Origin of the sequence: Pseudomonas guariconensis (assembly GCF_015680235.1) — a bacterium.
Taxonomy (GTDB): Bacteria; Pseudomonadota; Gammaproteobacteria; order Pseudomonadales; family Pseudomonadaceae; genus Aquipseudomonas; species Aquipseudomonas guariconensis_A.
Genome location: NZ_JADLJL010000032.1, coordinates 1 through 56,034 on the forward strand (window position 1 = coordinate 1; position 56,034 = coordinate 56,034).

Annotated in this window: 52 protein-coding genes; 22 read left to right on the forward strand and 30 right to left on the reverse strand. The window is 64.4% G+C overall.

Annotation, left to right across the window (positions count from 1 at the left end):
* Positions 1–68: 68 nt before the first annotated feature.
* Positions 69–1,001, reverse strand: a complete 933-nt coding sequence (locus tag IRZ56_RS18590; RefSeq protein WP_196146277.1) for an iron-sulfur-binding ferredoxin reductase — start codon at positions 999–1,001, stop codon at positions 69–71.
* A 302-nt stretch (positions 1,002–1,303) separates the two neighbouring features.
* Here IRZ56_RS18590 and IRZ56_RS18595 point away from each other — a divergent pair, with 302 nt between their 5' ends.
* Positions 1,304–2,827, forward strand: a complete 1,524-nt coding sequence (locus tag IRZ56_RS18595) for a fumarate hydratase (RefSeq protein WP_070094654.1) — start codon at positions 1,304–1,306, stop codon at positions 2,825–2,827.
* Between the two features lie 113 nt (positions 2,828–2,940).
* Here the strand turns inward: IRZ56_RS18595 and IRZ56_RS18600 are convergent, their stop codons facing one another.
* Positions 2,941–3,813: a carbon-nitrogen hydrolase family protein gene (locus IRZ56_RS18600; RefSeq protein ID WP_196146278.1), complete on the reverse strand. Its 873-nt coding sequence runs from the start codon at positions 3,811–3,813 to the stop codon at positions 2,941–2,943.
* Positions 3,810–4,400 carry a GNAT family acetyltransferase gene (locus tag IRZ56_RS18605; RefSeq protein ID WP_196146279.1) on the reverse strand — a complete coding sequence of 197 codons (591 nt, stop codon included), beginning with the start codon at positions 4,398–4,400 and terminating at the stop codon, positions 3,810–3,812. The genes IRZ56_RS18600 and IRZ56_RS18605 overlap by 4 nt, the downstream gene beginning before the upstream one ends.
* A gap of 115 nt (positions 4,401–4,515) precedes the next feature.
* Between IRZ56_RS18605 and IRZ56_RS18610 the strand changes: the two genes are divergently transcribed.
* Positions 4,516–4,914, forward strand: coding sequence for a nuclear transport factor 2 family protein (locus IRZ56_RS18610; RefSeq protein ID WP_196146280.1), 399 nt, complete (start codon positions 4,516–4,518; stop codon positions 4,912–4,914).
* Positions 4,915–5,114: 200 nt separating this feature from the next.
* On the opposite strand, the gene IRZ56_RS18615 is transcribed toward IRZ56_RS18610, so the two are convergent.
* The 6 genes from IRZ56_RS18615 to IRZ56_RS18640 all read right to left on the reverse strand — a co-directional run bounded on the left by IRZ56_RS18615 (position 5,115) and on the right by IRZ56_RS18640 (position 9,870).
* Positions 5,115–5,693: a DJ-1/PfpI family protein gene (locus tag IRZ56_RS18615; protein ID WP_196146322.1), complete on the reverse strand. Its 579-nt coding sequence runs from the start codon at positions 5,691–5,693 to the stop codon at positions 5,115–5,117.
* A gap of 80 nt (positions 5,694–5,773) precedes the next feature.
* On the reverse strand, positions 5,774–6,931 hold the full coding sequence (locus IRZ56_RS18620; protein WP_196146281.1) for a phospholipase D-like domain-containing protein: 1,158 nt from the start codon (positions 6,929–6,931) through the stop codon (positions 5,774–5,776).
* A 1-nt stretch (position 6,932) separates the two neighbouring features.
* The gene (locus tag IRZ56_RS18625) at positions 6,933–7,514 is read right to left on the reverse strand and encodes a YceI family protein (protein ID WP_196146282.1); all 582 of its coding nucleotides are present in this window, start codon (positions 7,512–7,514) and stop codon (positions 6,933–6,935) included.
* A 44-nt stretch (positions 7,515–7,558) separates the two neighbouring features.
* Positions 7,559–7,855, reverse strand: coding sequence for an amidase (locus IRZ56_RS18630; RefSeq protein ID WP_196146283.1), 297 nt, complete (start codon positions 7,853–7,855; stop codon positions 7,559–7,561).
* Entirely contained in the window at positions 7,852–8,940 is a 1,089-nt protein-coding gene (locus tag IRZ56_RS18635) for a serine hydrolase domain-containing protein (protein WP_419183263.1), read from the reverse strand. Before IRZ56_RS18635 ends, IRZ56_RS18630 begins: the two co-directional genes overlap by 4 nt.
* Before the next feature lie 42 nt (positions 8,941–8,982).
* A complete protein-coding gene (locus IRZ56_RS18640; RefSeq protein ID WP_196146284.1) occupies positions 8,983–9,870 on the reverse strand; it encodes an acyl-CoA dehydrogenase in 888 nt (295 codons plus the stop codon).
* A gap of 134 nt (positions 9,871–10,004) precedes the next feature.
* Between IRZ56_RS18640 and olsB the strand changes: the two genes are divergently transcribed.
* On the forward strand, positions 10,005–10,760 hold the full coding sequence (olsB, locus tag IRZ56_RS18645) for an L-ornithine N(alpha)-acyltransferase (RefSeq protein ID WP_196146285.1): 756 nt from the start codon (positions 10,005–10,007) through the stop codon (positions 10,758–10,760).
* The gene (locus IRZ56_RS18650; protein ID WP_196146286.1) at positions 10,760–11,548 is read left to right on the forward strand and encodes a lysophospholipid acyltransferase family protein; all 789 of its coding nucleotides are present in this window, start codon (positions 10,760–10,762) and stop codon (positions 11,546–11,548) included. The genes olsB and IRZ56_RS18650 overlap by 1 nt, the downstream gene beginning before the upstream one ends.
* Positions 11,549–11,684: 136 nt before the next feature.
* On the opposite strand, the gene IRZ56_RS18655 is transcribed toward IRZ56_RS18650, so the two are convergent.
* On the reverse strand, positions 11,685–12,257 hold the full coding sequence (locus IRZ56_RS18655; protein WP_196146287.1) for an ACP phosphodiesterase: 573 nt from the start codon (positions 12,255–12,257) through the stop codon (positions 11,685–11,687).
* Between the two features lie 153 nt (positions 12,258–12,410).
* Between IRZ56_RS18655 and IRZ56_RS18660 the strand changes: the two genes are divergently transcribed.
* The gene (locus IRZ56_RS18660) at positions 12,411–12,713 is read left to right on the forward strand and encodes an ArsR/SmtB family transcription factor (RefSeq protein ID WP_196146288.1); all 303 of its coding nucleotides are present in this window, start codon (positions 12,411–12,413) and stop codon (positions 12,711–12,713) included.
* Between the two features lie 84 nt (positions 12,714–12,797).
* Positions 12,798–13,847: an alkene reductase gene (locus IRZ56_RS18665; RefSeq protein WP_196146289.1), complete on the forward strand. Its 1,050-nt coding sequence runs from the start codon at positions 12,798–12,800 to the stop codon at positions 13,845–13,847.
* A gap of 100 nt (positions 13,848–13,947) precedes the next feature.
* On the opposite strand, the gene IRZ56_RS18670 is transcribed toward IRZ56_RS18665, so the two are convergent.
* The 3 genes from IRZ56_RS18670 to IRZ56_RS18680 all read right to left on the reverse strand — a co-directional run bounded on the left by IRZ56_RS18670 (position 13,948) and on the right by IRZ56_RS18680 (position 16,819).
* Positions 13,948–14,793 carry an ATPase gene (locus tag IRZ56_RS18670; protein WP_196146290.1) on the reverse strand — a complete coding sequence of 282 codons (846 nt, stop codon included), beginning with the start codon at positions 14,791–14,793 and terminating at the stop codon, positions 13,948–13,950.
* Between the two features lie 90 nt (positions 14,794–14,883).
* Positions 14,884–15,879, reverse strand: a complete 996-nt coding sequence (locus IRZ56_RS18675) for an NAD-dependent epimerase/dehydratase family protein (protein WP_196146291.1) — start codon at positions 15,877–15,879, stop codon at positions 14,884–14,886.
* Between the two features lie 49 nt (positions 15,880–15,928).
* Positions 15,929–16,819 carry a LysR family transcriptional regulator ArgP gene (locus IRZ56_RS18680; protein ID WP_196146292.1) on the reverse strand — a complete coding sequence of 297 codons (891 nt, stop codon included), beginning with the start codon at positions 16,817–16,819 and terminating at the stop codon, positions 15,929–15,931.
* Between the two features lie 125 nt (positions 16,820–16,944).
* Between IRZ56_RS18680 and IRZ56_RS18685 the strand changes: the two genes are divergently transcribed.
* From IRZ56_RS18685 to IRZ56_RS18725, 9 genes are all read left to right on the forward strand, one after another.
* Positions 16,945–17,544 carry a LysE/ArgO family amino acid transporter gene (locus IRZ56_RS18685; protein WP_196146293.1) on the forward strand — a complete coding sequence of 200 codons (600 nt, stop codon included), beginning with the start codon at positions 16,945–16,947 and terminating at the stop codon, positions 17,542–17,544.
* 215 nt (positions 17,545–17,759) lie between these two features.
* Positions 17,760–18,356 (forward strand): superoxide dismutase, encoded by a 597-nt coding sequence (locus IRZ56_RS18690; protein WP_084855819.1) that lies wholly within the window; start codon positions 17,760–17,762, stop codon positions 18,354–18,356.
* A 291-nt stretch (positions 18,357–18,647) separates the two neighbouring features.
* Positions 18,648–20,699, forward strand: coding sequence for a putative bifunctional diguanylate cyclase/phosphodiesterase (locus IRZ56_RS18695; RefSeq protein ID WP_196146294.1), 2,052 nt, complete (start codon positions 18,648–18,650; stop codon positions 20,697–20,699).
* Between the two features lie 145 nt (positions 20,700–20,844).
* Positions 20,845–22,176 carry an imelysin family protein gene (locus IRZ56_RS18700; protein ID WP_196146295.1) on the forward strand — a complete coding sequence of 444 codons (1,332 nt, stop codon included), beginning with the start codon at positions 20,845–20,847 and terminating at the stop codon, positions 22,174–22,176.
* A 567-nt stretch (positions 22,177–22,743) separates the two neighbouring features.
* Positions 22,744–24,171 carry a di-heme oxidoredictase family protein gene (locus IRZ56_RS18705; RefSeq protein ID WP_196146296.1) on the forward strand — a complete coding sequence of 476 codons (1,428 nt, stop codon included), beginning with the start codon at positions 22,744–22,746 and terminating at the stop codon, positions 24,169–24,171.
* Between the two features lie 16 nt (positions 24,172–24,187).
* Entirely contained in the window at positions 24,188–25,252 is a 1,065-nt protein-coding gene (locus IRZ56_RS18710) for an imelysin family protein (RefSeq protein WP_196146297.1), read from the forward strand.
* 2 nt (positions 25,253–25,254) lie between these two features.
* On the forward strand, positions 25,255–26,352 hold the full coding sequence (locus tag IRZ56_RS18715) for a DUF1513 domain-containing protein (RefSeq protein WP_196146298.1): 1,098 nt from the start codon (positions 25,255–25,257) through the stop codon (positions 26,350–26,352).
* Between the two features lie 212 nt (positions 26,353–26,564).
* Positions 26,565–27,716 (forward strand): efflux RND transporter periplasmic adaptor subunit, encoded by a 1,152-nt coding sequence (locus IRZ56_RS18720; RefSeq protein ID WP_196146299.1) that lies wholly within the window; start codon positions 26,565–26,567, stop codon positions 27,714–27,716.
* A 13-nt stretch (positions 27,717–27,729) separates the two neighbouring features.
* The gene (locus IRZ56_RS18725) at positions 27,730–30,762 is read left to right on the forward strand and encodes a multidrug efflux RND transporter permease subunit (RefSeq protein WP_196146300.1); all 3,033 of its coding nucleotides are present in this window, start codon (positions 27,730–27,732) and stop codon (positions 30,760–30,762) included.
* A gap of 138 nt (positions 30,763–30,900) precedes the next feature.
* On the opposite strand, the gene IRZ56_RS18730 is transcribed toward IRZ56_RS18725, so the two are convergent.
* From IRZ56_RS18730 to colR, 5 genes are all read right to left on the reverse strand, one after another.
* Positions 30,901–31,128, reverse strand: a complete 228-nt coding sequence (locus tag IRZ56_RS18730) for a hypothetical protein (protein WP_196146301.1) — start codon at positions 31,126–31,128, stop codon at positions 30,901–30,903.
* The gene (locus tag IRZ56_RS18735) at positions 31,125–31,823 is read right to left on the reverse strand and encodes a lipopolysaccharide kinase InaA family protein (RefSeq protein ID WP_196146302.1); all 699 of its coding nucleotides are present in this window, start codon (positions 31,821–31,823) and stop codon (positions 31,125–31,127) included. Before IRZ56_RS18735 ends, IRZ56_RS18730 begins: the two co-directional genes overlap by 4 nt.
* 6 nt (positions 31,824–31,829) lie before the next feature.
* Positions 31,830–32,510 (reverse strand): class I SAM-dependent methyltransferase, encoded by a 681-nt coding sequence (locus IRZ56_RS18740; protein WP_196146303.1) that lies wholly within the window; start codon positions 32,508–32,510, stop codon positions 31,830–31,832.
* Positions 32,511–32,617: 107 nt separating this feature from the next.
* Entirely contained in the window at positions 32,618–33,946 is a 1,329-nt protein-coding gene (locus IRZ56_RS18745) for a sensor histidine kinase (protein ID WP_196146304.1), read from the reverse strand.
* A complete protein-coding gene (gene colR, locus IRZ56_RS18750; protein WP_196146305.1) occupies positions 33,936–34,619 on the reverse strand; it encodes a two-component system response regulator ColR in 684 nt (227 codons plus the stop codon). The genes IRZ56_RS18745 and colR overlap by 11 nt, the downstream gene beginning before the upstream one ends.
* Positions 34,620–34,797: 178 nt before the next feature.
* Between colR and IRZ56_RS18755 the strand changes: the two genes are divergently transcribed.
* The gene (locus IRZ56_RS18755; protein WP_196146306.1) at positions 34,798–35,526 is read left to right on the forward strand and encodes a phosphatase PAP2 family protein; all 729 of its coding nucleotides are present in this window, start codon (positions 34,798–34,800) and stop codon (positions 35,524–35,526) included.
* 154 nt (positions 35,527–35,680) lie between these two features.
* Here the strand turns inward: IRZ56_RS18755 and groL are convergent, their stop codons facing one another.
* From groL to IRZ56_RS18780, 5 genes are all read right to left on the reverse strand, one after another.
* Complete coding sequence (gene groL / locus IRZ56_RS18760) at positions 35,681–37,324, reverse strand: chaperonin GroEL (protein ID WP_196146307.1); 1,644 nt, start codon at positions 37,322–37,324, stop codon at positions 35,681–35,683.
* 48 nt (positions 37,325–37,372) lie between these two features.
* Positions 37,373–37,666, reverse strand: a complete 294-nt coding sequence (locus IRZ56_RS18765; RefSeq protein ID WP_012274036.1) for a co-chaperone GroES — start codon at positions 37,664–37,666, stop codon at positions 37,373–37,375.
* Between the two features lie 323 nt (positions 37,667–37,989).
* Positions 37,990–38,451 (reverse strand): FxsA family protein, encoded by a 462-nt coding sequence (locus tag IRZ56_RS18770; protein WP_196146308.1) that lies wholly within the window; start codon positions 38,449–38,451, stop codon positions 37,990–37,992.
* 67 nt (positions 38,452–38,518) lie between these two features.
* On the reverse strand, positions 38,519–39,250 hold the full coding sequence (locus IRZ56_RS18775) for a HugZ family protein (RefSeq protein WP_196146309.1): 732 nt from the start codon (positions 39,248–39,250) through the stop codon (positions 38,519–38,521).
* A 99-nt stretch (positions 39,251–39,349) separates the two neighbouring features.
* A complete protein-coding gene (locus IRZ56_RS18780; protein ID WP_196146310.1) occupies positions 39,350–40,357 on the reverse strand; it encodes a DUF481 domain-containing protein in 1,008 nt (335 codons plus the stop codon).
* A gap of 153 nt (positions 40,358–40,510) precedes the next feature.
* Here IRZ56_RS18780 and IRZ56_RS18785 point away from each other — a divergent pair, with 153 nt between their 5' ends.
* Both IRZ56_RS18785 and IRZ56_RS18790 read left to right on the forward strand, forming a co-directional pair.
* Positions 40,511–40,864 (forward strand): MGMT family protein, encoded by a 354-nt coding sequence (locus tag IRZ56_RS18785; protein WP_196146311.1) that lies wholly within the window; start codon positions 40,511–40,513, stop codon positions 40,862–40,864.
* Between the two features lie 44 nt (positions 40,865–40,908).
* Positions 40,909–42,456, forward strand: coding sequence for an AmpG family muropeptide MFS transporter (locus IRZ56_RS18790; RefSeq protein ID WP_196146312.1), 1,548 nt, complete (start codon positions 40,909–40,911; stop codon positions 42,454–42,456).
* Between the two features lie 85 nt (positions 42,457–42,541).
* Here the strand turns inward: IRZ56_RS18790 and IRZ56_RS18795 are convergent, their stop codons facing one another.
* The 3 genes from IRZ56_RS18795 to IRZ56_RS18805 form a co-directional block, all read right to left on the reverse strand.
* Entirely contained in the window at positions 42,542–43,783 is a 1,242-nt protein-coding gene (locus IRZ56_RS18795; protein ID WP_196146313.1) for an MFS transporter, read from the reverse strand.
* A 177-nt stretch (positions 43,784–43,960) separates the two neighbouring features.
* Entirely contained in the window at positions 43,961–44,803 is an 843-nt protein-coding gene (locus IRZ56_RS18800; RefSeq protein ID WP_196146324.1) for a mechanosensitive ion channel family protein, read from the reverse strand.
* 113 nt (positions 44,804–44,916) lie between these two features.
* Positions 44,917–45,402 (reverse strand): YajQ family cyclic di-GMP-binding protein, encoded by a 486-nt coding sequence (locus tag IRZ56_RS18805; RefSeq protein WP_084855798.1) that lies wholly within the window; start codon positions 45,400–45,402, stop codon positions 44,917–44,919.
* 96 nt (positions 45,403–45,498) lie between these two features.
* Between IRZ56_RS18805 and IRZ56_RS18810 the strand changes: the two genes are divergently transcribed.
* Genes IRZ56_RS18810 through IRZ56_RS18820 form a run of 3 tightly spaced genes read left to right on the forward strand, consistent with a single transcriptional unit; the run spans position 45,499 to position 49,053 of the window.
* Complete coding sequence (locus tag IRZ56_RS18810) at positions 45,499–46,416, forward strand: putative 2-dehydropantoate 2-reductase (protein ID WP_196146314.1); 918 nt, start codon at positions 45,499–45,501, stop codon at positions 46,414–46,416.
* A gap of 38 nt (positions 46,417–46,454) precedes the next feature.
* Positions 46,455–48,485: a sensor histidine kinase gene (locus IRZ56_RS18815; protein ID WP_196146315.1), complete on the forward strand. Its 2,031-nt coding sequence runs from the start codon at positions 46,455–46,457 to the stop codon at positions 48,483–48,485.
* Position 48,486: 1 nt separating this feature from the next.
* Positions 48,487–49,053 carry a cob(I)yrinic acid a,c-diamide adenosyltransferase gene (locus IRZ56_RS18820; RefSeq protein ID WP_196146316.1) on the forward strand — a complete coding sequence of 189 codons (567 nt, stop codon included), beginning with the start codon at positions 48,487–48,489 and terminating at the stop codon, positions 49,051–49,053.
* A gap of 158 nt (positions 49,054–49,211) precedes the next feature.
* Here IRZ56_RS18820 and IRZ56_RS18825 read toward each other — a convergent pair whose 3' ends face one another.
* The 4 genes from IRZ56_RS18825 to secA form a co-directional block, all read right to left on the reverse strand.
* Positions 49,212–50,156 carry a Nudix family hydrolase gene (locus IRZ56_RS18825; protein ID WP_196146317.1) on the reverse strand — a complete coding sequence of 315 codons (945 nt, stop codon included), beginning with the start codon at positions 50,154–50,156 and terminating at the stop codon, positions 49,212–49,214.
* A complete protein-coding gene (locus tag IRZ56_RS18830; protein WP_196146318.1) occupies positions 50,153–50,785 on the reverse strand; it encodes a glutathione S-transferase family protein in 633 nt (210 codons plus the stop codon). The genes IRZ56_RS18825 and IRZ56_RS18830 overlap by 4 nt, the downstream gene beginning before the upstream one ends.
* A gap of 153 nt (positions 50,786–50,938) precedes the next feature.
* Positions 50,939–52,156, reverse strand: a complete 1,218-nt coding sequence (gene argJ / locus IRZ56_RS18835; RefSeq protein ID WP_196146319.1) for a bifunctional glutamate N-acetyltransferase/amino-acid acetyltransferase ArgJ — start codon at positions 52,154–52,156, stop codon at positions 50,939–50,941.
* 180 nt (positions 52,157–52,336) lie between these two features.
* On the reverse strand, positions 52,337–55,075 hold the full coding sequence (gene secA / locus IRZ56_RS18840; RefSeq protein WP_196146320.1) for a preprotein translocase subunit SecA: 2,739 nt from the start codon (positions 55,073–55,075) through the stop codon (positions 52,337–52,339).
* Positions 55,076–55,429: 354 nt separating this feature from the next.
* Here secA and IRZ56_RS18845 point away from each other — a divergent pair, with 354 nt between their 5' ends.
* Positions 55,430–55,885, forward strand: a complete 456-nt coding sequence (locus IRZ56_RS18845; protein ID WP_196146321.1) for a DUF721 domain-containing protein — start codon at positions 55,430–55,432, stop codon at positions 55,883–55,885.
* The last annotated feature ends 149 nt before the right edge of the window (positions 55,886–56,034 follow it).

Here is a 56,034-nt window from a genome sequence, read left to right on the forward strand (position 1 = left end):
TCCCACAGGTTCGGCGATCGGCGTCGTCCCTGTGGGAGCCGGCTTGCCGGCGATTGGGGCCTGACGCCTCAGGCATGCTCGACGAATACATCGGCAAACACCTGGTTCCTCGGCACCCCGGCAATGAACAGCCGCCGCGCGAACCGCTCCACACGCCCCGGCGCCCCGCACACCAATGCCACGGTCTGGCGTGACCCCAGGCGCAACCCCGCCAGCGCCTGCTCCCACTCCTCGACAACCACCTGCTGCACGCTCAGTTGCGCATACCGGCTCGCCAGTTCCTGCAACGGCGCGTCCAGGTAGAACCCGTGTCGATCCCGCGCCACATGCATCACCTTGATCTCGCCCTGGTGCCCCTGGCGCAACGCCTCGCGCAAGATGCCCCATAGCGGTGCAAGCCCGGTACCTGCCGCCAGCAGCCATAAAGGCCGTGCCTGCCAATCCGCGTCATAGTGCAGGGCCCCGCCACGCAGCTCGCCCAGGCGCAGTTCGGCGCCGAGGGCCAGTTGCCTGGCCTTGTCGCAAAAGGCACCCGGCTGGCGGCAGTCAAGGTGAAATTCCAGGAAGTCATCTTCACCCGGCAGGCTCGCCAGCGAGTAAGGCCGCGCCACGCCATCCAGCCACAGCACCAGATGCTGGCCTGCCTGGTAGCGCAATGGTCGCTCGGGGCGCAGGCGCAAGCGCAACACGGCACCGAACCAGGCCAGGTCGCACACCGTTGCGGCCAGGCCATCGAGGCGTGGGTCGAACACCGCCACGCGCAGGTCGCCCTGAACCTGGCACTGGCAAGCCAAGCGCCAGCCCTGCTCACGCTGCGCCGGGCTCAGGGCCTCGGGCATGGCCTCGAGCGGGTGGCCATCCAGGCATCGAACCAGGCAGGCATGGCAACTGCCGGCTCGGCAGCTGTAGGGCACGTTGACGCCGGCCTCGTTCAAGGCATCGAGCAGGTTGCTGGCGGCCGGCACCGTCCAGCGGCGTTCGCCGACGCAGAGTTCGGGCATGGTCAAACATCTCGTTCCGTTCAAAAATCGCCTGGGGCAGCATCGTCGGCGTACCGGCGATGCTGCGCAGCGGCCCTCATGCAACAGGATCGCACGTTCGCAGCAAAAAGAATGCCCGCCCCTTGCCGACCTTGGTCCAGACCACGCGCAGGTGTGCCGGGCACGGATGCGCGCTATACTGCCGCGCCCTTTTGCGTCGGCCACTGCCTGCCGGCGCGCCTTGCAAGGTGTTTCGACGCGCTGGTCGGCTGTGTCGGAAGTGCCTTTACGAAATGTTCCCGTCTTTAAGAGGAGCGCGCTGCATGACCGTGATCAAGCAAGACGACCTGATTCAGAGCGTTGCCGACGCCCTGCAATTCATCTCGTACTACCACCCCGTCGATTTCATCCAGGCGATGCACGAGGCCTACCTGCGTGAAGAGTCGCCCGCCGCACGCGACTCCATCGCCCAGATCCTGATCAACTCGCGCATGTGCGCCACCGGCCACCGCCCGATCTGCCAGGACACCGGCATCGTCACCGTGTTCGTGCGCGTCGGTATGGACGTACGCTGGGACGGCGCCACCCTGAGCGTCGACGACATGATCAACGAGGGTGTGCGCCGCGCCTACAACCTGCCTGAAAACGTCCTTCGCGCCTCGATCCTGGCGGACCCCGCCGGTGCCCGCAAGAACACCAAGGACAACACCCCGGCGGTCATCCACTACTCCATCGTCCCCGGCGACAAGGTCGAAGTCGACGTCGCGGCCAAGGGCGGCGGTTCGGAGAACAAATCGAAGATGGCCATGCTCAACCCGTCCGACTCGATCGTCGACTGGGTCCTGAAGACCGTGCCGACCATGGGCGCCGGCTGGTGCCCGCCGGGCATGCTGGGCATCGGCATCGGCGGCACCGCCGAGAAGGCGGCCGTGATGGCCAAGGAAGTGTTGATGGAATCCATCGACATCCATGAGCTCAAGGCCCGCGGCCCGCAGAACCGTATCGAGGAGCTGCGCCTGGAACTGTTCGAGAAGGTCAACCAGCTGGGCATCGGCGCCCAGGGCCTGGGCGGCCTGACCACCGTGCTCGACGTCAAGATCATGGACTACCCGACCCACGCCGCGTCGCTGCCGGTCTGCATGATCCCCAACTGCGCCGCCACCCGTCACGCCCACTTCGTGCTGGACGGCTCCGGCCCTGCCGAGCTGGAAGCGCCGTCGCTGGACGCCTACCCGGAAATCGTCTGGGAAGCCGGCCCGAGCGCCCGTCGCGTCAACCTCGACGCGATCACCCCGGAAGAAGTGGCCAGTTGGAAGCCGGGCGAGACCCTGCTGCTCAACGGCAAGATGCTCACCGGTCGCGATGCGGCGCACAAGCGCATGGTCGAGATGCTCAACCGTGGCGAAGAACTGCCGGTCGACCTCAAGGGTCGCTTCATCTACTACGTCGGCCCGGTCGACCCGGTCGGTGACGAAGTGGTAGGCCCTGCCGGCCCGACCACCGCGACCCGCATGGACAAGTTCACCCGCCAGATCCTCGAGCAGACCGGCTTGCTGGGCATGATCGGCAAGTCCGAGCGTGGCCCGACCGCCATCGAGGCGATCAAGGACAACAAGGCCGTGTACCTGATGGCCGTCGGCGGCGCCGCCTACCTGGTGGCCCAGGCGATCCGCAAGTCCCAGGTCCTGGCGTTCGCCGAGCTGGGCATGGAGGCGATCTACGAGTTCGAGGTCAAGGACATGCCGGTCACCGTCGCGGTGGACAGCAACGGCGAGTCGGTGCACATCACCGGCCCAGCCCTGTGGCAGAGCAAGATCGCCCAGAGTCTGGCGGTTGAAGTGAAGTAACCCTCGGGGCCGCTTTGCGGCCCTTTCGCGGCACAAGGCCGCTCCTACAGAGACCATACGAGACCTGTAGGAGCGGCCTTGTGCCGCGAACGGGCTGCAACGCATCTGCGCTATCAGCTCACGCATTCGAACTGCTCCGGCCAGTCGCGCCGGATGAATACCTGCCCCTCGCGCCGCACCTGGCGTACCGCGTCCAGATCCACCTCGCAGACCAGCCAACGGCTACGCGCCGGGCACAGCTCGGCACTCTCGGCGACCACCCCGTTGCTCGGCATGCCGTGATCCGGCGGCACGAACAGCCCTGCCCGCCCGATATTTTCATCCAACGCTGGCGACCAGGCCGCCATACCCACCGTTGGGCTTTGCAGAACCGCGATCTGGTTCTCCAATGCCCGTGCTTGGGCCCCAATGCGCACCCGGTGGTAGCCAGCCTCGGTGTCGGTGCAGCTCGGCGCCAGGATCAGGTCGGCGCCGCCTTCAGCCAAGTGGCGGGCCAGCATGGGGAACTCGTTGTCATAGCAGATCAGGATGCCCAGGCGCCCCAAGGCCGTGTCGAACACCTTGAGCCCTTGACCAGCCGCGATCCCCCACTGTTCCCGCTCGAAGCGGGTCATGATCAGCTTGTCCTGGTACCCGAGCACGCCGTCCGGGCCGAACAGCCAGGCACGGTTGCGATAGCAGCCATCGGCATCGAGCACCGGCAGGCTGCCCGGCTGAAGATAGATGCCCCAACGCCGGGCAATGCTTTCGCACAGCGCCAGCCAAGGCTCGACCAACGGCTGGATACCCGAAATGGAGCCCTTCAGGTCGCTGCGCTGATCCGACGCCAGCTGGCCGCTGAGCACCAGGCCTGCGTACTCCGGCAACAGCAGCAACTGTGCACCGCCCTCGACGGCCTCGGCGCACAAGGCCTGGAAGTGGTCGGCATAGGCCTCCCAGGTCTCGTGCAGCTCGATGGCGTACTGGCAGGCGGCGAGGCGGATCATATCGGCAGTTCCTTGAGCCAGAACGACATGATCTTGGACGACGCCTGTTCGTCGTCCAGGTCGCGCCAGGCGTAGGTCGTGCGCAGGGACGGGTCGTGAAGGAAGCCGCGGTTACGCCAGAATCCATGCAACGGCTTGTAATCCGAAGGCCGTCGCGGGTGCCCGGCCGGGCGTTCCACGGCGCAGAAGGCGCAATAGTCGAACTCGGCGAGCTTGTGGGCGTAGGACTCGCGCTCGATAAAGAAGCGCACGCCCAGCCCCTGGCCACGGTAGGCCGGCAACAGCACCGACTCGCCGAAGTAATAGACGCTGGCCGGGTCTCGTCCCTGGGCTAGGAACGGCTGCTGGAACTCGGGCGTTTCGTCGACCAGGGGCAGGCCGGTGGAGGCACCGACCACCTTGCCCTGGTCGATGGCCAGCACCGCCAGGCTACGCCCGGAGCGGGCATAAGTGGACAGGTAGTCGGCCTCGTACTCCGGCGTACCGTCGTAAAGGTAGGGAAACTCGCGGAACACCGTCAGGCGCAGGCGAGCGAGGTCATCGATGTAAGGCGCAATGGCTGCGCCGTGCAACAGGCGGATTTCCATGCGTAGCGGTCGTTTTGTCGATGTGGATGACGCGCTCGGCTAAGCCGGGCTTGAGGGGAAACCCTATCATCCGGGCCAAGCTATTCCCTTTCCCGTACACGACAGGAACATTGCCATGACCGCTACCGAGCTTGTGAACGCCTACTACGCAGCCTTTAACGCCGGGGACATGCCGACCTTCCTTGGTTTGTTGAGCGAGGACGTGATCCACGACATCAACCAGGGCGAGCGGCAGATGGGGAAGGCGGCGTTTGCCGGGTTCATGGAGAAGATGAACCGCTGCTACCGGGAGCGGCTGGCCGATATCGTGGTCATGCAGAATGCCGATGGCAGCCGGGCAGCAGCGGAGTTCACGGTGCACGGGGAGTACCTGGCCGATGACGAGGGCTTGCCGCCGGCCAAGGGGCAGACCTATGTGCTGCCGGCTGGAGCGTTCTTCTACATTCATTGCGGGAAGATTGCGCGGGTGACCAACTATTACAACTTGAACGATTGGATCGAGCAGGTTGGGTAGGGTTTTCTCTTTGGCTGGGCTGGGCGCCCTCATAGAACAACGCATAACTAGTGGATTTTTCGGGCTTTTCGGGAGCGGCACCGCCGCTCCCACAAGGGGGCGGCGTAGCCCGAACGGCTGGGTAATTTCCCACAGGGACGGCGCAAGCTCGAGAATTAGGCGGTCCCTGTAACAACCACTCAACCGACCCAACCAGCCGATCAGGAAATCCGCGTCCCAAGCACCTTGAGAAACGCCGCCAGCCAAGCCGGATGCGCTGGCCAGGCTGGCGCAGTCACCAGGTTCCCATCCACATGCGCCTGGTCCATGGCAATATCCACGAATCGCCCCCCCGCCAACCGCACTTCCGGCGCACATGCCGGGTACGCACTGCAGGCCCGCCCCTCCAGCACCCCGGCAGCCGCCAGCAATTGCGCCCCATGACACACCGCCGCAATCGGCTTGCCCGCCTGGTCGAACGCCTTCACCAACGCCAGCACCCGCTCGTCCAGCCGCAGGTATTCAGGCGCCCGCCCCCCTGGGATCAGCAACCCGTCGTACCCCTCGGCCCGCACCTGCACGAAGTCGTAGTTCAAGGCAAAGTTGTGCCCAGGCTTCTCGCTGTAGGTCTGGTCCCCCTCGAAATCATGGATCGCCGTGCGCACCGTCTGCCCCGCCAGCTTCTCCGGGCACACCGCATGCACCGTATGGCCGACCATCTTCAGGGCCTGGAACGGCACCATCACCTCGTAGTCCTCGACGAAGTCGCCCACCAGCATGAGAATCTTCTTGGCCGTCATCGCATCCACTCCTTTGCGTTGCATGGGAACAATCCCTGCACGATAGTCTGCTTCCACGCCGACGGGTATCCGCTGCAATGCTAATCGCGACGATTGAGCAGGTTGACCACCAGGCGGTCCAGCCACCCCCACATCCGCTGCTGCATACGGCGCCAGAACGGGCGAGCGTTCCAGCGCCCCAGGTCGACCTCCTGGCTGAGGCCAAAGTCCCGCTCGAAACTGGCCACCACCGCAGCAGTCAAGGGCGGGTCGAGGGCCTCGACGTTGGCCTCGAGGTTGAAGTGCAGGTTCCAGTGGTCGAAATTGCACGACCCGACACTGACCCAGTCGTCCACCAGCACCATCTTCAGGTGCAGGAAGCACGGTTGGTACTCGAAGATCCGTACGCCGGCGCGCAGCAGGCGCGGGTAGTAGCGGTGCCCGGCGTAGCGCACAGCCGGGTGGTCGGTGCGTGGGCCGGTAAGCAGAAGGCGCACGTCGATGCCTTTCTGCGCGGCGCGACGCAAGGAACGGCGCACGCTGAAGGTCGGCAGGAAATATGGCGTCGCCAGCCAGATGCGGCGTTGACCACTGTTCAAGGCACGCACCAGCGAATGCAGGATGTCCTGGTGCTGACGGGCGTCGGCATAGGCCACCCGGCCCATGCCCTGGCCCTGGGCCGGCACCCGTGGCAGGCGCGGCAGGCCGAAGCCTTCCGGCGGACGCCAGGCGGTACGTCTATTGTTGGCATGCCATTGGCGGTCGAACAACAACTGCCAGTCGGTGACGATCGGCCCCTCCATGCGCACCATCACTTCATGCCACTCGCTGGTGTCGACTCCCGGCGTCCAGAATTCATCCGTGACACCCGTGCCACCTACCACCGCCCAGCGCTCATCCACCAGCAGCAGTTTGCGGTGGTCACGGTAGAGGTTGCGAAACCCGCGTCGCCAGCGGATGCGGTTGTAGTAGCGCAGGTAGACCCCGGCGGCCTCCAGGCGCTCGCGCAAAGCCGAAGGGAATGCCAGCGAGCCGTAGTCGTCGAACAGGCAGCGCACCCGTACACCACGGGCAGCGGCCTGCTCCAGGGCCTCGACCACCGCCTCGGCACAGGCTCCCCCTTCCACCAGGTACAGTTCCAGGTCGATCTGGAACTCGGCGCGCACGATCGCCAGGAGCATGCGCGGGAAAAAATCGGGGCCGTCGATCAGCAGCTCGAATTCGTTGCCATCCCGCCAGGGGAAGACCGGCCCGGGCATGTCAGCGCGCGGAGAAGATCAGCACCGCGCTCACCGGCACCGATGGGCTGATGGAAGAGGCACCGGCGAGCTTGCGCAACGTCGCCAGGCCCGGCAGCAGGTCGAAGTCCTCGGCACGCAGCAACAAGGGCTCCAGGGTCACCACCTGGAAACGACGCTCGTCCAGGCGAGTGGCCAACAGCAGGGTGCTGTAGCTATGCGACTGGCCATGCAGGGTCACGGTCACCGGCAGGCGCAACTCCACCTGGGCACCGTTGGCCAGGTCGTTGATCGGGCCCAGGTCGATCTTTGCCTGCACCGTGGCTTCGGGGAACTTGGCGACTTCGAACAATTCCTTGCGCATGCGCTCGTCACGCAGCGGGATGCCGCCGCTGACCGAGTCCATCTCGATGCGCAGCTGCGCAGCGCCGTTACGATCCACTGTGCCGTGGAACACCAAAAAGCGGTGTACCTCGGCAGTATCCCCATTCTTGCTGGTGACGAAGGACAGGCGCGACGACTCACCATCGAGGTGCCAGTTGGCATGGGCGGGCAGGCACAGGGCCAGCAACAGGGCGGGTAACAGGCGGGGCAGCTTGAACATGGGAAATCCTGTGTAACAAGGCCGTCAACCTTACCCGCACGCCCTCACGGCAGCAAGCGGCAGCCCTCACGCGCGCCCTGCCAGGCCGCCTGGTGGCGACGCCCCAGGCCCTCAGCGAGTACATGCCGTTCGACGCTGTCTTCCTCCAGCCGCCCCAAGGGCAGGTACTGCTTCACGTACCCTCGGCAATAGGCCTGGTCGAAACCCATGACGAAGCGGCACGAGCAATACTCCTTCGCCGAGTACGCCGAGAGGATACCTGGGAAGTCCGCCAAGGCCTGGCGCTCGTACCAGGCCCAGGCCAGCAGGGCCAACACCAGCCCAGCCAATACGCGCTTCATGCACCCTCCCCGGCCATGGCCGACAATATTCGCTCGAGCAGCTCGTCGTGCCGGTAGCGGCCATCTCGGTCATCGGCGTAGCGCACGATCACCAGCTTTCGCGACGGCACGACATAGAGCGCCTGACCCCAGTGGCCAAGCGCAGCAAAAGTGTCCTCCGGCGCGCTGGGCCAAGGCCGGGAGCTACCCGGCAGAGGTTGGTTGAGCCACCAGTGCCCGCCGGGGTTGGCTTCGCCGGGAATCGCCTGGGCATGCGCAAACAGCTGTCGGTTGAAGGCCACCCAATCGGCCGGTAGCACTTGCCGGCCGTGCCACCGCCCATCACGCAGCATCAGCAGGCCGATGCGGGCAAGGTCGCGGGCACTGAGATAAAGGTACGAGGAACCCACGTAGGTACCGGCACCGTCACGCTCCCAGACCGCGCTGCGAATGCCCAGCGGCTCGAACAGCGCCTGCCAGGGATACGCCTCGTAACGACCTGGCACCAGCATGCCGCGTAGGGCCGCGGCCAGCAGGTTGCTGTCGCCGCTGGAGTAGCGAAAGCCTTCGCCAGGCGCCTGGGCAGCCGGCTGCGAGGCAGTGAAGGCCGCCATGTCGGTGTGACCCCGGGTATAGAGCATGGCCACCACCGATGACTTGAGCGGCGCGTATTCATAGTCCTCCTGCCAGGCCAGGCCACTGGCCCAGTGCAGCAGGTCGACCAGGCGTAACCGGGGGTGGGCGTGAAGCAGCGGGTAGTAGCGCGACGCCGGGTCCTCTAGAGCGAAGCGCCCCTCGCCGTAGGCAACGCCGAGGACGGTGGCGAGCACGCTCTTGCTCACCGACCAGGTCAGGTGCGCCGTGTCCGGCCCGGTGGGCGCGGTGTAACGTTCGTACAGGATGCGGCCATCGCGCACGATCAGCAGCGCATCGGTGCGTGCCCCTGTGCGCCCGCCCTCGTCACGTGGCGGGAAGGCGTACGCGTCCACCGCCTGCCAGTCGATCTTCGCAGGTTCACGGCTCCAGTTCGTCTCCGGCCACGGCTCGGCCCAAGCCGAAAGGCTCACCAGGCCCAGGACACCCAGCAGTTTCCCCAACACACCCATGGCCAGCCCTCACATCGCGGATCGGGCGAGCCTGCCAGGGTTTCATGACAGCCCGGCGGCGGCCCAGGCCTTCTGCAAACGTTTCTCCCGAGCCGCCGTGGCCAACGCCAGCACGCCCTGATCGCGCTGCCACAGCTGCGCCCATTGCGCCGGGCCTGCGGCCAGCGCCTTGTCGATGGCTTCACGCAGGCTCTGGAACTGGGCGAACAAGCCCCCCAGCAACAGGTGGCAGGCCGCACTGTCCGCGCATTGCCGGCTGCCTTCGGCGCAACCGCCCAGCAACCCCAGCAAACGCAGCTGCAGGTCCTGAGGCCAGCCGCTCTCCTGGCCGACGCCGTACAGCCAAGCCGCCAGTGCGGCGAGCACGTAAAGGTCCTCGAGGGAACGGAAGGGCTTGACGTAGGCGTCCCAACCGTCGCCTGCCAGTAGTTCGCAGCTGGCCTGGTGCAGTTGCAGGCGGGCATGCCCGACCTCGGGCATCAACGGCAACGTAGGCAAAGGCTCCAGTGTGACACCGGGCTCCCCTGGGTAGACCACGGCCAGTTGCAGGCGTGGCACCTCCCCCTGCCCTTCGCTGCGCGCGGCCACCAGCAACCATTCGGCCTCCAGGCCTGCGGTGACGAAATCCTTGCGGCCGGTCAGGCGCAGGTCCTCGAGGCGGGTCTGCATGTCCGCCGGCCGTACACTGCGCCGCTCGGTGGCACACAGGGCGCCCAAGCTGGCAGGGGCACTGGGCCAGAGCACGCGCAACGCCGCCTGGTAGCCCACCAGGAACGCCAGGCCGGGGGTGGCCATGGCCCGGCCGCCCAGTACGGCGAGTTCGAAAGGTGTGGCGTGCCCCAGCCGCTCGAGCAACGCGCCATGGCCTTCGCCCAGGGTGGCTGCCAGGGGTTGCCGGCAGGGGTCGTTGAGTCGTTGCAACCAGGCCATCGGGCACTCCTCGTCTGGGTTGTCACGCAAGCATCACCAAAGGTTCATGGGGGTGACACCGCGCATACCTAGGCTGACTTTGCACAACAAAGCCGACCGGCCGCAACCCTTTGGCTGGCTTAGGGAGACTCGCAATGACTCGGATCGCTCGCTCTGGCGACAACAGCACTGAACGCCGTCTGCAAGCCGAACGCCTGGTCGGCGCCGCGGCGCTGCAGGAAGCACAGGCCCTGCGCTTCAAGGTGTTCAGCGCCGAATTCCAGGCCAAGCTCAAGGGCGCTGAGCAGGGCCTGGACATGGATGACTACGATGTCCATTGCCGCCACATCGGCGTGCGCGACCTGGCCACCGGGCAATTGGTCGCCACCACCCGCCTGCTCGATCACCAGGCCGCCAGCAGCCTGGGCCGCTTCTACAGCGAAGAAGAATTCAGCCTGCACGGCCTGCTGCAACTGCAGGGGCCGATCCTGGAGCTCGGTCGCACCTGCGTCGACCCGGCCTACCGCAACGGCGGCACCATCGCCGTGCTCTGGGGCGAGCTCGCCGAAGTGCTCAACGAAGGCCGCTACAGCTACCTGATGGGTTGCGCCAGCATTCCCATGCAGGACGGTGGAGTGCAGGCCCATGCCATCATGCAGCGCCTGCGCGAACGCTACCTGTGCACCGAGCACCTGCGCGCCGAGCCGAAGAACCCACTGCCGAAGCTGGCCCTGCCGGGCAATGTGATTGCCGAGATGCCGCCCTTGCTCAAGGCCTACATGCGCCTGGGTGCCAAGATCTGCGGCGAGCCGTGCTGGGACGAGGACTTCCAGGTCGCCGACGTGTTCATCCTGCTCAAGCGCGACGACCTCTGTCCACGCTACGCCCGCCACTTCAAGGCGGCGGTCTGATGCCGAGCCTGCGGGTACTGGCCCGCCTTTCCCGCCTGGTGCTGGTCCTGCTGCTAGGCATGGCCATGGCCAGTGTCATCGCCTTGGGCGAGCGCCTGGGCCTGGACGCCTCCACCGAACGCCGCCAGCGCTGGACGTGCCTGTTCATGCAGCATCTGGTCGCGGCCCTGCCTTTCCAGGTACGCGTGGTGGGCAGCCTGCCGCAGCGGCCGATGCTGTGGGTCAGCAACCATGTGTCCTGGACCGACATTCCCCTGCTCGGCATGCTCACGCCGTTGTCGTTCCTGTCCAAGGCCGAAGTGCGGCATTGGCCGTTGGCAGGCTGGCTGGCGGAAAAGGCCGGTACGCTGTTCATCCGCCGTGGCGGTGGCGACGGCCAGCGACTGTCCCAGCAAATCGGCAACCAGTTGGGCGAACACAGGCCGTTGCTGATCTTCCCCGAAGGCACCACCACCGATGGCCGAAGCGTGCGCACCTTCCATGGCCGCCTGCTCGCCGGTGCCATCGACCAGGGCACACCGGTACAGCCAGTGGCGATCCAGTACCTGCGCGGCGGCGAGCCAGACCCGATCGCGCCCTTCATTGGCGACGACGACCTGGTTTCGCACCTGATGCGCCTGTTCGATCAACCGCCGGGCGAAGTGGTCATCCATTTGTTGCAGCCGATCGCGAGCGCCGGCCTAGAGCGGGCGGCCCTGGCGTTCCAGGCACAGCAGGCGGTTCACATGGCCTTGTTCGGGGTGGAAGATCTCGGCAGCGTGCCGCGGCGTCAGGCACGGGCGGCCTGAAGGCCCAATCGCGGGGCAAGCCCGCTCCCACAAGGGTCATCGCTAGCCGCTGGTTCTCTGTACGACAGCGCAGCCCGGAGGGCTGGGTATGATTTTGCGAGGTCCCGCGATCGGGCCGTCATTGGCAACGCCCAATTCACCTGCCCGCCGCCGCGAAGACCTGCAGCTGTGGATAAAACTCCCGGAAATCCGCCATCAACGGTTCGTATAGCGCGTCCAGCTCCTGCATCACCCCACTCATCCCCTCCGGTCGCGACAAGCGCCGGGCGATTCCGTTGAACACCTGCTCCAGCGTGGCGAAGTCGCCATAGGCACCCAACCAGTCATCGGCGGCCATGAACGGCGCGATCCGCGCCAGGCGCCCAGGCAATTCGGGTTCGGCCAGCAGCACCCGGTAAAAGCTTTGAGTGAATGCTGCCAGCGGCTGCTCGGCATAGTCGCTCCAGTGCCGGGCCAGGCAATGATCGAAGAACACGTCCAGGATGATCCCTGCATAACGCCGCCGTTCCCGCGGGAAACGCGCCAAAGCCGCCAGCACCAGGGGATGGCTGTCGGTGTAGCTGTCGATGTGCCGGTGCAGGCGGATCGCGGCCTCCAGCGCTGGCGGGAAGCGCCCCTCGAGCGAGCCTTTGACGAAGTCGCCATACAAGCTGCCCAGTAATTGCTGCGGCTCGTCGCCGCCTAGATGAAGGTGTGCAAGGTAGTTCATGGCGCCAGTCTAGCACTGCGGCCATCAATATCGTTATAACGCGATATAGCGATTCGCGCTCAGCTCAGAACATCTTCATATTTGTATATCGCGAAACATCGATTTATATTTCGCCACATCGCGATATAACGCTACACACCAAGAGCCACCTCCATGCCTCTCGATCTCGACGAAATAATAAAAGCCCTTTCCCACCCGGTAAGGCGAGAAATCCTCACCTGGCTGAAGGACCCGGCGGCGCAGTTTCCCGACCAGTACCACAGCACCGAGCACGGCGTGTGTGCCGGGCAGATCGACCAACGCTGCGGCCTGTCGCAGTCGACCGTCTCCGCCCACCTGGCCACCTTGCAGCGCGCGGGGCTGATCACCAGCCAGAAGATCGGCCAATGGCACTTCTTCAAACGCAACGAAGAAACCATCCAGGCCTTCCTCGAGCAAATGAGCCAGGAGCTCTGACCCGTACCTGTCTTGCCCTTCAACCAGCACGGCCGTGTGCCGGGCTGACAACCGCTCCCAATTGACTCACGCGAGGCTTAACAGATGACCACGCTTTTCGATCCGATCACCTTGGGCGACCTCGAGCTGCCCAACCGCATCATCATGGCCCCGCTGACCCGCTGCCGCGCCGACGAAGGCCGCGTGCCCAATGCGCTGATGGCCGAGTACTACGTGCAACGGGCCAGCGCCGGCCTGATTCTCAGCGAAGCCACCTCGGTGACGCCCATGGGCGTCGGCTACCCGGACACACCCGGTATCTGGTCCGACGAGCAGGTACGCGGCTGGACCAACATCACCAAGGCCGTGCATGGCGCCGGCGGGCGCATTTTCCTGCAGCTGTGGCATGTGGGCCGTATCTCCCATCCCACCTACCTCAATGGTGAGCTGCCGGTGGCCCCGAGCGCGATCCAGCCCAAGGGCCACGTCAGCCTGGTTCGCCCGATCACCGGGTACCCGACGCCACGCGCCCTGGAGACCGAAGAGATCAGCGACATCGTCGAGGCCTACCGCACCGGTGCCGAGAACGCCAAAGCGGCCGGCTTCGACGGCGTCGAGATCCATGGCGCCAATGGCTACCTGCTCGACCAGTTCCTGCAGAGCAGCACTAACCAGCGCACGGACCGTTATGGCGGCTCGCTGGAGAACCGTGCGCGCCTGCTGCTGGAAGTGACCGATGCGGCCATCGAGGTGTGGGGGGCCAACCGCGTGGGCGTGCACCTGGCGCCACGGGCAGACTCCCATGACATGGGGGATGCAGACCGTGCCGAGACCTTCACCTACGTGGCCCGGGAACTGGGCAAGCGTGGCGTGGCATTCATCTGCTCACGGGAGAAGGAAGCCGACGACAGCATCGGTACGCTGATCAAGGAAGCCTTCGGCGGGCCGTACATCGTCAACGAGCGCTTCGACAAGGCCAGCGCCAACGCCGCATTGGCCAACGGCAAGGCCGATGCGGTGGCCTTCGGCATTCCGTTCATCGCCAACCCGGACCTACCCGCCCGCCTGGCCGCCGATGCGCCGCTGAACGAGCCACACCCGGAAACCTTCTATGCCAAGGGGCCGGTGGGGTACATCGATTACCCGCGGATGTAAGCAAGTCGGCTCTTAGGGAACGACCCATGACTATTTGATGTTATGGGTCTGTTGTGGGAGCGGCGGTGCGGCGATCCCACAGGGACTTTGATGCGATCGTTCAGGGCCGGGCGTTGATCTGCTGTTGCAGGTTCTGGATCTGGCTCTGCAGGGTATTGAGGCTACGGGTGGTCTGCCCGCGGAATGCATCGAATTCCTGCACCGAGGCACCACCGGCGGCCGGTGCCGGACGGTTGTCGATCTGGCTCTTGAGCACCAGGATGTCTTGTTCCAGGCCCTGGATCGCCGCGTTCGGGTTGCCCTGCTTCTTCAGCGCAGCCACCTCGTTGTTCAGGCTCTTGAGCTGGGCGTCGATCCTGCCGCCATCCACCTGCCCCGACTTCAGAGCTGCCAGTTCACCATTGACGGCCTTGAGCTGGGCCTCCAGCTGACCTTGCAGCGCAGTGATGGTCTTTTGCTGCTGCGCCATCGCGTCCTGCTGTGCGCGGGCATCGGCCAGCACTTTTTCCAGGCGCTTGCCCAGATCGCCGGTCTGCCCGGCCACGCCCTGTTGCTGGGTACGTGCCTCGGCCAGGCTGGCCTGCAGCTTGCGAATCTGCAGCTTCAGCGCTTCGCTGCCGGTACTGGCACTGGACTCGGTGGCATCGACCTTGCCGCTGATCGCTTGCAGGCGCCCGGCCGCCTCTTCGCTGATGCGCGCGAAGCTTTCCTGAGTCGCCACCAACTGCTGTTCCATCAGCGAGATCTGCTGGAAGCTCCACCAGCCCAGGCCCGCCAGGGCAATGAAGGATGCCCCGAGCAACGCCCACAGCGGCCCGTTGCTGGCCGGGCGCGCCGCCTTCTCGCGGCTGCGCGCCACCCGTGCGGGCAACAGCTCGTCATCGTCAGGAGTGCCGGCGCGCAGGACAGGCACGTCGTCGAAATCGTCGTGGACATTGTTACGCATGGGTACGTTCAACCGCGGTAGTAGTAGCAAAGGGGCAGTAGTATAAACCGCTCACGCGGCGCTCTGATGACCATCATCCGTTCGACTGGTTCACCCAGTGCCCGACTGCGCCTTCCACCAGGCGCAGAATTCATCCAGCGCGGTCCACAGGCTGACCTTCGGGCGATAGTCCAGGTACTGCCGGGCACGGCTGATATCCAGGGTGAAATCCTTGCTCATCACCTGCGCGCTCAGGCGCGACAAGGTCGGCTGGGGGCGCCCAGGCCAGAGTAGGCAGGCCGCCTCGTTCAGCGCGCCCAGGCTATAGGCCAGCCCGGGGGCACGGTAGCGGGTAACCGGCGGCAACTGCATCTGGCGCATCACATAGTTGACCACGTCCCACACCGGCAGAGGGTGGCCGTTGCTGATGTTGTAGGCCTGTCCGAGGGCCTCTTCATCGGCGAACAGGGCGCTGAGCAGGGCCTCGTTGAGGTTGTGCACGCTGGTGAAGTCGGCCTTGTTCAGGCCATTGCCGATGATCGCCAGGCGCCCCTTGCGCTGCATCTGCATCAAGCGCGGGAAGATACTGGCATCGCCCGCCCCAGTGACGAAGCGCGGCCGCAGGGCCAGCACCTCCAGGCCGAACTCCTGGGCACCGAACACCTTCTGCTCGGCCAGGTGCTTGGTCGTCGCATAGTGGTCATGCAAGCGACGCGGCACCTGGTCCTCACGGATATCCAGGCGCGAACGGCCATTGAAGTAGATCGACGGCGAAGACAGGTGCACCAGGCGGCGCACACGTTCCTTCAGGCACCCCTCCACTACGTTCTCGGTGACCACCACGTTGCCCTGGTGGAAGTCTTGGTAGCGCCCCCAATGCCCGACTGCGCCCGCGCAATGCACCACCGCATCGATGCCTTGGCACAGGCGTCGGGCCAGCTCGGCATCGGTCAGGTCGCCGGGCATGAATTCGGCGCCACGCTTGACCAGGTGCTCCACGCCCTCGGCACGCCGGCCATTGACCCGTACATCCAGGCCCTGCTCCAGGGCGAAACGCGCAAAGCGCCCGCCAATGAAGCCGCTCGCGCCGGTGACCAGAATTCGCATGTAAGACTCCGCCTTGCCAGATTACAGATGCAGCTGACGTCGCCCGCGCCTACAAGGGCACCAGCCAGCCCGGCGCCGTCTGGCGCAGGTGTTCGGTCAACTGGGCGAGCAGTTGCCCGCCATTGCGCCAATGATGCCAGTACAACGGCACGTCGATGGGGGTATCGGCGCAGATTTCCACCAGTTGGCCCGTGGCCAACTGCTTCTGCGCCTGCAGCTCCGGCACCAACCCCCAGCCCAGGCCGGCTTCGGTCATGCGCAGGAAGCCTTCCGAAGAAGGGCACAGGTGGTGCAGGAAACCGTCCTGGATCCCCAGGGACGCCAGGTAGCGGTGCTGCAGGAAGTCATCTGGCCCGTATACCACCGCCGGGATACGCGCCAGGCGCCGGGCCTCGAAGCCCAGGGCAAAATGCCGCGCCATGAACGCCGGGCTGGCCAGCGCTCGGTAGCGCATCGCCCCCAGGGGCAGGCTGCGCGCCCCAGCCACCGGCCGCTCGCTGCCGCACAGGCAGGCCGCCACCTCGCCTGCGCGCATACGCTTGAGGCCGACCTCCTGGTCTTCCACCACCAAGTCCAGCAACACCTGCTGGCCGGCGCAGAAGTCGCCCACCGCACCGGCCCACCAAGTGGCTAGGCTGTCGGCGTTCAAGGCGATGCGCAGGCGTTCCGGCATGCCCGCTTCGTCCAGCGCCGGAACCTGGCGCTGCAAGTCGCGCTCGAGCAGGCGCACCTGCTGCACATGGTTGAGCAACTGGCGCCCCACCTCGGTGGGGCTGGGCGGCGTGGCACGCACCAGCACCGGTTGCCCGACCCGCGCCTCGAGCAACTTGATGCGCTGGGAAATGGCCGACTGGGACAGGCCCAGGACCTGCGCCGCACGCTCGAAACCGCCTTGTTCGATGACCGCGGCGAGGGCGGCCAGCAGCTTGTAATCGAACATCGATTTCCCTAATGCCTGATCAGCTTTATTTGTTTTTCTTATACAGCGCCTTTGCCCACAATGGCCAGCATCTTCTTTGGCAATAAACGCCGCGCATCGCCCGGCGTCCGTGGAGTGTTCCCGCTATGTGGCAAAGCTATCTGAACGGCATGCTGGTGGCCTTCGGCCTGATCATGGCCATCGGCGCGCAGAACGCCTTCGTCCTGGCCCAGAGCCTGCGCCGTGAACACCACCTGCCGGTGGCCGCGTTGTGCATCCTCTGCGATGCCATCCTGGTCGCCGCCGGGGTGTTCGGCCTGGCCACGGTGCTGGCCCATAATCCGACATTGCTGGCGGTGGCCCGCTGGGGTGGCGCGGTATTCCTGATCTGGTATGGCGCCAAGGCCCTGCGCAGCGCCTGCTCCAAGCAGAGCCTGCAGCACCAGGAGGGCCAGGGCGTGCGCTCGCGCCGTGCGGTGCTGCTCAGTGCCCTGGCCGTGACGCTGCTCAACCCGCACGTCTACCTGGATACCGTGCTACTGATCGGCTCGCTGGGCGCCCAGCAGACCGTGCCGGGCGCCTACGTGGCCGGCGCCGCCAGTGCCTCGCTGGTATGGTTCTCGACCCTGGCCCTCGGCGCGGCCTGGCTGGCCCCCTGGCTGGCCCGCCCGACCACTTGGCGCCTGCTCGACCTGATGGTGGCGGTAATGATGTTCGCGGTGGCAGCGCAGTTGATCTTGAACTGAGCAGGTATCCGTATCGCCAAGGCAAACACCACCGGTCGGTATCGCCCACCACTGGGGAACCTCTATTCCCTATCTTTGTTGCGTGGTTATGCGCCGGGGCCGGTGCTATGATCCAGCCCTTGCGTCGCAAAGAGTACAAACTCCCCGACGCACACCGGGCCGCCCGTGATCGGCCTTGCGCAAACCGCACACAGACCTGAATCAGGAGATCCACCATGGCTTTTGAATTGCCGCCGCTGCCATACGCCCACGATGCCCTGCAGCCGCACATCTCCAAGGAAACCCTGGAGTATCACCACGACAAGCACCACAACACCTATGTCGTGAACCTGAACAACCTGGTCCCAGGCACCGAATTCGAAGGCAAGACCCTGGAAGAGATCGTCAAGACCTCTTCGGGTGGCATCTTCAACAACGCCGCTCAAGTCTGGAACCACACCTTCTACTGGAACTGCCTGTCGCCGAACGGCGGTGGCCAGCCGACCGGCGCCCTGGCCGATGCCATCACCAAGGCTTTCGGTTCCTTCGACAAGTTCAAGGAAGAGTTCACCAAGACCTCCGTCGGCACCTTCGGCTCCGGCTGGGGGTGGCTGGTGAAGAAGGCCGACGGTTCCCTGGCCCTGGCCAGCACCATCGGCGCCGGCAACCCGCTGACCAGCGGCGACACCCCGCTGCTGACCTGCGACGTCTGGGAACACGCCTACTACATCGACTACCGCAACCTGCGTCCGAAGTACGTCGAGGCGTTCTGGCAGCTGGTCAACTGGGACTTCGTTGCCCAGCAGTTCGAAGGCAACACCTTCAAGGCCTGATCGCCTGGGTAGCCTTCGCTGAAAAATCCGACGCCTTGGCGTCGGATTTTTTTTGCCCGCTCACCTGACGTGAAACTCCATCCCTTACCTCTTGCCCCTCCCCGATAGCGCGCTAACATCAATCATCTGGAAAGTTGACAATCGCGCACTCAAGTCACCCGCCACCTCAACCGATACATTGCCAACAGGGACCATGAAGGTCCTCTCGCTTGCCGCGGCAACAAGGTCGATCGTGTATCGCCAAGGCTAAATGGCAAAATAATGGCACGCGCATGGATTAAGGAAACCCCATTGAAGCTGGAATTTCGGAACAGCTTATCGGTCAAGTTGCTCAGGGTCGTGCTGCTCTCGGCGCTGGCCGTCGGTATCGTTCTGAGCTGCGCGCAGATCGTCTACGACGCCTACAAGACCCGCCAGTCAGTCAACAACGACGCCCAACGCATTCTCGACATGTTCCGCGACCCGTCCACCCAGGCCGTATACAGCTTGGACCGGGAGATGGGCATGCAGGTCGTGGAAGGCCTGTTCCAGGACGAATCCGTGCGCATCGCCTCCATCGGCCACCCCAACGAAACCATGCTGGCGGAAAAGTCCCGCCCGCTACAAGACACGCCCGTGCGCTGGCTGACCGACCTGATCCTCGGCCAAGAGCGCACCTTCACCACCCAGTTGGTCGGCCGTGGCCCTTACAGCGAATACTATGGCGACCTGAGCATCACCCTGGACACCGCCGACTATGGCGAGGGCTTCCTGGTCAATGCCGTGATCATCTTCATTTCCGGCGTACTGCGCGCGCTGGCCCTGGGCCTGGTGCTGTACCTGGTGTACCACTGGTTGCTGACCCGCCCGTTGTCGAGGATCATCGAGCACCTCACCCAGATCAACCCCGACCGCCCCAGCCAGCACCAGATCCCATCGCTCAAGGGCCACGAAAAGAACGAACTGGGCCAATGGGTCAATACCGCCAACCAGCTGCTGGCCTCCATCGAACGCAATACCCACCTGCGCCACGAGGCCGAGAACAGCCTGCAGCGCATGGCCCAGTACGACTTCCTCACCGGCCTGCCCAACCGCCAGCAATTACAACAGCAACTGGACAAGATCCTCGTCGACGGCGGGCGCCTGCAACGGCGTGTCGCCGTGCTGTGCGTGGGCCTGGACGACTTCAAAAGCATCAACGAGCAGTTCACCTACCAGGTCGGTGACCAACTGCTGCTGGCCCTGGCCGACCGCCTGCGGGCCCACAGCGGGCGGTTGGGTGCACTGGCGCGGCTCGGGGGCGACCAGTTCGCCCTGGTCCAGGCCGACATCGACCAACCCTACGAAGCCGCCGAGCTGGCCCAGAGCATCCTCGACGACCTGGAAGTCCCCTTCGCTGTCGACCACCAGCACATTCGCCTGCGCGCCACCATCGGCATCACGCTGTTCCCCGAGGATGGCGACAGCACCGAAAAGCTGCTGCAAAAGGCCGAGCAGACCATGACCCTGGCCAAGGCCCGTTCGCGCAACCGCTACCAGTTCTACATCGCCAGCGTGGACAGCGAGATGCGCCGTCGCCGCGAGCTGGAAAAGGACCTGCGCGAAGCCCTGCCGCGCAACCAGCTGTACCTGGTGTACCAGCCACAGGTCAGCTATCGCGACCATCGTGTGGTGGGCGTCGAGGCGCTGCTGCGCTGGCAGCACGCGGAGCTGGGCATGGTCCCACCGGACCAGTTCATTCCCCTGGCCGAGCAGAACGGCAGCATCGTCGCCATTGGCGAATGGGTACTCGACCAGGCTTGCCGCCAGCTACGCGAATGGCATGACCAGGGGTTCACCGAGTTGCGCATGGCGGTCAACCTCTCGACCGTGCAACTGCACCACAGCGAACTGCCGCGGGTGGTCAACAACCTGCTGCAGATCTACCGCCTGCCCCCGCGCAGCCTGGAGCTGGAAGTGACCGAGACCGGCCTGATGGAAGACATCAGCACCGCCGCCCAGCACCTGCTGAGCCTGCGCCGCTCCGGGGCGCTGATCGCCATCGACGACTTCGGCACCGGTTACTCCTCGCTCAGCTACTTGAAGTCGCTGCCGCTGGACAAGATCAAGATCGACAAGAGCTTCGTCCAGGACCTGCTCGACGACGATGACGACGCCACCATCGTGCGAGCCATCATCCAGCTGGGCAAGAGCCTGGGCATGCAGGTGATCGCCGAGGGCGTGGAGTCGGCCGAGCAGGAGGCCTACATCATTGCCCAGGGCTGCCACGAAGGTCAGGGCTACCACTACAGCAAGCCCTTGAACGCCCGCGAACTGACCGTCTTCCTCAAGCATGCGCAACGCAACCAGGCCACGGTGACCTAGACCCAAGGCCGGCACACGCGTGAAAACGACCCTTCTGCACGAATTACGCGCCGGCCTCTTTACACCAAATGCAAATCTTTCGCATTATGTTGCGGTTTCGTATCCCACAGCACACTGTCCAACCCCACGACGCAGGAAACCTACAATGATTCGAATGCCTCTGGCCTCCGCCAGTCTGCTGGCCATCGCCATCGCCCTCGCCGGTTGCGGCGAGAGCAAGGATGAAAAGGCTCCCGCTGCGCAAGCACCGGCAGCTGCTGCCACCACCGCCGCGGCGCCGGGGGCTGTCGACGAAGCGGCCGGCAAGGCCGTGGTCAAGCATTACGCCGAGATGGTCCATGCCGTCTACAGCGACTCGCTGAGCACCGCCAAGGCCTTGCAGACCGCGATCGATGCGTTTCTCGCCAAGCCCAACGACGAGACCCTGAAAGCCGCTAAAGAAGCCTGGGCCGCTGCACGCGTACCGTACCTGCAGAGCGAAGTCTTCCGCTTCGGCAACACCATCATCGACGACTGGGAAGGCCAGGTGAATGCATGGCCCCTGGACGAAGGCCTGATCGACTACGTCGACAAGAGCTACGAACACGCCCTGGGCAACCCGGCGGCCAGCGCCAACATCATCGCCAACACCGAGATCCAGGTGGGCGAAGAGAAGGTCGACGTCAAGGACATCACGCCTGAGAAACTGGCCAGCCTGAACGAGCTGGGTGGTTCCGAGGCCAACGTCGCCACCGGCTACCACGCCATCGAATTCCTGCTGTGGGGCCAGGACCTCAACGGTACCGGCCCAGGCGCCGGCAACCGCCCTGCCTCCGACTATCTGGAAGGCGAAGGCGCCACCGGTGGCCATAACGAGCGCCGCCGCGCCTACCTGAAGGCCGTGACCCAGCTGCTGGTCCAGGACCTGGAAGAAATGGTCGGCAACTGGGCACCGAACGTCAGCGACAACTACCGCGCCAAGCTCGAAGCCGAGCCTGTGGCCGATGGCCTGCGCAAGATGCTGTTCGGCATGGGCAGCCTGTCGCTGGGCGAACTGGCCGGTGAGCGCATGAAGGTCTCCCTGGAAGCCAATTCGCCGGAAGACGAACAGGACTGCTTCAGCGACAACACCCACTACTCGCACTTCTACGACGCCAAGGGCATCCGTAACGTCTACCTGGGCGAGTACACCCGCACCGACGGCACCAAACTGGCCGGCCCGAGCCTGTCCTCGCTGGTAGCCAAGATCGATCCGGCCACCGACGCCACCCTCAAGGCCGACCTGGAAGCCACCGAGGCGAAGATCCAGGTCATGGTCGACCGCGCACTCAAGGGCGAGCACTACGACCAGCTGATCGCCGCCGACAATGCGGCCGGCAACCAGGTCGTGCGCGACGCCATCGCTTCGCTGGTCAAGCAGACCGGCGCGATCGAGCAGGCCGCCGGCAAGCTGGGCATCGCCAACCTGAACCCGGACACCGCTGATCACGAGTTCTGATCCGACGCGTTCGTGGTTCGACAGAGGTGGCCTCTGGCTAATCCGCACTTGGGGCTGCTATGCAGCCCATCGCCGGCAAGTCGGCTCCCACTGGCACAGTGCTGTCTTTGAGACTGATGCGTTACTTGTGGGAGATTACCCAGCCCTTCGGGCTGCGCTGTCGCGCAGAGAACAAGCGGCTAGCGCCACCCCCCTGTGGGAGCGGCGGTGCGGCGGTCCGACTTGTCCCGCGATCAAGGGCGACGGTGATATCCGGCCCGGCCCAATCGCGGGACAAGCCCGCTCCCACAAGGCCCGCAAAATCAAATAGTTATGCGTTGTTCTATGAGAGCCGGCTTGCCGGCGATGGCCGGGCAGCGCCCCGCGTCCTTCTGACAGGCACTAGCCTTCGGGCCGCCTTTTTCTCGGGTAGCGTGCAACAGACACGCCCCCTGTGCTTCGCGCTTACAAAAAGTGCGCCCGCCTCTGACGATGATTTCATCCAGCAATTGCAAATTGCTCTTATTCAAACTTCTTCACCCTGCTAAGCTTGCACGCCGGTTTTTTAGTCCATAGCCAGGATCCTCGATGCCCGCGTCGCTGTTCCGACTCTCCCCTTTGCTGCTGGTCGCCGCCCTGGCCGCCTGTGACGACGCCCCGCGTTTCACCCAGGCCGAGCCCGGCGAAGCCCTTTCTGGCGGCAAGGCAACGGTACAACGCAGCGACCGCAACGCGTATTCCCTGCCCTCGGCCAACCTTTCGCCAGAACGGCGCCTGGACTTCAGCGTCGGCAACAGCTTCTTCCGCAACCCCTGGGTCATCGCGCCGTCCACCACCACCGCCCGAGACGGCCTGGGCCCGCTGTTCAATACCAACGCCTGCCAGAACTGTCACGTACGCGACGGCCGTGGCCACCCGCCCGAGCTCGACGCCAGCAATGCGGTGTCGATGCTGGTGCGCCTGTCGATCCCCGACCAACCGCAGTATGTGAAGGAAATCGAGCGCCTGGGCGTGGTTCCGGAGCCGGTCTACGGCACCCAGCTGCAGGACATGGCCATCCCGGGCGTGGCGCCGGAAGGCAAGGTACGCGTGACATACACCACCGAGACGGTCACCTTCGAGGATGGTCACCAGGTCGAACTGCGCCGCCCGAAACTGCAGATCACCCAGCTCGGCTACGGCCCCATGCACCCTGATACCCGGTTCTCCGCACGGGTAGCCCCACCGATGATCGGCCTGGGCCTGCTCGAGGCCATCCCGGAGGCCGCGATCCTGGCCAATGCCGACCCGCATGACCGTAACGGCGATGGTATCCGTGGCCGTGCCAACCAAGTCTGGGACGACGCTGCCGGCAAAGCCGTGCTCGGCCGCTTCGGTTGGAAGGCCGGCCAGCCCAACGTCAACCAGCAGAACGTCCATGCCTTCGCCGGCGACATGGGCCTGACCAGTACCCTGCTACCCTTCGACGACTGCACACCGGCCCAGGCGGCCTGCCTGGCCGCCCCCAATGGGGACGGGACCGATGGCGAGAAAGAAGTCAGCGACAACATCCTGCGCCTGGTCACCTTCTACACCCGCAACCTGGGTGTGCCGGCACGCCGCGACGTCGGCGCGCCGCAGGTACTGGCCGGCAAGACCCTGTTCTTCCAGGCTGGCTGCCAGGGCTGCCATACCCCGCAGTTCACCACCGCTGCCGATACCCCGGAGCCGGAACTGGCCAACCAGGTGATCCGCCCCTACAGCGACCTGCTGCTGCACGACATGGGCCCGGGCCTGGCCGACGAGCGCAGCGAATTCAAGGCGTCCGGGCAAGACTGGCGCACCGCGCCGCTCTGGGGCATCGGCCTGAGCGAAACGGTCAGCGGCCATACCCAGTTCCTCCATGACGGGCGCGCCCGCAACCTGCTCGAGGCCGTGCTCTGGCACGGCGGCGAAGCCCAGGCGGCGCGCGACCATGTACTGACCTTCAATGCCGAGCAACGCGCCGCGTTGCTGGCCTTCCTGAACTCACTTTAAGCGCAAGGAGCCGGGCATGTTCCGACCCAAACTGTTGTTCACCAGCCTCGCCGCACTCGCCCTCGGTGCCTGTTCGCCGCAAGACCCACAAGCGGTTACCTCCGCGGCCATCGCCAAGCAGGTGATCCTGCCGACCTACAGCCGTTGGGTCGAGGCCGACCGCCAGCTGGCCAGCAGCGCCCTGGCCTACTGTGAAGGCAAGGCCTCGCTGGAAACCGCCCGCGCCGACTTCCTCAACGCCCAGAAAGCCTGGGCCGAGCTCCAGCCGCTGCTGGTAGGCCCGCTGGCCGAAGGCAACCGCGCCTGGCAGGTGCAGTTCTGGCCGGACAAGAAGAACCTGGTAGGCCGCCAGGTCGAGCAATTGGTCGCCGGCGACAAGCCGATCGACGCTGCGGCACTGGGCAAGGCCAGCGTGGTGGTGCGTGGCCTGTCGGCCTACGAGTACATCCTGTTCGACAGCAAGCCGGACGTCGCCACCCCGGAACAGAAGGCCCGCTACTGCCCGCTGCTGGTGGCCATCGGCGAACACCAGAAGGCCCTGGCCGAAGAGATCCTCAAGGGCTGGAACAGCACCGATGGCATGCTTTCGCAGATGACCAAGTTCCCCAACCAGCGCTACGCCGATTCCCACGAGGCGATCGCCGACCTGCTGCGTGCCCAGGTCACTGCCCTGGACACCCTGAAGAAGAAGCTCGGCGCTCCTATGGGCCGTCAGAGCAAAGGCATTGCGCAACCGCTGCAGGCCGAAGCCTGGCGCAGCAGCTCCTCGCTCAAGAGCCTGGAAGCCAGCCTCAAGGCCGCCCAGGCGGTATGGGTAGGCGTCGACAACCAAGGCCTGCGCGGCCTGCTGGGCAAAGACCAGAACGCCCTGGCCGAGAAGATCGACAACGCCTACGCCACGTCGTTGAAACTGCTGGCCGACAACCAGAAGACCTTGGGCGAGCTGCTCGCCGACGACGCCGGCAAGCAGGCCCTGGATCAGATCTACGACAGCCTCAACGTCGTCCACCGCCTGCACGAGGGCGAGCTGGCCAAGGCGCTGAATATCCAGCTGGGCTTCAATGCCAACGACGGTGACTGATCATGCTGCGACGCCAGGCCCTCAAACTCGGTAGCGTGTTGCTCAGCGCCCTGACCCTGGGTGGCTGGAGCCTGCTGCGCAGCAAGGGCAGCGAACCGCTGCTGCTCTCGGCACGCGATGACAGCGACGGCAAGCACTACGCCGTCGGTTACCGCCTGGACGGCACCCAGGTGTTCGCCACCCAGGTCGCCCAGCGTTGCCACGCCATCATCCACCATCCCGAACGGCCCATCGCCCTGTTCGTCGCCCGTCGTCCCGGCACCGAAAGCTACCTGGTCGACCTGCGTGACGGGCGCCTGTTGCAAACCGTAGCCTCCCAACCGGATCGGCACTTCTATGGCCATGCGGTGGTTCACAAGAGCGGCGAATGGCTGTACGCCACCGAGAACGACACCACCGACCCCGGCCGTGGTGTACTCGGCATCTACCGCTTCGAGGGTGACCGCCTGGTACACAGCGGCGAGATTTCCACCCACGGCATCGGCCCCCACGAAGTGGCCTGGCTGCCGGACGGCGAGACCCTGGTAGTGGCCAACGGAGGCATCCGCACCGAGGCCGAAAGCCGCGTGGAGATGAACCTCGACGCCATGGAGCCGAGCCTGGTGCTGATGCGCCGCGACGGCACCTTGCTGAGCAAGGAAACCCTGACCCAGCAGATGAACAGCGTGCGTCACCTGGCCATCGGCAGCGACGGCACCATCGCCGCCTGCCAGCAGTTCATGGGCGATGCCCACGAAACAGCCGAGCTGCTGGCGATCAAGCGCCCAGGCGAGCCGTTCAAGGCGTTCCCGGTGCCCGAGCGGCAATTGCAGTCGATGGCTCAGTACACCGCCAGCGTCGCCATCCACAGCGACCTGCGTCTGGTGGCCCTGACCGCACCACGGGCCAACCGCCTGTTCATCTGGGACCTGGACAGCGGCGCGGTGAAGCTCGATGCGCCGATGCCCGATTGTGCGGGCGTGGGGGCGGTGAAAGACGGCTTCGTGGTCACCTCCGGGCAAGGTCGCTGCCGGTTCTACGACTGCCGCAAGGCCGATCTGGTCGGCCAGCCGATGAACCTGCCGTCCGGGTTCTGGGACAACCACCTGCATCTGGTCTGAGCCCCTTTTCGCGGCACCAGGCCGCTCCTACAGGGTTTGCACGCCCCCTGTAGGAGCGGCCTGGCGCCGCGAAAGGGCCGCAAAGCGGTCCTGTTTATCCCTTCCTTCCATCTTCTTCGAAAAACAGGCAATACTTCCCCCATCCGCACGTGGGCAGGATCGCCCGTTGTCGTGCCATACGAACAACAACCATTCTCCAAGGAACCGGAACTATGCTGCGCCGCCGCATGCTGATCATGTTGGCCGTGGTCCTGCTGATCGTGCTGGTCCTGGGTGGCATCAAGGCGTTCTCGATCTACCAGCAGGTCCAGATGTTCTCCGCCCCGAAACCACCGGTGAGCGTCGCCGCGGCGCTAGCCGAGCAGCGCCAGTGGCAGGAACGCCTGCCCGCGGTCGGCAGCCTCAAGGCCTTCCAAGGTGTCGAGCTGAGCCTGGAGGTGGCGGGCACGGTCAAATCGCTGCACTTCGAATCCGGCCAGCAGGTCAAGGCCGGCCAGCTCCTGCTGCAACTGGACCACGACCAGGAAACGGCTCTGCTGGGAACCGCCCAGGCCGACCTGGGCCTGGCCAAGGTCGACTTCGGCCGTGGCAGCCAGCTGGTCGGTGACGCCGCCATCTCCCGTGGCGAGTTCGACCGCCTCACCGCCCAGTACCGGCGCAACCAGGCCGTGGTCGACCAGCTCAAGGCATCGCTCGCGAAAAAGAGCATCAGCGCCCCCTTCAGCGGCACCATCGGTATTCGCCAGGTGGACGTGGGCGACTATCTCGCCAGCGGCACGGTGATCGCCACCCTGCAGGACCTCTCCAGCCTCTATGTCGATTTCAACGTGCCCGAGCAGGCACTGCCGCAACTGAACCTGGGCCAGCAGGTACTGGTGCAGGTGGCGGCCTATCCAGGCCAGACCTTCCCCGCCACCCTCAGCGCCATCAACCCCAAGGTCGAGGAAAGCACCCGCAACCTGCTGGTACGTGCCACCCTGGCCAACCCCGACGGCAAGCTGCTGCCTGGCATGTTCGCCAGCCTGCTGGTGCTGCTGCCCAACCCGCAGCCGCAGGTCGTGGTCCCGGAAAGCGCCATCACCTATACCCTCTATGGCAATTCGGTGTATGTCGTGACCCAGAAGAAGGACAAGGACGGCCAACCGGAGAGCAACGCCGACGGCCAGCCACAGCTGATCGCCGAGCAACGCACGGTCAAGACCGGTGAGCGCCGCGACGCAGTGGTGGTGGTAAGCGAGGGCCTCAAGGCCGGCGAACAGGTGGTGACCGCCGGGCAACTCAAGCTGACCCCTGGGGCGGCCATCCGTATCAGCGCCGACAAGGCCCTGAAGCAGGATGGCCAGGGCGCCCCGGGCGCCAATTGAGCAGGAGGCTGGCATGGCTTTCACCGACCCGTTCATCCGCCGCCCCGTGCTCGCCAGCGTGGTCAGCCTGCTGATCCTGCTGCTGGGCTTCCAGGCCTGGAGCAAGCTGCAGATCCGTCAGTATCCACAGATGGAAAACGCCCTGATCACGGTGACCACCGCCTACCCCGGCGCCAACGCCGAGACCATCCAGGGCTACATCACCCAGCCGCTGCAACAGAGCCTTGCCAGCGCCGACGGCATCGACTACATGACCTCGGTGAGCCGGCAGAACTTCTCGGTGATCTCGGTCTACGCGCGCATCGGTGCCGACACTGACCGCCTGTTCACTCAACTACTGGCCAAGGCCAACGAGGTCCGCAACAAACTGCCCCAGGACTCCGAAGACCCCGTCCTGAGCAAAGAGGCCGCCGACGCTTCGGCGCTGATGTACATCAGCTTCTACAGCCAGCAGATGAGCAATCCGCAGATCACCGACTACCTGTCGCGGGTGATCCAGCCCAAGCTGGCCACCCTGCCCGGCATGGCCGAGGCCGAGATCCTCGGCAACCAAGTGTTCGCCATGCGCATCTGGCTCGACCCGGTGAAGCTCGCCGGGTTCGGCCTGGCCGCCACCGATGTGACCGACGCGGTGCGCCGCTACAACTTCCTCGCCGCCGCTGGCGAGGTGAAGGGCGAATATGTGGTCACCAGCATCAACGCCACCACCGAGCTCAAGTCCGCGGAGGCCTTCGCCAAGTTGCCGGTCAAGACCGCCGGCGACCGGCGCGTACTGCTGGGCGATGTGGCACGCGTGGAGATGGGAGCGGAAAACTACGACACGGTCAGCTCCTTCGATGGCACGCCGTCGGTGTACATCGGCATCAAGGCCACACCCGCCGCCAACCCGTTGGAGGTGATCAAGGAAGTGCGGCGGATCATGCCCACGCTCGAGGCAGAACTGCCCTCGAACCTCAAAGTGTCCATCGCTTACGACGCGACCTTGTTCATCCAAGCCTCTATAGACGAGGTGATCAAGACGCTTGGCGAGGCGGTGCTGATCGTCATCGTCGTGGTGTTTCTGTTCCTCGGTGCATTGCGCTCGGTGCTCATCCCAGTGGTGACCATCCCGCTGTCGATGATCGGTGTGCTGTTCTTCATGCAGATGATGGGCTACTCGCTGAACCTGCTGACCTTGCTAGCGATGGTGCTGGCCATCGGGCTGGTGGTGGACGACGCCATCGTGGTGGTGGAGAACATCCACCGGCACATGGAAGAAGGCAAGACGCCCTTCGAGGCCGCACTGGAAGGCGCTCGGGAGATCGCCATGCCGGTGGTGTCGATGACCATCACCCTGGCGGCCGTCTACGCACCGATTGGTTTTCTCACAGGCCTGACCGGCGCCTTGTTCAAGGAGTTCGCCCTGACCCTGGCGGGCGCGGTGATCATTTCCGGCATCGTCGCCCTGACCCTGTCGCCGATGATGTGCGCTGTGTTGCTGCGCCACGAGGAGAACCCCAGCGGCCTGGCCCATCGGCTGGACATGCTGTTCGATGGCCTCAAGGTCCGCTACCAGCGCTTGCTGCACGGCACCCTGAACAGCCGCCCGGTGGTTCTGGTGTTTGCCGTGATCGTGCTGTGCCTGATCCCGGTGCTGCTGATGTTCACCCGCAACGAGCTGGCGCCGGATGAAGACCAGGGCGTGATCTTCATGATGAGCAACGCCCCCCAAACCGCCAACCTGGACTACCTCAACGCCTACACTGACGAATTCACGCCGCTGTTCAAGACCTTCCCCGAATATTACTCGTCGTTCCAGATCAACGGCTTCAACGGTGTGCAGAGCGGTATCGGCGGGTTCCTGCTCAAACCCTGGAACGAGCGCGAGCGCACCCAGATGGAGCTGTTGCCGCTGGTGCAGGCGAAACTGGAAGAAATCGGCGGCCTGCAGATTTTCGGCTTCAACCTGCCCTCGCTGCCCGGTACGGGCGAAGGGCTACCCTTCCAGTTCGTGATCAACACCGCTGGGGATTACCCGGCCCTGCTAGACGTGGCCCAACGGATCAAGGCCCGCGCCCAGGCGTCGGGCAAGTTCGCCTTCCTCGACATCGACCTGGCCTTCGACAAGCCCGAGGTGGTGGTGGACATCGACCGGGCCAAGGCCGCGCAGATGGGCGTTTCCATGGGTGACCTGGGCGGTACCTTGGCGACGTTGCTGGGTGAAGGGGAAATCAACCGTTTCACCCTCGAAGGGCGCAGCTACAAGGTCATCGCCCAGGTCGAACGGCCGTATCGGGACAACGCCGGTTGGCTCAACAACTACTACGTGAAGAACGACCAAGGCCAGTTGCTGCCCCTGTCGACCCTGATCAGCGTCAGCGACCGCGCCCGGCCGCGCCAGCTCAATCAGTTCCAGCAACTGAACTCGGCGATCATCCAGGGCTTCCCCATGGTGAGCATCGGCGAGGCATTGCAGACCGTGCAGGCGATCGCCCATGAGGAGGCGCCGGAAGGGTTCTCGTTCGACTACGCAGGGGCTGCCCGGCAGTTCGTTCAGGAAGGCAGCGCACTTTGGGTCACCTTCGGCCTGGCCTTGGCGATCATCTTCCTGGTGCTGGCGGCCCAGTTCGAAAGCTTCAGGGACCCACTGGTGATTCTGGTGACCGTGCCGCTCTCGATCTGTGGGGCGCTGTTGCCGCTATTTCTTGGGGTGTCGAGCATGAACATCTATACCCAGGTGGGCCTGGTGACGCTGATCGGCCTGATCAGCAAGCACGGCATCCTGATCGTCGAGTTCGCCAACCAGTTGCGCGAAGACAAGGGCCTGGGCGTGCGCGAGGCCATCGAGGAAGCCGCCGCCATTCGCCTGCGACCGGTGCTGATGACCACGGCGGCCATGGTGTTTGGCATGGTGCCGCTGATCCTGGCCACCGGGGCCGGGGCGGTCAGCCGGTTCGACATCGGCATGGTGATCGCCACCGGGATGTCGATCGGCACCTTGTTCACGCTGTTCGTGTTGCCATGTATCTATACGCTGCTGGCGCACAAGACCACGGCGAAGGTTTAGATCCGTGCCACCCTCTTCGCGGGCAAGCCCACTGGTCGCCAAGCCCGCTCAGTCGTATGCGGGGCCGATGATGCGGGCAATAAAAAACGCCAGGGGCCCGTCATGGGCCCCTGGCGTTTTCATCCATCACGCGCTCGCTCACCCGAACGGTCGCAGCCCCTGGCGCATACCGAAGAGGAACAGCAACAGGTCATTGTCCGGCTGGACCGCCGTCTGTTGTTTCACTTGTCGGGGTATTGCGCACAGGCCCCCGTCTTCGGATTTGCTGAACACTGCGGACCGAGGCTCTTCCCAGGCCGCTACCGCCGCGGTGGTCACCGCCAGTGCAGCCAACAGGAACAAAGCTCGAGCGATTTCTAGTTTCATTGCTCTAACCCTTTGACAGCGCTGCCAAACGCCATCTGGTAAAAATAGAGCAGTGTCTGCCAATGCGCCTCATTGAATGACGAATGGCGCCTCAGCTGGCGCAGGTCGTTGTAGGCCGCGCGCTGGCAACTGATGCGCCGCCGGCACTTCTCCAGGTCCAGCAAGGCGACTTCGGCCCGGGCCTGTTCACCCTCGCCGATAACCTTGACGAACACATGCTTGCCATACAGGCAGCCATGCTGCCAGTGCCCCAGGTGCATGCGCGCCAGGTTGTCGGCCAGGTCTTTGAGCATGCGCTCGTGTAGCGCTTGCGGATAACGTTCCACGGCACCCTCGGCATGCCAGGTGTCCAGGTCGACGAAGCCGTCGAGGGCTTCGCTCACCAACAGCGCCCGCCATTGATGGTCGGCGCCTCGTTCAGCGCCACCGAAGACGATACGCGGTACGCGCACGCCCAGCTGTTCGAAACTGTGCAAGGCATCCAGCTCGCGCAATACCGTTGGTCGGCCGAAGGGATGGCGCAGGCTGCGGTATAGATGCCCGACCTGGCGCTTGGCATACAACAATTGCCCACCCGCCATCAGACGTTGCACGCCACTTTCGCCGCCGCGGCGCTGGTTGGGCTCTTCGACCCATTCACCCTGCTGGCCCCAGTAGTACTCGAACTGGGAACCTGTATTGCCGGCCACTGCCATGAAAACCTACCCCTTGCGTAATACGTATACCCGCCACATGGCGTAGAACGGCAGGAAGTCCAGGCGATCCTGGATACGGAACCCTGCTGTCATAAATTCTTCTTCGATTGTATCAACTGGTAACACAAAGCGATTCTGGTAACTGCCCTGCTCCGCCTTGGCGCTGCGTCGGCGCTCGAGTTTCTTGCGACGCCACGCCTTGAAATTGCCATCCACCCACAGCGAGAGGATCACGCTGTCGCGGCTAACCCGATGAAATTCCGAGAGAATCGCCTGGCGATGCGCGGCCTCGCCGATATGGTGGAACAGGCGCATGCAGAAGATGCTGTCGACCGCGTTGTCCGGCAGTTGGATATCGAATGCGGAAGTCTGCAAGGGGCGTACCCGCGACACCACCTCTGCTGGCTGCGAGGCACAGGCGGTCTCGATCATCGCAGCCGAGTTGTCGGCACCGATGATCACCCGGTTGGGCTTCTCTGCCAGCATCGGCCAGAAGCGCCCGGCACCGCACGGCAGGTCCAGCACCAGCCCTGGCTCACCGGCCAGGGCCAGGGCACGACGCGCCAACTGCTCGTCACGCTGGTGCGAGAGACGACGCGCCAGGCCGTCCTGATGCTTGAGGAAGTATTCCTGGGCATGTTGCCGGTCGTACTTCTCGGAAAATTCGAGTTTGATGGGGCTACGCATGGTGCACTCCTGACTCCAAGTGCGCTCACTCTAGGGTGCCAAGCGTCGGAATCAGGTCATGCGAATGTGAAAATTGCGTCAGCCTGCAACAGGATATTTCCGAAAAATCAATGGGAAACCGGCAGCTGGTCAGCGGTTTCGTTATCTTCGGCAGGGCCCTTGCCCTGGCTCAGGTCCACCTGGAAACGGCAGCCATGGGGCTGGGTGGCTGTCAGGGTGACCCGCCAGCCTTGGTCATCGCAGATCCGCTGCACCAGCGACAATCCGAGGCCCAGGCCTTCGCCGCGGCGCTCGTCACCGCGCACGAAGGGGCGGAACATGGCTTCGCGTTGCTCTTCCGGAATACCCACCCCGCTGTCCTCGACACTGAAGCCGGCAGGCTCCAGGCTCAGGCGGATGTAGCCGCTGTCGGTGTAATGGGCAGCGTTGCGCAGCAGGTTGCCCATCACCGATTGCAGGAACGTGGCGTTGTAGAGCACCCGACCGGCGCTGATGCGGCCGTCGTAGTAGAGCGTCAGCCCCTTCTGCTCGATGGTGTCGCGCCAGACACCGATCAGGTCGTCGGCCACCTCGCTCAAGGTCGCCTGGGAAGCCACCGCGCCTTCGTCGCGCTGGGCCCGGGCGAGCATCAGGAAGGTCTTGACCAGCTCGCGCATTTCCTCGGTCGCCCGGGCGATGCGCTCCACCTGGCTGCGCGAACGGGCGTCGAGGTTCGGGTTCTCCATCAATAGTTCGCAGGACGTGGCCAACACCATCAAGGGCGTGCGCAGCTCATGGCTCACGTCGCTGGTGAACAGCCGCTCGCGGGTCAAGGCATCGCGCAGGCGGCCCAGGGTATCGTCGAAGGCCACCGCCAGCTGGCCGACTTCGTCCGCGGCGTAATCGGGGGCCAAGGGCGGTGCCAGGCCCAGCAACTGGTCACGATGGCGCACCTGGCGGGCCAGGCGGATGACCGGCGCCATCACGCGCCTGGCCAGCAACCAACCAAGGGTCACGGCCAGCACCAGGCTGAGCATGAAGCCCACCACCACGACCGCGAACAGCACCCGCTCGCGTTCCTCGAAGTCGCTCTGGTCCTGCAGCAGCACGTAATGGCGACCGTCGACGATCTCCACCATCGCGTGGTAGGACAACTGGTCGCGGAACACTTCATGGAAGCCCGGTTTCAGATGGCGCAGGTCCTTGGGCAATTCGAAATCGTCGCGCCCCCCGCTGAAGTAGAACAGCTGGTCGGGGCGCGGCCGATGGCTCCAGTCACTGATGCTATCCATACGCAGCAGGCGCTGCAGGTCCCCTCCGAGCACGGCGGAGATCAGCCGCTCCTCGACCAGGTGCACGGTGGCGACGATACCGAAGGCGAAGGCGCCGGCCACCAGTGCACTCATCAGCGCGAAGGCGATGATGATGCGCTGGGCAAGGCTCTGCTTAAACTCCATCACGGCCCTCGGCGAGGCGATAGCCGACGCCATGGACGGTATGCAGCAGCGGTTTTTCGAACGGTTTGTCGATCACCTGACGCAGTTGGTGAACGTGGCTGCGCAGGCTGTCGCTGTCAGGGCAGTCATCGCCCCACAGGGCTTCTTCGAGCACCTCGCGACGCAGCACATGGGGGCTCTTCTGCATCAGCACCGCGAGCAGCTTGAGGCCTACCGGGTTGAGCTTGAGCAGGCGCCCTTGGCGGGCGACTTCCAGGGTATCGAGGTCATAGCTCAGGTCCGCGACCTGCAGCGTGCGGCGGCCACCGCCCTGGGCGCGGCGCAGCACCGCCTCGATGCGCGCGGCCAGTTCAGACAGGGCGAACGGCTTGAGCAGGTAGTCATCGGCACCGGAACGAAAGCCCTGCAAGCGATCGTCGAGCTGATCGCGGGCGGTGAGCATGATCACCGGGGTATCGCGGCGTGCATCTTCGCGCAGGCGCTTGCACAGGGTGTAGCCATCGATGCCCGGCAGCATGATGTCGAGCACGATCAGGTCGTAGTGCTCGGTGGCGGCCAGGTGCAACCCGGACAGGCCATCCTGGGCACAATCGACGGTGTAGCCCTTCATGCCCAGGTAGTCGGCCAGGTTGGCGAGGATATCGCGGTTGTCTTCAACCAGTAGAATGCGCATCGGAGTCTCCTGTGCGGCGCTTTCGCTCTGCGCGGCAGGCGCAGCTTAAGGCCATCGCCGGCGCGGCGCCAGTCTTGGGCAACGATCCTGAAGGCTGACGGATTTTTCACCCATCCTTCACGAACCCAGCATAGCGGCAAGCCGACAATGGCCGGCATTTATCGCCCCTGGAGTCGTCATGCAGCAAAGCCCCCGCCCCCGCCCGCTCAACCTCTGGTTGTACCTGGGCATCCCGCTGGCCACCGCCGTGGCTTTGATCTTGCTGGAATGGACGTCGCTGGACATGGATGTGGCCAAGCTAGCCTTCGACCCGGCCGCCGGCCAGTTCATCGGCCGTCACAGCTACCTGTTGGAAAATATCCTGCACGACCGGGTCAAGCAGGTCGTCATCGTCCTGGGCCTGTTGTCGATCGTCGCCTTCGTGACCAGTTGCTTCTGGTCGCGCCTGTTCGGATGGCGTCGCGAGCTGGGTTGCCTGGTGCTGTCGCTGGCCTTGTCCACCGCCTTCGTCACCCCGCTCAAGGCCGCCACCGAGGTGCAGTGCCCGTGGAGCCTGACCCAATTCGGCGGCAAGGAGACCTACAGCAAGCTGCTCGAACACCGCCCGGCCACCGACAAACCCGGGCGCTGCTGGCCTGGCGGCCATGCGGCGACCGGCTTCAGCCTGTTCGCCCTGTTCTTTGTCCTGCGCGACCGGCGCCCCCGCCTGGCGCGCGCTGCCTTCGTGCTGGCATTCACCACCGGCACGGTGCTGTCTATCGGGCGCATGCTGCAGGGCGCGCACTTCTTGTCGCATAACCTGTGGACAGCGGTGTTCTGCTGGATGATCGGGCTCGGGTGCTACTACTTGGTGCTGTATCGCCGGGGAGCCGTGACGGTGCCCGAAGCACAACGTAGCGTTGCCTGAATGAACGGGGGCGCTTTGCGCCCCTTTCGCGGCACAAGGCCGCTCCTACAAAAAAGCACACTTTCCCGTGGGAGCGGCCTTGTGCCGCGAAAAGCCGAAACAAAAAGCCCCGCACTAGGCGGGGCTTCTTGTTACAGCGAAGGGTGAGGCTGGCTTACATCATGCCGCCCATGCCACCCATGCCGCCCATGTCTGGCATGCCGCCAGCAGCTGGCTTGTCTTCCGGCAGGTCGGCAACCATGGCTTCGGTGGTGATCATCAGACCACCGATCGAAGCTGCGGCTTGCAGAGCCGAACGGGTGACCTTGGCTGGGTCCAGGATGCCCATCTCGATCATGTCGCCGTATTCGCCGGTAGCGGCGTTGTAGCCGTAGTTGCCCGAACCCTGCTTGACCTTGTCAGCGACAACGCTTGGCTCGTCGCCGGCGTTGGCAGTGATCTGGCGCAGCGGGGCTTCGACCGAGCGACGCAGCAGTGCGATACCGACGTTCTGGTCTTCGTTGTCGCCCTTGAGGTCGGCAACGGCCTGCAGGGCGCGTACCAGGGCAACACCACCGCCAGGCACCACGCCTTCTTCGACAGCTGCACGGGTTGCGTGCAGGGCGTCTTCGACGCGAGCTTTCTTCTCTTTCATCTCGACTTCGGTGCCGGCACCGACCTTGATCACGGCAACACCGCCAGCCAGCTTGGCCAGGCGCTCTTGCAGCTTCTCACGGTCGTAGTCCGAGGAAGTCTCTTCGATCTGGGCACGGATCTGCTTGACGCGCGCTTCGATGTCAGCGTCGGAACCGGCGCCGTCGATGATGGTGGTGTTTTCCTTGGACAGAATGACGCGCTTGGCGTTACCCAGGTGCTCCAGGGTGGTGGTTTCCAGGGTCAGGCCGATTTCCTCGGAGATGACCTGGCCGCCGGTCAGGGTGGCGATGTCCTGCAGCATGGCCTTGCGGCGGTCGCCGAAGCCAGGTGCCTTGACAGCCGCGACCTTGACGATGCCGCGCATGTTGTTGACCACCAGGGTGGCCAGGGCTTCGCCTTCGACGTCCTCGGCAACGATCAGCAGTGGGCGGCCGGCCTTGGCAACGGCTTCCAGAACGGGCAGCAGCTCGCGGATGTTGGAGATCTTCTTGTCGACCAGCAGCAGCAGCGGGCTTTCCAGCTCGGCAACCATGGTGTCCGGCTTGTTGACGAAGTACGGCGACAGGTAGCCACGGTCGAACTGCATACCTTCTACGACGGACAGTTCGTTTTCCAGGCCCGAGCCTTCTTCGACGGTGATCACGCCTTCTTTACCGACTTTTTCCATGGCTTCGGCGATGATTTCACCGATGGAGGTGTCGGAGTTGGCGGAGATGGTACCTACCTGGGCGATGGCCTTGGAGTCGGCGCATGGCTTGGACAGGTTCTTCAGCTCGGCGACGATGGCGGCGGTGGCCTTGTCGATACCGCGCTTGAGGTCCATCGGGTTCATGCCAGCGGCAACGGCCTTCAGGCCTTCGTTGACGATAGCCTGGGCCAGGACGGTAGCGGTGGTGGTGCCGTCACCGGCAGCGTCGTTGGCCTTGGAAGCAACTTCCTTGACCAGCTGGGCGCCCATGTTCTCGAAGGCGTCCTTCAGCTCGATTTCCTTGGCGACGGAAACGCCGTCCTTGGTGATGGTCGGCGCGCCGAAGCTCTTAGCCAGGACCACGTTACGGCCTTTCGGGCCCAGGGTCGCTTTGACGGCGTCAGCCAGAACGTTGACACCAACCAGCATTTTCTTACGAGCGGAATCGCCGAATTTTACGTCTTTAGCAGCCATGATCGTTTATTCCTTGAAAATCTTTGGAGTAACGGGAAGTCGGGGAAATCAGCCTTCGATGACGGCCAGGATTTCGTTTTCAGCCATGACCAGCAGGTCTTCGCCATCGACTTTCACGGTGTTGCTGCCCGAGTAAGGGCCGAAAACCACTTTGTCACCCACTTTCACGGCCAGCGCGCGTACTTCGCCGTTTTCCAGGATGCGACCGGTGCCAACGGCGACGACTTCGCCGCGGTTTGGTTTTTCAGCGGCCGAACCCGGCAGGACGATACCGCCAGCGGTTTTCGATTCTTCTTCGCTGCGACGGATGACGACGCGGTCATGCAGAGGACGAAGCTTCATTGTCGATCTCTCCTAAATTGTGGTTTTCATCGGCCGGTGTCGATACCGGCGGGTTGATACGGTCCGGCGTTGCCGGTCGGGGCTCGCCCGGGCGAACCCCGTATATATGTCTGGTGTTGCCACCAGAAACCTTGCGGTGACCCATACATGTGGTCGCCGAAATCAATTACAAGGCTTGATACGTAAAAATTTTTATCCGGGTGAAAAAGCTGGGGCCGCTTCGCGCCTCCTTCGCGGCACAAGGCCGCTCCTACAGGGTCATGCGCGAACCTGTAGGAGCGGCCTTGTGCCGCGAAGGAGGCGCGAAGCGGCCCCCAGCGATGTTACTTGTCGCGGCGCTCGTACTCGCCCTCGATCACATTAGGACGATGGCCACCTTCCCGCGGCTGCGCCTGGAACGGGTCGTCCTGGAAGGCGCGCTGGCGCATGGCCTGGGCTTCGGCGCGCTGGCGCATCTTGCGCGCGGCCAGATGGCGGGTGAACGGCAACAGGCACAGCAGGCCCAGCACGTCGCTGATGAAGCCCGGCAGCAGCAACAGGCCACCACCGACTGCCAGCATCAGGCCCTGGAACATGTCCTCGGCGGGCAACTCGCCACGCTGCAGGCTCTCGCGGGCACGCAGTGCGGTGGCCAGCCCGGCCACTCGCATCACCAGCACGCCCAGGGCGGAGCCGGCGATGATCAGCAGCAGCGCCGGGAAGAAACCGATGGCGGCACTGACCTTGACGAAGACGAACAGCTCCAGCACCGGAAAAATCAGAAACAGCAGTAGAAAAGCACGCATTCAAGGGATCCTCGGCGGAAGAAAGCCTTCCTGTAAGACCATCAGATGGATGCGTATACGCCTGTTTTCAACCCTCGACGTTCGTCGCCACCGGCCATTGGTCGGCGCGGGCCAGCAAAACCAAGGCTTCACGAACCTGTATCGGCGTATTACAAACAGTGGGAAACGCCAGCCAATAGATGCCTTGGCCGATGCGCAGGTGCATGCCCTCGCTGTCGATGCCCACCAGTTGCGCCGGCGCGGTACGGGGCAGGTCGGTCAGCTCGACGTAATGGGCGATGGCGTTGGCATGGTCGCTGTTCATGTGCTCGATCATGCTCGCCTCGGCCTGGCCGGCGAAGGGGTTGGCCAGGGTCACCTGGTCGAGCCAGTGGATCGCGCCGAAGCCGCCGATGTAGCGGTGGCGTACAGGCTCCAGTACCCAGAAATCGAAATCGTGCGCCTTGTGGTAGTTCTCTGCGTCAGGGAAGTAGCGGTAGTAGCGCTCGGCCGCTGCCTCGATGGCGCGTTCATCGGTGAGCTTGCGGGCCTCGGCCATGACCGTCAGCCGCCCCACGGCCTGGACATCTTCGGCATCGCGCTCACCCACCAATAGCGAACACTTGGCGTCCTTCTGCAGGTTGTGGGTGTGCTGGGCGATACGGCTGATCAGGATCAGCGGGTGGCCATCTGCGTCCAGGCAATACGGCACCACCGAGCCGAAGGGGAAGCCGGGCATGGATTTGGAATGGGTCGAAAGGACGCCGCGGTACTCCTTGAGCAGCAGTTCCCGGGCGGGGCGGATGGCAGTGTTACTCACGAAGGACGCTCCTGGGCGGCGGATTGGATGCGGACAAAGATAAGCATTATCACTCCCCGCTGCCAATCCGCGCCTGTTGCAGGAACAGGCCGCTTACGCCTACCAGGTCACCCCGAAGCCGGCCGTGTAACGGGTCTTGTCCAGGTCGCTGTCCCGGGTCCCGCTGATGATGTCCTTCTCCGCCTTGAGGTTGAGCGAGGCCCATTCGGTGACCTTGTAGCGCAGGCCTGCCTCGGCATCGAGCGAGTAGTCGGCCACGCCGCCCAGGGGCTTGCCGAACTCGCCATTGGTGAAGATCTCGACGCTCTTGCCGATCAGGTAGCGGTTGTAGTCCCACTTCAGCGCGGCGGAATAGAAGTTGTCCTTGCCGCCATCGCGGTACTCGAAATCGGTGCGGTTGATCAGCGAACCGAGGGAGAACGCCCCCAGTTCGTCGTCCCAGAACTGGTAGCCCGGGCCGGTACCGACGGTGCGCTGGCGCGCCAGGTCTTCGATGTGGTCGCGCTTGTACTCCAGGCGCCCTTGCCAGAACCACTGGTCGGTGATGAAGCGGTCCAGGGCGTACTCGGCCTTCCAGTTGTTGGTGGTCGTGACGTCGTCCTTGGTCTCGCGGTTGTATTCGCCTTCGGCGTTGTGCCGCCAGCGGCCATGGCGCGCGGTGGTCTTGAAGCTGACATCGTAGTCGTCGGTATCGTTCTCGGCGCGCTTGTAGTCCATGGCCACATCGACGTTGCCCTTCCACAGGAAGTCCTCGACCAGCGGCCTGGGCTTCATGATCTGTTCGATGCTCGCCAGGTCCACGGTCTTGGGCGCCTCGCCGTTGGCCAGGGTCACCTTGCCCGGCTCGGCGGCCTTGAGCGACTTGGTCTTCTCGCCGTTGTAGGCATCCTGCTTGACCAGCAGCTCCTGGTCGCTTTCCAGGGTTTGCACTTCTTTCCAGTCCAGGGCGATGGAGCCGCCATACGGGGTTTCCAACAACAGCTTGCCGCCATCGAAGACCTTGATCTTGCCGCTGAGCCTGTCGCCGTTCTTCATCCATACGGTATCGGCGAGTGCCGGTGCGCAGAGGGAAGCAGCGAGGATACATAGCAGGGTTCTAGAATACATAAGCAGACTACAGGTTCGATTTACCGAAAAAAGCCGGGCATTATCCAGATCACCACGACCAGAGCAAGGACAGACCCCAGCGTATGAAGTTGAGTTCCGCTGCCATTTCATACGGTCCTTGGCGAACTTTCTTGGAAAACAAGGAAAAGTCCGATGCCCTCTTCCCTACAGACGAGTGAGGATGAGAAACATGCCCGACGGACGGCACTCTATTCCGTTCTCGGCCAGATTCCTCCCGGCAAGGTGGTCAGCTATGGCCAACTGGCCGAGCTGGCAGGCCTGGGCCGCGCCGCCCGCTGGGTCGGGCGTACCCTCGGGCAGCTGCCGACCGACACCCGCCTACCCTGGCATCGGGTGTTGGGTGCAGGCGGACGCCTGAGCCTGGCCCTCGGCACGCCGTCGGGGGATGAACAGCGCGCTCGTCTGCGTGCAGAAGGCGTTACAGTCGTGAACAATCGCGTCGATATGTCGCGTCATGGCTGGCGTCCGATGGAGCACAGCGGTTAGAGTGCGCGCTTTGTTTTCGCAAATATTGAGGCAGATGTTGGCCCATGCCCCGTAAAACCTGGCGCGCTGCGCTCGCTGCCTATGCCAGCCCGTCGACCTTGGTGCTTTTGCTGCTTGGATTCGCCGCCGGCCTGCCGTACATGCTGGTGTTTTCGACGCTTTCCGTGTGGCTTCGGGAAGCGGGTGTAGCACGCGAGACCATCGGCTATGCCAGCCTGATCGGCCTTGCCTACGCGTTCAAATGGGTTTGGTCGCCGCTGCTGGACCAATGGCGCCTGCCGGTGCTCGGTCGCCTTGGTCGGCGTCGCTCCTGGCTGTTGCTATCGCAGGCCCTGGTCGTGGTCGGCCTGGTCGGCATGGGCCTGTGCGACCCGCAAAAACACCTGTCCTGGCTGATCGCCCTGGCCGTGCTGGTGGCCTTCGCCTCGGCCACCCAGGACATCGCCGTGGATGCCTATCGCCTGGAAATCGCCGATGACCAGCGCCAGGCCGCACTGGCCGCCAGCTACATGGCCGGCTACCGCGTCGCGGCCCTGCTCGCCACGGCCGGCGCCCTGTTCTTCGCCGAATGGTTCGGCTCCACCGGCTTCAGTTACCTGCACAAGGCCTGGACCGGCACCTATGTGCTGTTCGGCGTGCTGATGCTGCCCGCGCTGTTCACCACCCTGGTGATGCGCGAGCCGTCTGTGCCGATGCGCACCCAGCTGTCGGCGGCGCGCTACGGCCTGGTTCACCAGTTGGCATCGGTGTTCGTGCTGATCATCCTGCTGGTGTCGGTACCGGCGAGCTTCACCCAGATGTTCAACACCGGCTGGTCCAGCGTGATTACCGGTGATGCGACCATGCTCGACCTGCTGCTCGAGGACCGCGCCTTCCTGCGCCTGATCCTCTACGTGCTGCTGACTTGGGCCTGCCTGTCGTCCCTGGGCCGCAGGGGCCTGGCGCCGGTGCTGACACCGGTCAACGACTTCATCCTGCGTTACCGCTGGCAAGCCTTGTTGCTGCTCGGGCTGATCGCCACCTACCGCATGTCCGATACGGTGATGGGCGTGATGGCCAACGTGTTCTACATCGACCAGGGCTTCACCAAGGACCAGATCGCCAGCGTCAGCAAGATCTTCGGCCTGATCATGACATTGGTCGGCGCCGGGGCCGGCGGCCTGCTGATCGTGCGCTTCGGCATCCTACCGATCCTGTTCATCGGCGGCGCAGCCTCGGCGGCGACCAACATCCTGTTCCTGATGCTGGCCGACATGGGCCCGAACCTGGAAATGCTGGTGGTCACCATTTCCCTCGACAACTTCAGCTCGGGCCTGGCCACCTCGGCGTTCGTGGCCTACCTGTCGAGCCTGACCAACCTGAAGTTCTCGGCCACCCAGTACGCTCTGCTCAGCTCGATCATGCTGCTGTTGCCGCGCCTGATCGGCGGTTACTCAGGGGTGCTGGTAGAGAAGTTCGGCTACCACGATTTCTTCCTGATCACCGCTCTGCTGGGTGTACCGACCCTGATCCTGATCGCCCTGCACTGGCATCAGGAAGCTGGGCGTGGCAAGCAGGCACCGGTGGACAATTCCGCGGCCGAGCGGCCTTGAGTCCAGGGGCCGCTTCGCGGCCCATCGCGGGACAAGCCCGCTCCTACAGAGGCCTCGTTCTTGCTGTGGGGGCGGCCCCAACCCTCTATGCCACGGCCCCCTGGCCCCGGCGCCCACCCACTACATACCACAACGGCCACAGCGCCAACGCCCCGGCGATGCCGGCGCCCAAGGCAAAGTGCACCAGGCTCGCCCCGGCACCCAGCATTGCCAGGACCGCCCCGCCAAGCCCCAGCAGGGCAATGGTGATCATCCCTAGCATCGCCGATACCAGCCCCTTGCTCTGCTCGCTGGCGAACAGCGTCATGCGATACAACACCGCATTGGCCACGCCCAGGCCCAGCGCATACAGCGACATACCCGCCACCACGCTGGTCACCGTCGGCCAGTACCAGGTCGCCACCACCATCAGGCCCAGGCCGGCCAGGTAGGGCCAGAGCGCCCCGCGCACCAGGCTGGCCAAGGGATAGCGGTCGGCGATGCGGTTGATGATCAGGTTGCCCAGGATCAGCCCGCCGAATACCGGTAGCTGCCACAGCGCATATTCCATCGTACTCAAGCCTTCATCGGTGATCAGCAACACCGGCGACAGGCCGATCCAGCCGATCAGCGGCAAGCCCACCAACCCAAGCGCGGCACTGCCCGCGACGAAACGGCGATTGGTCAGCAACTGGCCGTATCCGGCCAGCAACGGCAACAGGTGGATCGGGGTGAATGGCAGACGCGACCCGTCGCGGCGCTCCACGCCCAGGGTTTCCGGCATCAACCGGTACAGCAACGCCCAGGTCAGCACCGCGCCCATGGCAAACGCCACGAACAGCCAACGCCAGTCCAGCCACTGCAGCATCAAGGTGCCCACCAGCGGCCCCAACAGCGGCGACAACAGGGCGATGTTCGCCAGCAGGGCCATCATGCGCACGGCATCGGCTTCGCTGAAGGCCTCGTTGAGCGCCGGATAACTGACCGTCACCACGAAGCCCAGGCCGATGCCCTGCAACAGGCGCAGCAGGTTGAACAGGCCGATGTCATGGACCCAATAGGTCGCAAGGCACGCCGCCCCGAACATCGCGCAACCGGCCAGCAACAGCGGCCGACGGCCATAGCGGTCGGCCAGCGGGCCGATCAGCCATTGCAGCAGCACGCCGCCGAGCAGGTACAGGTTCAGGGCGTGGGGAATGTATTCGGGGCTGGCCTTCAGATCGTCGACCACCACCGGCATGGCGGGCATGACCGCATCGCTGGCCAGGTAAGTCAGCAACTCGAACAGGGCCAGGGTCAGCCCGAACAGCAAGGCGCGCAGGGGCGTGATGTACAGCAATGGTTTCATGATGAAAAACAGCTTGGTGAACAGGAGGGACCAGCCTATATGCCAGAAATGGCAGGGGTTGGCTGTGAACAAGTGTAATGGACCAAGAACGCATCGCGGGACAAGCCCGCTTCCACAGGGCCTGCATCACCCTGTAGAAACGGCCTTGTCCCGCGACGGGATCTCGCGAAAGGCCGCTTACTGCGCAGCCGCTTCCTGCACCACGCGGATCACCCGCTGCGGGAACGGAATGTCGATACCTTCGGCCTTCAGGCGATCACGGGCATGTTCATTGAGCATGAACATCACGCTCCAGTAGTCGGCCGTGTTGACCCAGGCACGCAGGGAGACGGTGATGGCGCTGTCGCCCAGGGTCGACACCACGGCTTCCGGAGCCGGGTCCTGTAGCACGCGTGGGTCCTTGGCCAGTTCCAGCAATACGTTGCGCGCCTTTTGCAGGTCAGCGTCGTAATCCACGCCGACGTCGAACACCACCTTGCGGGTCGGCTGGCGGTTGTAGTTGGTGATGATGCCATTGGACAGGCTGCCGTTGGGCATGATCACGGTCTTGTTGTCACCGGTGCGCAGCACGGTGTGGAAGATCTGGATGCTGTCGACGGTCCCGCTCACGCCTTGGGCTTCGATCCAGTCGCCGATGCGGAATGGGCGGAACAGCAGGATCAACACGCCACCGGCGAAGTTCGCCAGGCTGCCTTGCAGGGCCAAGCCGATGGCCAGGCCGGCGGCACCGATGGCGGCGACGAAAGAGGTGGTCTCGATGCCGATCATCGACGCCACGCTGACCAACAGCAACACCTTCAGCACGATATTGGTCAGGGTGCTGATAAAGCCTTGCAACGCCACATCGGCATTGCGCAGGCCCACCAGCCTGCCCAGGCGCGCACTGAGCTTGTTGACGACCCACCAGCCGATGGCCAGGGTCAGCAGTGCCAGCAGCAAACGGCTGCCGTATTCCATGAGCAAGGGGATCCACGTCTGCGATTGGCGGACCAGTTGATCGACTTCAGCGTTCAAATCCATATTCATTCATCTCCTGAGCCCTGCGGCTGTACGAAAAAACAGGCCGCGAATATCTCGCGGCCCCAGGTTCCGATGGACATCAATAGGCCATCAAGGTTCCTGTTTCACGGCGATCAGTCGCGGAAGTTGTTGAACTGCAGCGGCATGTCGAATTCCTTGGTGCGCAGCAGGGCGATGGCTTCCTGCAGGTCGTCGCGCTTCTTGCCGGTGACCCGCACCTGCTCGCCCTGGATGGCGGCCTGGACCTTGAGCTTGGCGTCCTTGATGGTAGCGACGATCTTCTTGGCCAGTTCTTTATCGATACCCTCGCGGAACTTGGCTTCCTGCTTCATTTCCTTGCCGGAGGGGTAGGCATCCTTGACTTCCAGGCACTTGACGTCGATCTTGCGCTTGACCAGGGCCAGGCGCAGGATCTCGATCATCGCCTCGAGCTGGAACTCCGCCTCGGCGGTCAGGAGCACGGTCTGCTCCTTGTCCTTGAACTCGAAGCTGCCCTTGCCCTTGAGGTCGTAGCGACGGTCCAGTTCCTTCACCGCGTTGTCCACGGCGTTGGTGACTTCGTGCTTGTCCAGTTCCGATACCACGTCGAACGAAGGCATGGTTGTTCTCCAAAATAAAAGCGCGCTCGGTCGGATGGAGCGCGCCAGGTTTGACGGTTAAAATGCGGGCTCATTATAACGGGTTGCGAAACGCAGATGAGCAGCACCTGGCATATTCTCGGCGCCGGTAGCCTCGGCAGCCTCTGGGCCTGCCGCCTGGCCCGCGCGGGCAAGGCGGTACGCCTGATCCTGCGCGACGACCGGCGCCTGGCCGCCTACCAGGCCGCCGGTGGCCTGACCCTGGTCGAACATGGCCAGGCCAGCCACTATGCGATCCCCGCCGAGAGCCCCGGCGCCCATGGGCCGATCCATCGCCTGCTGGTCGCCTGCAAGGCCTATGACGCCGCCTCCGCCGTGGCCCGCCTGGCGCCGCGTCTGGCCGAAGGGGCCGAACTGGTGCTGCTGCAGAACGGCTTGGGCAGCCAGGACGAGGTCGCCGACCAAGTACCCCGTACCCGTTGCATCTTCGCCTCGAGCACCGAAGGCGCCTTTCGCGAGGACGACTGGCGCGTACGCTTCGCCGGGCAAGGCTTCAACTGGCTCGGCGACCCCGCCAACCCCACCGTGCCGCAATGGTTCGACGACTTGTCCGAGGCCGGCATCCCCGCTGAATGGACGGTGGATATTCTCACCCGCCTGTGGCGCAAGCTGGCGCTCAACTGCGCGATCAACCCCCTCACAGTGCTGCACGACTGCCATAACGGCGGCCTGCTGGAACACCTGGGCGAGGTCGCCACGCTGTGCGACGAGCTCGCCGCACTGCTGCGCCGCTGCGGCCAACCCCAGGCCGCCGAAATGCTGGACGAGGAGGTGCAGCGGGTCATCCTGGCCACGGCAGCCAACTACTCTTCCATGTACCAGGATGTGCGCCATGGCCGGCGCACCGAAGTGCACTACCTGCTCGGCCACGCCTGCCGGACCGCAGCCCGCCACGGCCTGGGCCTGCCACACCTGGAACGCCTGCACCAGCGGCTGGTCGATAGCTTGCAGGCCCGTGGCCTGCCCAGCGACTGACGCTGCCCATCAACCGCACAGAGGACACCGCCTCGCCCATGACCCTGCGCCAACGCCTGGAAAATCTCCCGGTCGGGCAGAAACTGCTGGCGGCCTTGCTGGTACTGCTGGTCACCATCCTGCTGGTGGCCAACCTGGCGTTCATCAGCGCCGCCTACTGGATCACCCAGGAAAGCATGGCACCCCAGGCCCTGCACACCATCGGCCGGCTGGTGTCCAATCCCCAGTTGTCGGCACGCGCTGGCGACTCGCCGGAAGCGGCCAGCGCCCTGCTCAAGGAACTGGACAGCTACTCGCCCCTACGTGCCGCAGCCCTCTATGGCGGGGATGGGCGCATGCTCGCACAGTTGCAACACGGCGACCCACTGGCGCTACCCAAGCGTTTTCGCAATATCAGCGGCTGGCGCATGATGGAGTTTCGCAGTACCCAGCTGATCCCCCTGCCCCGCGAAGGCAAGCCGCCGGCCTACCTGCTGCTGGTCGCCAGCAGCGAACTGCCGACGGCCTTCTACACCGGTACCCTCACCGCGAGCTTGGCGATCCTGATCTTCAGCGTGCTGCTGTGGTTGCTCATCGCCCGGCAGATCAAGCGCTTGATCACCCAGCCGATCCACCAGCTCGAGGAGCTGAGCCGCCAGGTCACCCGCGAGGAAAGCTATGCTCTGCGCGCCCAGCGCGGCAATGACGACGAAATCGGCAGCCTCGCCGATGCCTTCAACACCATGCTCTCGCGTATCGAGGCTCGCGAGCAGCAACTCAAGCGCACCCGCGACGAATTCCAGATGGCCTACGACCAGGCCCAGGGCCTGGCGGAAGAAACACGCCACACCAACCGCAAGCTGGAACTGGAAGTCCAGGTGCGCAGCAAGATCGAGAAGAAGCTCACGGGCTTTCAGAACTACCTCAACAGCATCATCGATTCCATGCCCTCGGCCCTGATCGCCCTGGACGAGCAGCTCTACGTGACCCAGTGGAACCATGAGGCCACAGTGCTCTCCGGCACACCGCTGGACGAGGCGCTGAACCAGCCGATCTTCATCGCCTTCGAGCCGCTCAAGCCGTTCCTGCCACAGCTCAAGGAAAGCGTGGAAAAACACCGCGTGGCCAAGATCGAACGGGTCACCTGGCCCAAGGGCGAGGACGTGCGCCACTATGCCTTGACCTTCTACCCGTTGACGGGCGGAGGCGGGCGTGGCGTGGTGATCCGCATCGACGACATCACCCAGCGTCTCTCGCTGGAAGAGATGATGGTGCAGTCGGAGAAGATGCTCTCGGTCGGCGGGCTTGCCGCGGGCATGGCACACGAGATCAACAACCCCCTGGGCGCGATTCTGCACAACGTGCAGAACATCCGCCGGCGGCTGTCGCCGGAGCTGCCGCGCAACCAGGAGCAGGCGGCCGAGCTGGACATCGACCTGCCCAGCGTCAACCGCTACCTGGAAAGCCGCGAGGTACCCCAGTTGCTCGATGGCATCCAGCAAGCCGGCGCACGCGCGGCCAAGATCGTCACCCACATGCTCAGCTTCAGCCGCCGCAGCAACCGACAGCTGGCGCCCTGCGACCTGCCGGCGCTGATCGACCAGGCCGTGGAGATCGCCGGCAACGACTTCGACCTGGCCATCGGCTTCGACTTCAAGGGGCAGCATATCGTGCGCCAGTTCGACCCCGCGCTCGGGCCGGTCCCCTGCACGGCCAACGAACTGGAGCAGGTGCTGCTCAACCTGCTCAAGAACGCCGCCCAGGCCATCCACCAGCGCCCGCAACCCAGCGAGCCAGGACGCATCACCCTGCGCACCCGGCTCAACCCGCCGTGGGCGGAGATCCAGGTGGAAGACAACGGTGTCGGCATGCCCGAAGCCGTGCGCAAGCGTACCTTCGAGCCGTTCTTCACCACCAAGGAAATCGGCCAGGGCACCGGGCTGGGCCTGTCGGTCTCGTATTTCATCATCACCAACAACCACAAGGGGCAAATGGAAGTGCATTCCGCGCCCGGCCAGGGCACCTGCTTCACCCTGCGCCTGCCCCTTGGCCAACCGGTGCCGACGGCACCAGGCACCACGGAGGCATGACATGGGCTATCGCCTGTCGAAGATCTACACCCGCACTGGCGACAAGGGCGAGACCGGCCTGGGCGATGGGCGCCGGGTCCCGAAGGATCACCCTCGCATCGAGGCCATCGGCGAGGTGGACAGCCTCAACAGCCAGCTGGGCCTGTTGCTCGCCGGGCTCGCGGACGAAGGGCTGGAAGAAGTGATGGAGGTTCTGGCGCCCTGCCAGCACCGGTTGTTCGACCTGGGGGGCGAGTTGGCAATGCCAAGCTACCAGGCGTTGAACGCCGTGGAAGTCGAACGGCTGGAAGCGGCGATCGATCGCTGGAACGAAGAGCTGGGGCCGCTGAAGAACTTCATCCTGCCCAGCGGCTCGGCGCTGGTGGCCCAGGCCCATGTGTGCCGGAGCCTGGCGCGCAGCGCGGAGCGGCGTTGCCAGCAGCTCAATGCGCTCGAGCCGCTGGAGGGGGTCGGGTTGGCGTACATCAACCGATTGTCGGACCTGCTGTTCGTGGCGGCCCGGATCATCGGGCGGCGGCAGGGGGTGGCCGAGGTGTTGTGGCAGCCTGCGGATAAGCCTAACGCCTGATTTTTGGGGCTACTTCGTAGCCCATCGCCGGCAAGCCGGCTCCCACAAGGACCGCACAGGGCTTGAGTTCTGTGCAGGCCCTGTGGGGGGGGGCGGGGGGCGCCCGCCGGGGGGGCCCGCGCCCCCCCGGCGATGGGCCGCAAAGCGGCCCCGATTACTCAGACTTCAGGCCAGAACGCCCGGATCCCGGCAACACCCTGTGCTCCGGCATCCCAAGCCTGCTCCCGCTCACCGGCCCCGACACCGCCGAGCAGGAACACCGGATGGTTGATCCCCTGGATCAGCCGCCCCGCTTCCTCCCACCCCAGCGGCACGGCGTCCGGATGAGTCTGGGTCGCTTGCACCGGCGACAGGGTGACGAAATCCACGCCCATCTGCTCGGCCAGAGCCAGCTCCTCGGCATCGTGGCAGGACGCCGCCAGCCAGCGTGCCTTGGGGAAGGGGCGGCCATTGGCGGCATACTTGCGCAGTTGCGCCGAGGTCAGGTGCCAGCCAGCGGAGGGGAAATCCCCCAACCACTCCAACGGCCCCTTGAGCATCAGCTGGGCCTTGCCGGCACACAAGCCGACCGCATCCACCGCCACGTCGCGGTACTTGGGATCGTACATGTCCGGTGCGCGCAGCTGGATCAGGCGGATGCCATCAGCGATGGCCTTCTGGATGCCGCGTAGCAGTTGCGGCGCGTCCAGCCCGTCCGGAGTGATCAGGTATTGGTCAGGCAGTCGGGCGGCCGCCACGATCGGCGCGTTGGCCTCGGGGAAGTCGTACTGCGCCAGGTCCCGGGGCGCCACCCAGGCCAACGGCTGGCCCTCGGCGCCATGGGGCTCGCCGGTGAAGCCGTCGACTTCGCGGACATCGAGCAGCACCTGCTTGTCCGGGTAATCATGGCTGACCTTGATCAGCGGCCGGGAACGGGTCACCTCGATGCCCAGTTCCTCACGCAGCTCACGGGCCAGCGCCGCCTCGACGGCCTCGCCCTCCTCCACCTTGCCGCCAGGGAACTCCCACAGGCCGCCCTGGTGCTGGGTGTCGGCGCGCCGCGCGATCAGGATGCGCCCGTCGGTGCCACGAATGACTGCTGCTACGACGTGGATCCGTTTCACCCTTCACGCTCCGCCAGGCCTGCCTTCTGCCAGGCCTGGAAGGCCGGCCACTGGTAGATGGTTTCGATGTAGGTAGCCGCTTCGGCCGGCACTTCTACGCGGTAGGTGCGCAAGCGCACAGCCACCGGGGCGAAGAAGGCGTCGGCCAGGCTCGGCGTGCCGAACAGGAACGGGCCGCTTTCCTTGGCCGCCAGGCGGCATTCGGACCAGAGGGCGACCATGCGATCGATATCCACCTGGACATCCAGCGGGATGCTTTCCAGGCCTTCGTCGCGGGACAGGTCGAATGGCATGGCAGTGCGCAGGGCCATGAAACCGCTGTGCATCTGCGCGCAGGCCGAGCGGGCCTGGGCACGGGCAGCGATGTCGGCAGGCCACAGCTGGGCGTCGGGGTGGCGCTCGGCCAGGTATTCGGCGATGGCCAGCGAATCGGCGATCACGCCATGTTCGGTCTTGAGCAGCGGCACCTTGCCACTGGCCGAGAATTCGAGGATGCGTTTGCGGGTGTCGGGCTGATTCAGCTTGATCAGCGTTTCTTCATAGGGCACACCAGCCAGCTCCAGGGCCAGGGCGCCACGCAGCGACCAGGAGGAGTACAGCTTGTCGCCGATGATCAGGTGATAGCTCATGGTTCGGCTCCATTGGTTTGGAAATTCATGGCTGCCTTGCAGCCCATCTCCGGCAAGCCGGCTCCCACAGGTTCAGCACAGGTCTGGGGTATACGGCGGCATCTGTGGGAGCCGGCTTGCCGGCGAAGGGGCCGCGACGCGGCCCCAGCTGAATCAGGTGCGGTATTCAGCGTTGATCTTCACGTACTCGTGGGACAGGTCGGTGGTCCAGATGGTTTCGCTGCATTGGCCACGGCCCAGCTCGATACGAATGGTGATTTCCTCCTGGGCCATCACCTTGGAACCCTGCTCCTCGGTGTAGCTCGGGCTGCGGCCGCCCTTGCTGGCGATGCAGACGTCGTCGAGGTACACGTCGATCAGGCTGACATCCAGCGCCGGTACGCCGGCACGGCCGACCGCAGCGAGGATGCGGCCCCAGTTGGGATCGGAGGCGAACAGCGCGGTCTTGATCAGCGGCGAGTGGGCCACGGCGTAGCCGACGTCCAGGCACTCCTGGTGGTTACCGCCGCCGTTGACCTGCACGGTGACGAACTTGGTGGCACCTTCGCCATCGCGCACGATGGCCTGGGCCACTTCCATGCACACCTCGAACACGGCTTTCTTCAAGGCTTCGAACAGCGCCCCGCGGGCTTCGGTGACTTCCGGCAGGTTGGCCTTGCCGGTAGCGATCAGCATGCAGCAATCGTTGGTCGAGGTGTCGCCGTCGATGGTGATCCGGTTGAACGACTTGTTGGCACCGTCAAGCAGCAGGTCCTTGAGCACGGCAGGCGCGACCTTGGCGTCGGTGGCGATGTAGCCGAGCATGGTGGCCATGTTCGGACGGATCATCCCGGCCCCCTTGCTGATGCCGGTGACCGTGACGATGACGCCATCGTGCTGGAATTGGCGGCTGGCACCCTTGGGCAGAGTGTCGGTGGTCATGATGCCGGTGGCGGCTTGCGCCCAGTTGTTTTCCGACAGGTCATCCAGGGCGGCCTGCAACGCCCCCTCGATCTTCTCGACCGGCAGCGGCTCGCCGATCACGCCAGTGGAGAACGGCAATACCGCACTGGCATCGACCCCGGCCAATTCGGCCAGCTTGGCGCAGGTGCGCTCGGCGGCAGCCAGGCCTGGCGCGCCGGTCCCGGCATTGGCGTTGCCGGTGTTGGTCAACAGGTAGCGCACGGTGCCTTGTACACGCTGCTTGGAGAGGATCACCGGCGCTGCGCAGAAGGCGTTGAGGGTGAATACACCCGCGACGCTGGAGCCTTCGGCGCAACGCATCACCACCACGTCCTTGCGCCCAGGGCGCTTGATGCCGGCGGACGCGATGCCGAGTTCAAAACCGGGAACCGGGTGCAGGGTGGGCAAAGGACCAAGACCAACAGCCATTAGAGCGCTCCTAGAAAATACGGTGAACAGGTGATGGAAGAGCGGGGCCGCTTCGCGCCCCATTCGCGGCACAAGGCCGCTCCTACAGTGCCTTGGGCGCGGTCCCTGTAGGAGCGGCCTTGTGCCGCGAATGGGCCGCACAGCGGCCCCGGTTTGTCACGTTACAGCAGGCGGATCAGATCACTCGATCTGGCCGTGGCAATGCTTGAACTTCTTGCCCGAACCGCACCAGCACGGCTCGTTGCGGCCCAGCTTCTGCTCGTTGCGCACCGGCGCGGTGGCCACGGCCACTTCGGCACCTTCCTGCGCAGCGTGCTCTTCGCTTTCCAGGCCAGGGGCGGCGGCATGCTGGAACTGCATGCGCTGGGCCAGTTCCTCGGCTTCGCGACGCAGGCGCGCTTCCTCTTCGGCCGGGTCCTCGCGACGGACCTGGACATGGGACAGCACACGGATGGTGTCGCGCTTGATCGACTCCAGCAGTTCCTGGAACAGGCTGAAGGATTCGCGCTTGTACTCCTGCTTCGGGTTCTTCTGCGCATAGCCGCGCAGGTGGATACCGTGACGCAGGTGGTCCATGGTCGACAGGTGGTCTTTCCACAGGTCGTCGAGCACGCGCAGCAGGATCTGCTTCTCGAAGGTGCGCAGGGCCTCCTCGCCAGCCTGATCTTCCTTCTCGTTGTAGGCCGCGGTGATTTCGCTGAGCAGCTTCTCGCGCAGGGTTTCCTCGTAGAGGCGCTCGTCCTCGTCGAGCCACTGCTGGATCGGCAGCTTCATGGCGAAATCGCTGGCCAGGGCCGCTTCCAGGCCGGCCACGTCCCACTGCTCGGGCAGCGACTGTGGCGGAATGTGCTGGCTGATGGTGGCATCCAGCACTTCCTGGCGGAACTCGGCGATGGTATCGCCGATGTTGTCGGCCGCCAGCAGGCTGTTGCGCATGTGGTAGATCACCTTGCGCTGCTCGTTGGCCACGTCGTCGTATTCGAGCAACTGCTTGCGGATGTCGAAGTTGCGGCCTTCGACCTTGCGCTGGGCCTTCTCGATCGCGTTGGTGACCATGCGATGCTCGATGGCCTCGCCAGACTGCATCCCCAACGCCTTCATGAAGTTCTTCACCCGATCGGAGGCGAAGATACGCATCAGGCTGTCTTCGAGCGACAGATAGAAACGGCTGGAACCCGGGTCGCCCTGACGACCGGCACGGCCGCGCAGCTGGTTGTCGATACGGCGGGACTCGTGGCGCTCGGAGGCGATCACGTGCAGGCCACCGGCTTCGATCACCTGCTGGTGACGCTTCTGCCAGTCGGCCTTGATCTGGGCGATCTGCTCGGCGCTCGGGTTCTCAAGGGCCGCGACCTCGGCTTCCCAGTTACCCCCCAGCAGGATGTCGGTACCCCGACCGGCCATGTTGGTGGCGATGGTCAGCGCGCCCGGCGCACCGGCCTGGGCGATGATCTCGGCTTCCTTCTCGTGGTACTTGGCGTTGAGCACCTTGTGCTCGATACCTTCCTTCTTGAGCAGGTTGGACATGTGCTCGGAGGTTTCGATAGTGGCCGTACCGACCAGGACCGGGCGGCCCTGCTTCATGCTTTCCTTGATGTCGGCGATGATCGCCGCGTACTTTTCGTCGGCGGTCAGGTACACCAAGTCGTTGAAGTCCTTGCGCGCCAACGGCTTGTTCGGCGGAATGACCATCACGTTCAGGGCGTAGATCTGAGCGAACTCGAAGGCCTCGGTATCGGCGGTACCGGTCATGCCGGACAGCTTGGTGTAGAGGCGGAAGTAGTTCTGGAAGGTGGTCGAGGCCAGGGTCTGGCTCTCGGCCTGGATGTTCAGGTTCTCCTTCGCCTCGATGGCCTGGTGCAGGCCCTCGGACAGGCGGCGGCCCGGCATGGTACGGCCGGTGTGCTCGTCGATCAGCAGGACCTGGCCGTCCTGGACGATGTACTCGACGTTGCGGTGGAACAGCTTGTGGGCGCGCAGGCCGGCGTAGACGTGGGTCAGCAGGCCCAGGTTGTGCGCCGAGTAGAGGCTCTCGCCCTCGGCCAGCAGGCCGGCCTGGGTGAGCATCTCCTCGATGAACTGGTGGCCAGCCTCGTTGAGTTCCACCTGGCGGCTCTTCTCGTCGATGGTGTAGTGACCTTCCTGGGTCACCTGGCCTTCGACTTCCTCGATATGCTGGGTCAGGCGCGGGATCAGGCGGTTGATCTCGATGTACAGCTTGGAGCTGTCCTCGGCCTGGCCGGAGATGATCAGCGGAGTACGGGCTTCGTCGATGAGGATGGAGTCGACTTCGTCGATCACGGCGAAGTTCAGCTCACGCTGGAACTTCTCTTCCTGGCTGAACGCCATGTTGTCGCGCAGGTAATCGAAACCGAATTCGTTGTTGGTGCCGTAGGTGATGTCGGCGGCGTAGGCAGCGCGTTTCTCCTCCGGTGGCTGGAAGGCCGAGACGATGCCCACGGAAAGACCGAGGAACTCGTACAGCGGGCGCATCCAGTTGGCGTCACGGCGGGCCAGGTAGTCGTTGACCGTTACCACGTGCACGCCCTTGCCGGACAGCGCGTTGAGGTAGACGGCCAGGGTACCGACTAACGTCTTGCCTTCACCGGTGCGCATTTCTGCGATCATGCCCTCGTGCAGGGTCATGCCGCCGATCAGCTGCACATCGAAGTGACGCATGCCCATGACGCGCTTGCCGGCCTCACGGGCCACGGCGAAGGCTTCGGGCAGCAATTGGTCGAGGGTCTCGCCTTTGGCCAGGCGCTCCTTGAACTCTGCGGTCTTGCCTCGCAGCTGCTCGTCGGAGAGGGCCACCATCTTCTCTTCGAAGGCATTGACGATATTCACCGTCTTGAGCATGCGTTTGACTTCACGCTCGTTCTTGCTTCCAAAAAGTTTCTTTAACAAAGGCGCAAACATATCGACAGGATCTTCCACACTTAGGGATGGAGGGCGGCCCCGTGAGTCGCCCGTGCAGCCCACGGGCTGCATGCGAACGAGCATTCTACCCGGAAACGATGGTGAGGAAAGTGGTGGATTTCCACGATGCTGGCACAGCGCTTTGGCGGGGGCCCTCCTAACATAAGGCCTTTTCGGGCAAGTTCAAGGTGCTGGAAGATGAAACGTATCAGGGACATTTCCGAAGAGGATCAGGCAGTTGCGTTGCGTTTTGCCGCCCAATCGCGGGACAAGCCCCACAGGGGTTCGCACCGGCAGCACCGGTACAACGGGCTTCTGTTAAGATGGCTGTCCTGTAACCCACCGTGTATTCCAATGGCCTACAAGAGCTCCTCCGCCCGCCCACCGGCTGCCCTGCTGCGCCAGGCTCGGCCGCTGCGTCTGCTGCTCAACCAGGCCGAACGCCTGGAGCACTTGCAGCGCCTGCTGGAAAGCCAGCTGCAGCCGGCGGCACGCGAGCATTGCCATGTGGCGTCCTGGCGCGATGGCACATTGTTGCTGGTGGTGACGGACGGTCATTGGGCGACACGCCTGCGCTACCAGCAGAAAAGACTGCAACGCCAGCTGCAGGCGCTGGAGGCCTTCGGCAACCTGCAGCGCATCCTGTTCAAGGTGCAGCCGCCGCTGGTGCCGGCCAAGCGCGAGGGGCAAGGGGCCGAACTGTCGAGCAAGGCGGCCGAGAGCATTCGTGATTCGGCTGAAGGCATTACCGACCCCAGGCTGCGCGCAGCGCTGGAGCGGTTGGCCAGTCATGCTCGAGACAAGCGATAACCCGCAGGTGCCGCTTCTCGGCGCAGCAGCCCCATCGGTCCCAATAGGCATAAAATAGGATCGAGTAGGAGACGGGCTCTCACCCGTCGTCCTCTCACACCACCGTGCGTACGGTTCCGTACACGGCGGTTCAGGTTATGCGGCTAAGC

Excerpts from the sequence above, each read along its gene's own strand:
- IRZ56_RS18590 (WP_196146277.1), bottom strand. The coding sequence starts at position 1,001 with ATGCCCGAACTCTGCGTCGGCGAACGCCGCTGGACGGTGCCGGCCGCC.
- IRZ56_RS18595 (WP_070094654.1), top strand. The coding sequence starts at position 1,304 with ATGACCGTGATCAAGCAAGACGACCTGATTCAGAGCGTTGCCGACGCC.
- IRZ56_RS18600 (WP_196146278.1), bottom strand. The coding sequence starts at position 3,813 with ATGATCCGCCTCGCCGCCTGCCAGTACGCCATCGAGCTGCACGAGACC.
- IRZ56_RS18605 (WP_196146279.1), bottom strand. The coding sequence starts at position 4,400 with ATGGAAATCCGCCTGTTGCACGGCGCAGCCATTGCGCCTTACATCGAT.
- IRZ56_RS18610 (WP_196146280.1), top strand. The coding sequence starts at position 4,516 with ATGACCGCTACCGAGCTTGTGAACGCCTACTACGCAGCCTTTAACGCC.
- IRZ56_RS18615 (WP_196146322.1), bottom strand. The coding sequence starts at position 5,693 with ATGACGGCCAAGAAGATTCTCATGCTGGTGGGCGACTTCGTCGAGGAC.
- IRZ56_RS18620 (WP_196146281.1), bottom strand. The coding sequence starts at position 6,931 with ATGCCCGGGCCGGTCTTCCCCTGGCGGGATGGCAACGAATTCGAGCTG.
- IRZ56_RS18625 (WP_196146282.1), bottom strand. The coding sequence starts at position 7,514 with ATGTTCAAGCTGCCCCGCCTGTTACCCGCCCTGTTGCTGGCCCTGTGC.
- IRZ56_RS18630 (WP_196146283.1), bottom strand. The coding sequence starts at position 7,855 with ATGAAGCGCGTATTGGCTGGGCTGGTGTTGGCCCTGCTGGCCTGGGCC.
- IRZ56_RS18635 (WP_419183263.1), bottom strand. The coding sequence starts at position 8,940 with ATGGGTGTGTTGGGGAAACTGCTGGGTGTCCTGGGCCTGGTGAGCCTT.
- IRZ56_RS18640 (WP_196146284.1), bottom strand. The coding sequence starts at position 9,870 with ATGGCCTGGTTGCAACGACTCAACGACCCCTGCCGGCAACCCCTGGCA.
- olsB (WP_196146285.1), top strand. The coding sequence starts at position 10,005 with ATGACTCGGATCGCTCGCTCTGGCGACAACAGCACTGAACGCCGTCTG.
- IRZ56_RS18650 (WP_196146286.1), top strand. The coding sequence starts at position 10,760 with ATGCCGAGCCTGCGGGTACTGGCCCGCCTTTCCCGCCTGGTGCTGGTC.
- IRZ56_RS18655 (WP_196146287.1), bottom strand. The coding sequence starts at position 12,257 with ATGAACTACCTTGCACACCTTCATCTAGGCGGCGACGAGCCGCAGCAA.
- IRZ56_RS18660 (WP_196146288.1), top strand. The coding sequence starts at position 12,411 with ATGCCTCTCGATCTCGACGAAATAATAAAAGCCCTTTCCCACCCGGTA.
- IRZ56_RS18665 (WP_196146289.1), top strand. The coding sequence starts at position 12,798 with ATGACCACGCTTTTCGATCCGATCACCTTGGGCGACCTCGAGCTGCCC.
- IRZ56_RS18670 (WP_196146290.1), bottom strand. The coding sequence starts at position 14,793 with ATGCGTAACAATGTCCACGACGATTTCGACGACGTGCCTGTCCTGCGC.
- IRZ56_RS18675 (WP_196146291.1), bottom strand. The coding sequence starts at position 15,879 with ATGCGAATTCTGGTCACCGGCGCGAGCGGCTTCATTGGCGGGCGCTTT.
- IRZ56_RS18680 (WP_196146292.1), bottom strand. The coding sequence starts at position 16,819 with ATGTTCGATTACAAGCTGCTGGCCGCCCTCGCCGCGGTCATCGAACAA.
- IRZ56_RS18685 (WP_196146293.1), top strand. The coding sequence starts at position 16,945 with ATGTGGCAAAGCTATCTGAACGGCATGCTGGTGGCCTTCGGCCTGATC.
- IRZ56_RS18690 (WP_084855819.1), top strand. The coding sequence starts at position 17,760 with ATGGCTTTTGAATTGCCGCCGCTGCCATACGCCCACGATGCCCTGCAG.
- IRZ56_RS18700 (WP_196146295.1), top strand. The coding sequence starts at position 20,845 with ATGATTCGAATGCCTCTGGCCTCCGCCAGTCTGCTGGCCATCGCCATC.
- IRZ56_RS18705 (WP_196146296.1), top strand. The coding sequence starts at position 22,744 with ATGCCCGCGTCGCTGTTCCGACTCTCCCCTTTGCTGCTGGTCGCCGCC.
- IRZ56_RS18710 (WP_196146297.1), top strand. The coding sequence starts at position 24,188 with ATGTTCCGACCCAAACTGTTGTTCACCAGCCTCGCCGCACTCGCCCTC.
- IRZ56_RS18715 (WP_196146298.1), top strand. The coding sequence starts at position 25,255 with ATGCTGCGACGCCAGGCCCTCAAACTCGGTAGCGTGTTGCTCAGCGCC.
- IRZ56_RS18720 (WP_196146299.1), top strand. The coding sequence starts at position 26,565 with ATGCTGCGCCGCCGCATGCTGATCATGTTGGCCGTGGTCCTGCTGATC.
- IRZ56_RS18725 (WP_196146300.1), top strand. The coding sequence starts at position 27,730 with ATGGCTTTCACCGACCCGTTCATCCGCCGCCCCGTGCTCGCCAGCGTG.
- IRZ56_RS18730 (WP_196146301.1), bottom strand. The coding sequence starts at position 31,128 with ATGAAACTAGAAATCGCTCGAGCTTTGTTCCTGTTGGCTGCACTGGCG.
- IRZ56_RS18735 (WP_196146302.1), bottom strand. The coding sequence starts at position 31,823 with ATGGCAGTGGCCGGCAATACAGGTTCCCAGTTCGAGTACTACTGGGGC.
- IRZ56_RS18740 (WP_196146303.1), bottom strand. The coding sequence starts at position 32,510 with ATGCGTAGCCCCATCAAACTCGAATTTTCCGAGAAGTACGACCGGCAA.
- IRZ56_RS18745 (WP_196146304.1), bottom strand. The coding sequence starts at position 33,946 with ATGGAGTTTAAGCAGAGCCTTGCCCAGCGCATCATCATCGCCTTCGCG.
- colR (WP_196146305.1), bottom strand. The coding sequence starts at position 34,619 with ATGCGCATTCTACTGGTTGAAGACAACCGCGATATCCTCGCCAACCTG.
- IRZ56_RS18755 (WP_196146306.1), top strand. The coding sequence starts at position 34,798 with ATGCAGCAAAGCCCCCGCCCCCGCCCGCTCAACCTCTGGTTGTACCTG.
- groL (WP_196146307.1), bottom strand. The coding sequence starts at position 37,324 with ATGGCTGCTAAAGACGTAAAATTCGGCGATTCCGCTCGTAAGAAAATG.
- IRZ56_RS18765 (WP_012274036.1), bottom strand. The coding sequence starts at position 37,666 with ATGAAGCTTCGTCCTCTGCATGACCGCGTCGTCATCCGTCGCAGCGAA.
- IRZ56_RS18770 (WP_196146308.1), bottom strand. The coding sequence starts at position 38,451 with ATGCGTGCTTTTCTACTGCTGTTTCTGATTTTTCCGGTGCTGGAGCTG.
- IRZ56_RS18780 (WP_196146310.1), bottom strand. The coding sequence starts at position 40,357 with ATGTATTCTAGAACCCTGCTATGTATCCTCGCTGCTTCCCTCTGCGCA.
- IRZ56_RS18785 (WP_196146311.1), top strand. The coding sequence starts at position 40,511 with ATGCCCTCTTCCCTACAGACGAGTGAGGATGAGAAACATGCCCGACGG.
- IRZ56_RS18790 (WP_196146312.1), top strand. The coding sequence starts at position 40,909 with ATGCCCCGTAAAACCTGGCGCGCTGCGCTCGCTGCCTATGCCAGCCCG.
- IRZ56_RS18795 (WP_196146313.1), bottom strand. The coding sequence starts at position 43,783 with ATGAAACCATTGCTGTACATCACGCCCCTGCGCGCCTTGCTGTTCGGG.
- IRZ56_RS18800 (WP_196146324.1), bottom strand. The coding sequence starts at position 44,803 with ATGGATTTGAACGCTGAAGTCGATCAACTGGTCCGCCAATCGCAGACG.
- IRZ56_RS18805 (WP_084855798.1), bottom strand. The coding sequence starts at position 45,402 with ATGCCTTCGTTCGACGTGGTATCGGAACTGGACAAGCACGAAGTCACC.
- IRZ56_RS18810 (WP_196146314.1), top strand. The coding sequence starts at position 45,499 with ATGAGCAGCACCTGGCATATTCTCGGCGCCGGTAGCCTCGGCAGCCTC.
- IRZ56_RS18815 (WP_196146315.1), top strand. The coding sequence starts at position 46,455 with ATGACCCTGCGCCAACGCCTGGAAAATCTCCCGGTCGGGCAGAAACTG.
- IRZ56_RS18820 (WP_196146316.1), top strand. The coding sequence starts at position 48,487 with ATGGGCTATCGCCTGTCGAAGATCTACACCCGCACTGGCGACAAGGGC.
- IRZ56_RS18830 (WP_196146318.1), bottom strand. The coding sequence starts at position 50,785 with ATGAGCTATCACCTGATCATCGGCGACAAGCTGTACTCCTCCTGGTCG.
- argJ (WP_196146319.1), bottom strand. The coding sequence starts at position 52,156 with ATGGCTGTTGGTCTTGGTCCTTTGCCCACCCTGCACCCGGTTCCCGGT.
- secA (WP_196146320.1), bottom strand. The coding sequence starts at position 55,075 with ATGTTTGCGCCTTTGTTAAAGAAACTTTTTGGAAGCAAGAACGAGCGT.
- IRZ56_RS18845 (WP_196146321.1), top strand. The coding sequence starts at position 55,430 with ATGGCCTACAAGAGCTCCTCCGCCCGCCCACCGGCTGCCCTGCTGCGC.